The 47922-nt window shown below is 41.7% G+C and carries 43 protein-coding genes, 1 tRNA gene and 1 pseudogene (1 of these 45 cut by a window edge); 16 read left to right on the top strand and 29 right to left on the bottom strand.

Annotation, left to right across the window (positions count from 1 at the left end; genetic code table 11):
• Positions 1-254: 254 nt before the first annotated feature.
• From H6G41_RS18610 to rsmA, 4 genes are all read right to left on the bottom strand, one after another.
• Complete coding sequence (locus tag H6G41_RS18610; protein WP_190747658.1) at positions 255-470, bottom strand: hypothetical protein; 216 nt, start codon at positions 468-470, stop codon at positions 255-257.
• Between the two features lie 635 nt (positions 471-1105).
• A complete protein-coding gene (locus H6G41_RS18605) occupies positions 1106-1429 on the bottom strand; it encodes a DUF3082 domain-containing protein (RefSeq protein ID WP_190747657.1) in 324 nt (107 codons plus the stop codon).
• A gap of 163 nt (positions 1430-1592) precedes the next feature.
• Positions 1593-2546: a 4-(cytidine 5'-diphospho)-2-C-methyl-D-erythritol kinase gene (gene ispE / locus H6G41_RS18600; protein ID WP_190747656.1), complete on the bottom strand. Its 954-nt coding sequence runs from the start codon at positions 2544-2546 to the stop codon at positions 1593-1595.
• 50 nt (positions 2547-2596) lie between these two features.
• Complete coding sequence (gene rsmA / locus H6G41_RS18595) at positions 2597-3418, bottom strand: 16S rRNA (adenine(1518)-N(6)/adenine(1519)-N(6))-dimethyltransferase RsmA (RefSeq protein WP_190747655.1); 822 nt, start codon at positions 3416-3418, stop codon at positions 2597-2599.
• Between the two features lie 477 nt (positions 3419-3895).
• On the opposite strand from rsmA, the gene H6G41_RS18590 reads away from it, so the two are divergent.
• The 3 genes from H6G41_RS18590 (at position 3896) to H6G41_RS18580 (ending at position 5652) form a co-directional block, all read left to right on the top strand.
• Positions 3896-4285, top strand: coding sequence for a hypothetical protein (locus tag H6G41_RS18590; protein ID WP_190747654.1), 390 nt, complete (start codon positions 3896-3898; stop codon positions 4283-4285).
• Between the two features lie 183 nt (positions 4286-4468).
• Entirely contained in the window at positions 4469-5368 is a 900-nt protein-coding gene (locus tag H6G41_RS18585; protein WP_190747653.1) for a M48 family metallopeptidase, read from the top strand.
• 77 nt (positions 5369-5445) lie between these two features.
• Positions 5446-5652: a hypothetical protein gene (locus tag H6G41_RS18580; RefSeq protein ID WP_190747652.1), complete on the top strand. Its 207-nt coding sequence runs from the start codon at positions 5446-5448 to the stop codon at positions 5650-5652.
• Between the two features lie 75 nt (positions 5653-5727).
• Here the strand turns inward: H6G41_RS18580 and H6G41_RS18575 are convergent, their stop codons facing one another.
• The 3 genes from H6G41_RS18575 to H6G41_RS18565 all read right to left on the bottom strand — a co-directional run bounded on the left by H6G41_RS18575 (position 5728) and on the right by H6G41_RS18565 (position 8825).
• A complete protein-coding gene (locus tag H6G41_RS18575) occupies positions 5728-6270 on the bottom strand; it encodes a transposase (RefSeq protein ID WP_190747651.1) in 543 nt (180 codons plus the stop codon).
• Positions 6271-6480: 210 nt separating this feature from the next.
• Complete coding sequence (locus tag H6G41_RS18570) at positions 6481-7119, bottom strand: Uma2 family endonuclease (protein WP_190747650.1); 639 nt, start codon at positions 7117-7119, stop codon at positions 6481-6483.
• Between the two features lie 236 nt (positions 7120-7355).
• Positions 7356-8825 carry an integrase gene (locus H6G41_RS18565; protein WP_190747649.1) on the bottom strand — a complete coding sequence of 490 codons (1470 nt, stop codon included), beginning with the start codon at positions 8823-8825 and terminating at the stop codon, positions 7356-7358.
• A 212-nt stretch (positions 8826-9037) separates the two neighbouring features.
• On the opposite strand from H6G41_RS18565, the gene H6G41_RS18560 reads away from it, so the two are divergent.
• Positions 9038-9673 (top strand): GerMN domain-containing protein, encoded by a 636-nt coding sequence (locus H6G41_RS18560; RefSeq protein ID WP_190747648.1) that lies wholly within the window; start codon positions 9038-9040, stop codon positions 9671-9673.
• Between the two features lie 30 nt (positions 9674-9703).
• On the opposite strand, the gene H6G41_RS18555 is transcribed toward H6G41_RS18560, so the two are convergent.
• The 3 genes from H6G41_RS18555 to H6G41_RS18545 form a co-directional block, all read right to left on the bottom strand.
• The gene (locus tag H6G41_RS18555) at positions 9704-9976 is read right to left on the bottom strand and encodes a CopG family transcriptional regulator (RefSeq protein ID WP_190747647.1); all 273 of its coding nucleotides are present in this window, start codon (positions 9974-9976) and stop codon (positions 9704-9706) included.
• 50 nt (positions 9977-10026) lie between these two features.
• Positions 10027-10626: a ParA family protein gene (locus tag H6G41_RS18550; protein WP_190747646.1), complete on the bottom strand. Its 600-nt coding sequence runs from the start codon at positions 10624-10626 to the stop codon at positions 10027-10029.
• A 423-nt stretch (positions 10627-11049) separates the two neighbouring features.
• Positions 11050-11607 carry a hypothetical protein gene (locus tag H6G41_RS18545; protein ID WP_190747645.1) on the bottom strand — a complete coding sequence of 186 codons (558 nt, stop codon included), beginning with the start codon at positions 11605-11607 and terminating at the stop codon, positions 11050-11052.
• A 430-nt stretch (positions 11608-12037) separates the two neighbouring features.
• Here H6G41_RS18545 and H6G41_RS35805 point away from each other — a divergent pair, with 430 nt between their 5' ends.
• Positions 12038-12160 (top strand): hypothetical protein, encoded by a 123-nt coding sequence (locus H6G41_RS35805; RefSeq protein ID WP_096577909.1) that lies wholly within the window; start codon positions 12038-12040, stop codon positions 12158-12160.
• Positions 12161-12390: 230 nt separating this feature from the next.
• Entirely contained in the window at positions 12391-14058 is a 1668-nt protein-coding gene (locus H6G41_RS18540; protein ID WP_190747644.1) for an MBL fold metallo-hydrolase, read from the top strand.
• Positions 14059-14182: 124 nt separating this feature from the next.
• On the opposite strand, the gene H6G41_RS18535 is transcribed toward H6G41_RS18540, so the two are convergent.
• The 5 genes from H6G41_RS18535 to H6G41_RS18515 all read right to left on the bottom strand — a co-directional run bounded on the left by H6G41_RS18535 (position 14183) and on the right by H6G41_RS18515 (position 16905).
• Positions 14183-14494, bottom strand: coding sequence for a DUF6679 family protein (locus tag H6G41_RS18535; RefSeq protein WP_086765716.1), 312 nt, complete (start codon positions 14492-14494; stop codon positions 14183-14185).
• Between the two features lie 219 nt (positions 14495-14713).
• Complete coding sequence (locus H6G41_RS18530) at positions 14714-14866, bottom strand: hypothetical protein (protein WP_190747668.1); 153 nt, start codon at positions 14864-14866, stop codon at positions 14714-14716.
• A 196-nt stretch (positions 14867-15062) separates the two neighbouring features.
• Entirely contained in the window at positions 15063-15278 is a 216-nt protein-coding gene (locus tag H6G41_RS18525; RefSeq protein ID WP_190538832.1) for a hypothetical protein, read from the bottom strand.
• Between the two features lie 319 nt (positions 15279-15597).
• The gene (locus tag H6G41_RS18520) at positions 15598-16386 is read right to left on the bottom strand and encodes a Nif3-like dinuclear metal center hexameric protein (RefSeq protein ID WP_190747643.1); all 789 of its coding nucleotides are present in this window, start codon (positions 16384-16386) and stop codon (positions 15598-15600) included.
• Between the two features lie 105 nt (positions 16387-16491).
• Entirely contained in the window at positions 16492-16905 is a 414-nt protein-coding gene (locus tag H6G41_RS18515; RefSeq protein WP_190747642.1) for a secondary thiamine-phosphate synthase enzyme YjbQ, read from the bottom strand.
• A 101-nt stretch (positions 16906-17006) separates the two neighbouring features.
• Here H6G41_RS18515 and H6G41_RS18510 point away from each other — a divergent pair.
• Positions 17007-17580, top strand: a pseudogene (locus H6G41_RS18510) (DUF4351 domain-containing protein).
• Between the two features lie 284 nt (positions 17581-17864).
• Here the strand turns inward: H6G41_RS18510 and H6G41_RS18505 are convergent.
• The gene (locus H6G41_RS18505) at positions 17865-18962 is read right to left on the bottom strand and encodes a glycosyl transferase (RefSeq protein WP_190747641.1); all 1098 of its coding nucleotides are present in this window, start codon (positions 18960-18962) and stop codon (positions 17865-17867) included.
• Between the two features lie 185 nt (positions 18963-19147).
• Here H6G41_RS18505 and H6G41_RS18500 point away from each other — a divergent pair, with 185 nt between their 5' ends.
• Positions 19148-21148, top strand: a complete 2001-nt coding sequence (locus H6G41_RS18500; protein WP_190747640.1) for a response regulator — start codon at positions 19148-19150, stop codon at positions 21146-21148.
• Positions 21149-21333: 185 nt separating this feature from the next.
• On the opposite strand, the gene H6G41_RS18495 is transcribed toward H6G41_RS18500, so the two are convergent.
• The gene (locus H6G41_RS18495) at positions 21334-21630 is read right to left on the bottom strand and encodes a DUF3288 family protein (RefSeq protein ID WP_190747667.1); all 297 of its coding nucleotides are present in this window, start codon (positions 21628-21630) and stop codon (positions 21334-21336) included.
• 292 nt (positions 21631-21922) lie between these two features.
• Here H6G41_RS18495 and H6G41_RS18490 point away from each other — a divergent pair, with 292 nt between their 5' ends.
• A complete protein-coding gene (locus H6G41_RS18490; RefSeq protein WP_190747666.1) occupies positions 21923-24370 on the top strand; it encodes an ATP-dependent Clp protease ATP-binding subunit in 2448 nt (815 codons plus the stop codon).
• A 232-nt stretch (positions 24371-24602) separates the two neighbouring features.
• Here the strand turns inward: H6G41_RS18490 and trmFO are convergent, their stop codons facing one another.
• Together trmFO and H6G41_RS18480 are read right to left on the bottom strand one after the other, a co-directional pair.
• Positions 24603-25916: an FADH(2)-oxidizing methylenetetrahydrofolate--tRNA-(uracil(54)-C(5))-methyltransferase TrmFO gene (trmFO, locus tag H6G41_RS18485; RefSeq protein ID WP_190747639.1), complete on the bottom strand. Its 1314-nt coding sequence runs from the start codon at positions 25914-25916 to the stop codon at positions 24603-24605.
• Positions 25917-26197: 281 nt separating this feature from the next.
• On the bottom strand, positions 26198-27439 hold the full coding sequence (locus H6G41_RS18480) for a hypothetical protein (RefSeq protein WP_190747638.1): 1242 nt from the start codon (positions 27437-27439) through the stop codon (positions 26198-26200).
• A 319-nt stretch (positions 27440-27758) separates the two neighbouring features.
• Between H6G41_RS18480 and H6G41_RS18475 the strand changes: the two genes are divergently transcribed.
• The gene (locus H6G41_RS18475) at positions 27759-29429 is read left to right on the top strand and encodes a glycosyltransferase family 4 protein (protein WP_190747637.1); all 1671 of its coding nucleotides are present in this window, start codon (positions 27759-27761) and stop codon (positions 29427-29429) included.
• A 223-nt stretch (positions 29430-29652) separates the two neighbouring features.
• Here H6G41_RS18475 and H6G41_RS18470 read toward each other — a convergent pair whose 3' ends face one another.
• From H6G41_RS18470 to H6G41_RS18460, 3 genes are all read right to left on the bottom strand, one after another.
• Positions 29653-30831 (bottom strand): phosphoserine transaminase, encoded by a 1179-nt coding sequence (locus H6G41_RS18470; RefSeq protein ID WP_190747636.1) that lies wholly within the window; start codon positions 30829-30831, stop codon positions 29653-29655.
• A 182-nt stretch (positions 30832-31013) separates the two neighbouring features.
• Positions 31014-32138, bottom strand: a complete 1125-nt coding sequence (locus H6G41_RS18465) for a site-2 protease family protein (RefSeq protein ID WP_190747635.1) — start codon at positions 32136-32138, stop codon at positions 31014-31016.
• Positions 32139-32259: 121 nt separating this feature from the next.
• Positions 32260-33180 (bottom strand): phosphodiester glycosidase family protein, encoded by a 921-nt coding sequence (locus H6G41_RS18460; protein ID WP_190747634.1) that lies wholly within the window; start codon positions 33178-33180, stop codon positions 32260-32262.
• Positions 33181-33691: 511 nt separating this feature from the next.
• Here H6G41_RS18460 and H6G41_RS18455 point away from each other — a divergent pair.
• Entirely contained in the window at positions 33692-34195 is a 504-nt protein-coding gene (locus H6G41_RS18455) for a 2TM domain-containing protein (RefSeq protein ID WP_190747633.1), read from the top strand.
• 121 nt (positions 34196-34316) lie between these two features.
• Here H6G41_RS18455 and H6G41_RS18450 read toward each other — a convergent pair whose 3' ends face one another.
• On the bottom strand, positions 34317-34622 hold the full coding sequence (locus tag H6G41_RS18450; protein WP_190747632.1) for a TIGR03792 family protein: 306 nt from the start codon (positions 34620-34622) through the stop codon (positions 34317-34319).
• Between the two features lie 140 nt (positions 34623-34762).
• Between H6G41_RS18450 and H6G41_RS18445 the strand changes: the two genes are divergently transcribed.
• Both H6G41_RS18445 and H6G41_RS18440 read left to right on the top strand, forming a co-directional pair.
• A complete protein-coding gene (locus tag H6G41_RS18445) occupies positions 34763-35086 on the top strand; it encodes a phasin family protein (RefSeq protein ID WP_190747631.1) in 324 nt (107 codons plus the stop codon).
• A gap of 77 nt (positions 35087-35163) precedes the next feature.
• Entirely contained in the window at positions 35164-35685 is a 522-nt protein-coding gene (locus tag H6G41_RS18440; protein WP_190747630.1) for an FKBP-type peptidyl-prolyl cis-trans isomerase, read from the top strand.
• 174 nt (positions 35686-35859) lie between these two features.
• On the opposite strand, the gene H6G41_RS18435 is transcribed toward H6G41_RS18440, so the two are convergent.
• Together H6G41_RS18435 and H6G41_RS36025 are read right to left on the bottom strand one after the other, a co-directional pair.
• On the bottom strand, positions 35860-37056 hold the full coding sequence (locus tag H6G41_RS18435) for an ATP-binding protein (RefSeq protein ID WP_190747629.1): 1197 nt from the start codon (positions 37054-37056) through the stop codon (positions 35860-35862).
• Positions 36969-42506, bottom strand: coding sequence for a HEAT repeat domain-containing protein (locus H6G41_RS36025; RefSeq protein ID WP_306790437.1), 5538 nt, complete (start codon positions 42504-42506; stop codon positions 36969-36971). The genes H6G41_RS18435 and H6G41_RS36025 overlap by 88 nt, the downstream gene beginning before the upstream one ends.
• Positions 42507-42980: 474 nt before the next feature.
• On the opposite strand from H6G41_RS36025, the gene H6G41_RS35800 reads away from it, so the two are divergent.
• Positions 42981-43103: a hypothetical protein gene (locus H6G41_RS35800; protein ID WP_277878148.1), complete on the top strand. Its 123-nt coding sequence runs from the start codon at positions 42981-42983 to the stop codon at positions 43101-43103.
• A 70-nt stretch (positions 43104-43173) separates the two neighbouring features.
• Here H6G41_RS35800 and H6G41_RS18425 read toward each other — a convergent pair whose 3' ends face one another.
• On the bottom strand, positions 43174-43596 hold the full coding sequence (locus H6G41_RS18425) for a hypothetical protein (protein WP_242037970.1): 423 nt from the start codon (positions 43594-43596) through the stop codon (positions 43174-43176).
• 158 nt (positions 43597-43754) lie between these two features.
• Between H6G41_RS18425 and H6G41_RS18420 the strand changes: the two genes are divergently transcribed.
• On the top strand, positions 43755-44081 hold the full coding sequence (locus H6G41_RS18420) for a hypothetical protein (RefSeq protein ID WP_190747628.1): 327 nt from the start codon (positions 43755-43757) through the stop codon (positions 44079-44081).
• A gap of 390 nt (positions 44082-44471) precedes the next feature.
• On the opposite strand, the gene H6G41_RS18415 is transcribed toward H6G41_RS18420, so the two are convergent.
• The 3 genes from H6G41_RS18415 to H6G41_RS18405 form a co-directional block, all read right to left on the bottom strand.
• A tRNA-Arg gene (locus H6G41_RS18415) sits at positions 44472-44545 on the bottom strand.
• A gap of 33 nt (positions 44546-44578) precedes the next feature.
• A complete protein-coding gene (locus tag H6G41_RS18410; RefSeq protein ID WP_190747627.1) occupies positions 44579-45676 on the bottom strand; it encodes a tocopherol cyclase family protein in 1098 nt (365 codons plus the stop codon).
• A 157-nt stretch (positions 45677-45833) separates the two neighbouring features.
• Complete coding sequence (locus H6G41_RS18405; RefSeq protein WP_190747626.1) at positions 45834-47288, bottom strand: GTP-binding protein; 1455 nt, start codon at positions 47286-47288, stop codon at positions 45834-45836.
• A gap of 543 nt (positions 47289-47831) precedes the next feature.
• Here H6G41_RS18405 and tpiA point away from each other — a divergent pair.
• Positions 47832-47922: the beginning of a triose-phosphate isomerase gene (gene tpiA / locus H6G41_RS18400; RefSeq protein WP_190747665.1), read on the top strand. 635 nt of this gene lie beyond the right edge of the window; only the first 91 of its 726 coding nucleotides appear in the window; it begins with the start codon at positions 47832-47834; its stop codon lies beyond the right edge, outside the window.

Raw genomic sequence — 47922 nt, 5'->3', positions numbered from 1 at the left:
TGCTTCTAATAGTTTCATTTGCACCCCAAAATACGATACTACAAGCACCTTATATTAGAGGACGCAAATTATCTTAAGTCCAGAGGATTGGTTCGCGACCACCTATCGCGAACCAATTTCCTTTTCCACATCCCGTGAAAAGTCAGGTACTATACACACTTACAAAAGTAGCTACTAGCTTACAAACAAAGCCCACTTGCGTGGGCTAATTAAGCGTATCTTCATTAGTTTATAATTGTAGAGTTCGTTAATCGTCACAAATTCTTACTGGATTTAAAAATTAGAAAAACCCCTAAAAAGACGAAAAAATATCTAAATCCATAATCCATAATATCTAAAGCAGTTTGTGTAAAGCTGAGAGATAAAAGACCAATACCTGCAAATAAAATTCCACTAATCATCAAAGAACAATATATAATAGTTCTTCTTAAATCTTGAATCGCTTCAACTAACTGTTTATTCTCTACCACAATCAACACCCTGAAATAGTTAAATAAGTACTTTACAACAAAGGTAACTATTGACAGAGTAAGGGTTAGGCTACTTTTTACTTTGACCATTGACATAATATAGAAATACAAGTATCCCGTAGGGTGTGTTGTCGCGCAGCGCAACGCACCAAAACCGAGAATACTAGACTGTCTAAGCTAAAATTTTGCAATAAATTTCTTCTTTTATCTCTGTGTTCTCTGTATTGAAAAGTTCTGATGCCTGCGGTAACCCCTTCGGTGTACGGAGGAAACCTCCGCTCAGACTTTTCGCTGTGCCTCTGCGGTTTATTAACGCACCCTACTGGATCGACACAGCTAAAATGTTGCAATAGATTTTTGTGAAAAGTGAGATAAATCAATACTTTCTGCTTTATTTTTAATGCACAACTTTAGGCGTGTCGATCCACTACTGGACTATACACGCTAATACGGTGCGTTACACTTCGTGATAACGCACCCTACTGGATCGACACAGCTAAAATGATGCAATAGATTTTTGTGAAAAGTGAGATAAATCAATACTTTCTGCTTTATTCTTAATGCACAACTTTAGGCGTGTCGATCCACTACTGGACTAAAAATGTCTTTAATTTTGAATTTTGAATTTTGAATTGTTAAGACTCTGGACTTTTTTTGAACTTTTGCAATAACAACTGCAATGCTAAAGCCAATAAACCCACAGCTACTAAACCAAATATTCCCGAACCCAAGGCGAATAAACCGACTACTAAGGTACGAACTGCGGAAGTTAGGCGCAGCACTAATTGATTATCTGAGTGTATCGGCTTGCTAGCAAAATTTGTAGCGATCGCAATCATCACCGAATAGATTGCGTAACCTAATCCTCCGGAAACGATTGCGCCACTAACACAGCGTACTGGACTTGTTTGGACTTCTGCGGGAGTCTCTGTTTGGGGAAGGGAATTTGGATCAGTCATACAATTTTAGATTTTAGATTTTGGATTTTGGATTGAGCAAAATAAAGGCAGATGGCAGAAGGAGTAAAATTTTTCTATCCAGGTTTTAGCTAATTAACTTAGGAAAGTGCGCTTCAAGGAGTGATGCACAATAATCTTCCTTGTCCTTTTTTCTTCCCCACCTTTAAACTGACGACGCGATTTTTATTCCATGTGAAGTGGTTCGCGTCACAAATAATTCTAAATCTTCGTCCGGGATGGCGTCTCTAATTTTTTGCTTAACTATTTCTGCTTGGGGTTGGGACTCAACTAAAGCAAACACTGAAGGGCCAGAACCTGACATCATGGTTCCGAGAACACCGTCTTGTGCTGCAAATAATTCTCGCAGTTGTAGAACTTGGGGATACTCTGGTAAGACGACGCGCTCTAAATCATTATGCATTTTTTGGGCGATATCAGTTGCATCTTTATTAGCGATCGCTTTGACTATCGGCCCGGAATGCACTGCATTGGCACGAGCTACCAAGTCAGCAGTATCTTTAATATATGTATTGCCATACTGTTGACGATAGGTTTTGTACGCCCAAGCTGTGGAAACTTCTAAGCTGCGATACTTCGCCAATACTATATATATATTGTCTAAACTCGGTAGCGGTGAAAGTTGTTCGCCTCTCCCCGTCGCAATCACTGTTCCCCCTGCAATACAAAAGGGGACATCTGAACCAAGAACCGCACCTAATTCTTCTAATTCTGTTTGCGTTAGTCCTAAATTCCAAAGTAAATCTATCCCCACTAACACAGCTGCGGCGTTTGTCGAACCACCAGCTAACCCAGCTGCTACAGGTATGTGCTTGTCGATGGTAATTTCTACACCACCATATTTAGCAAAGGTATCGGGAAATTCTTTTACCATCAATTCCGCCGCGCGATAAGCGAGATTAGTTTTATCTGTGGGGACTTGGGGATGCTGAGAGTGGACGCGAATTGTATCTGTGCTGAGGGAACGCACGCCAATTTGATCGGCTAAGTCGATGCTTTGCAGTATCATCGCTAATTCATGAAATCCATCCGGACGGTCGCCGATGATTTCCAGATACAAGTTAATTTTAGCAGGGGCAATGAGGGTGTAAGAACGCATAGTAATTTTGGATTTTGGATTTTAGATTTTGGATTTTTCTCCAAAACCTGCTAATCATCGGTTACAAGTAACTGATTTGCTAAAGTTACCCATTGAGAGACGCTGAGGTCTTCAGCGCGTACTTGGGGATTTATCTCTAATTGTTCCAGTAAGTGAGTCAGGCGATCGCGTTCTACTACTGGTTGTAAATTATTTCGTAACATTTTCCGCTTTGCACCGAATCCCAATTTCAGCAAGTTCTCAAATTTTCGCGGGTCAATTGCGGGTATTTCGATTGGTCTGGGACGCATTCTCACGACTGCGGAATCTACTTTTGGTGGTGGATGAAATGCACTAGCTGGAACTGTACAAATTAATTCACATGCTGCTAAATATTGCACCCTAATACTCAACGCGCCAAAGTTTTTAGAACCGGGTTTAGCATATAACCTGTCGGCAACTTCTTTCTGCACTAATAATACTATTGAATCAAATGGTCGCGGATTCGGATTAGCAATTGTGCCTAAGAGTTTTTCGATTATCGGCCCTGTAATGTTATAGGGGATATTCGCCACTACTTTATTTTGATTTTGAAAGTTAGGAAATAAAGCTAAATTTTCCCCAATATCCAAAGTCAAAAAATCCCCTTGGAGCAGCAAGAAATTTTCTTTTTTACCCAATTGCTTTGCTAATAAATCGCACAAATCGCGGTCAATTTCCACCGCCAATAAAGACTGCACCAAAGGTAATAACCGACGAGTCAGGATACCTGTACCAGGGCCAATCTCCAGAATGCGATCGCTCTGTTGGCAATCTGCCGCCTTGACGATTGCCTCTAAAGCCTTCTCACTTTTGAGCCAATGCTGAGCAAAGGCCTTGCGCGGTCGTACCATCTACTCCTCCCTCTATATCTACTTTCTAGCCTTTTACCAAAAATCCGTTTCTTACTTTTTTCTTACTTTTTCCTCTCCCTTTTTTACCCATTTTGTCTGTTTATCTCTTGACAAATGTACTAAAATCTGATTTTCATAAGCAAAAGATTGGGAAAAATCAGACTTAAACCATTGTCTCTGAAGATGAGACTATTGACTTAGCAACTCTTGCTAAGGTACTATATAGATAATGGAAAAGGTGTGCGCATATAAACTCATTCCTGCCAAAAGATATCTAATTATCAAACAATATAGTCTGCTTTTCACCTCAAATTAAGAATAGAGAAATTGAGGCAATCGCCATTCAAACCTATTGCAGAAGACCAAGAGCTAGCAAATCAATTTCCGCCAGACAATAATTTAGCGAAATCCTCATTGAGAGCGTTGTATATTACTGAAAGTATTTTCAGCAAATTTGAGATAAACGCTAAAAAAACTATGCCAGACACACCCGCAGATAGCATTTGGATAGTCACCGACGACACCCCCCAAATAGCCATTCCCGACAACAATCAAGGCGGGAATTTTAGAGGAATTAACCGCAGTGACGAAACCAGAGAAACAACTGGAAGCAAAGGCGTAACAGATGCAGTTCCAGTTCCCGCACAAAAATTAGAAAAAGAAATGACAAAATTTCTGGGAGTAGTAGGACGTTTATTCAATCAAGCAGAACAGCAAGCTCAAGTAAAATCGGGAATGCAGTTAGAAGAAATTGAACTATCAATAGAAATTAGTGGCGAAGGAGAAGTCAAGTTAATTGGTAGCGGTGCAAAAGCTAGCGGTAAAGGCGCAATCAAACTGACATTCAAACGCCAAGCAGCAAAATGATGAGATAGCGATCGCACTATGCAAAAATCTTTAGGTAATGTGTAAGAGACTTCCAAGTAAAAAAATATTCCATTGCTATTGTTCACTGTTGACGGTTGACTGTTAACTGTTAACTGTGAACCGTCAACAGTCAACAGTCAACGTTTAACGGAATAATTTATTTTTTGGAGTTCCCTAAGACAAATGACACGTAAAACACTTCAAGGTTTACATCCAGACAGCTACCAACATCCTTTTGATCGTAAAGCCTTGGCGGCACTGCAAAAAATGCCAGGTTTACCACTCCTGCTCAAAAAAATTAATGAGTATGGTATAGATCGTCTTCTGAGACTGCAAAAACTCGGTAACGAGTTTCGCGTCAACCCGCGCAACTTTCCCAAATTGCATAACCCTTTAGTTGAAACTTGTCAGATTCTTGATGAACCCGTACCAGATTTATATCTTTATCGAGGTACAGGACATATTTCTACCTATACGATTGGTGTGGAGAAACCATTAATCGGCGTCAACTTAGAAACCCTGGAATGGTTAGAAGCAGAAGAATTATTATTTGTTTTCGGACATGAAATTGCCAGAATCAAAGGTAAATATTTAACATATCAACAACTGGCGGTAGTCATGCCATTATTGAAAAACGTCATCAGCAGCACCACACTGGGATTTGGCGGATTAGCCGTCAATGGCATAGAAATTGCATTGTACAACTGGATTATGATGGCGAAACTGACAGCCGATCGCGCTGGATTGTTAGCATGTCAAGATATTGATATTGCGATCGCATCCTTGATGAAATTGGGTGGATTACCAAGTGAATACTTAACACCAGAGGTTATCGAAGATTTTACACAGCAAGCGCGTGAGTTTCAATTTCAAGAACTTGAGGGATTAGATCAAGTTACCAAAATTTTTAGTTTCATGGAATATCAAATTCCTTGGCATGTTATGCGAGCATCAGAATTGTTGAAATGGGTAGAAACTAGCGCATATACTCAATTGATGGAATCCGATCCTGCTCAACCACCACCACAAGAGACTGAACAGCCGGAAAATGTCCAAGATTGGGATTTTTTGGGTAACTGGTAGTCAAAAACCACCCCTCGCGAGACATCAAGTATAATTTAGCTCCAGAGGCTAATTTTTCATCAAATTAGGTAAATTGGATGCTGAATGGCACAATTCTCCGCAATCGCTACAAAATCATCAAACTTCTGGGAAGAGGTGGGTTGTCGCGTAGTTGCGGTGGCTGTGGCGTGAGCATTCCTTGTCCTTTGCACTCTAGCCCTTTAACACTTTGCCCTTATTATTCTTTTCCCTTCTTTCCCCGCCTTCGGCGGAAAAAAATCTTTCAAAAAACTAATCAGACGTAGGTTGGGTTGAGGCTTTGCGAAACCCAACATTCCCACCCCAACACCAAACGCGGATATTACCTTTAACTACAAAATTTACTCCTTACCAATATCCGCAGCAAATACAATCTCCTCCCCAGCACCCCACATCACATCATACATACCCTGACGCACCGCACGATGAAAGCTGGAATATTCCCAATCCTTTGGAGCTTGCACCAAACCATGTTTCACCGGATTGTAATGAATATATTCCAGATGATTTTTAAAATCTACCTCATCCTTAATCAAATGTTCCCAAAAACGACGCTGCCAAATTGCTCTTTCTTGTTTCTTTTGCTTAGAGCTAGATAAATTTTCTGCTAATAAAGTATCACATTTGCGGCTAAAATAGCTTTTTATCAAGCGCCAACGGGTAGAAAAATCGCTATCTTCTGGTGGTAATGTCCAAATACAGTGCAAATGATCCGGTAATACAACACAAGCATCAATAATAAACGGGTGTTGTTTCATCACATCCCGAAAAGCATCTCTCAATAAAACTACATTGCTTGGTATACATAGAAACTTTTTTCTATTATCTGTAACGACTGTAAAAAAGTAAGTTCCACCCGCAATTGTAGCGCGACGATATTGCATTTAATTAATATTCAAAAGCTTAATTTCTCCACCTTAGACCAGTCTAATCCAGGCAAAAACGACCGTCAATTTACCATCAATGTAGGTTGGGTTGAGGCTTTGCGAAACCCAACATTCCCCGCATAACACCAAGCGCCGATGTTGGGTTTCGTTCCTCAACCCAACCTACAAAGAGATTGATAAAATTATAAAAAAGCTCTCAAACAACAATTACATCTCCTCCCTCACCCAAGCACGAAACGCTCTCATCGCTGCATTTCTCCCCTCAGTTTTACTCCGCATTAAATATTCAGGAATAACTTGAGTAATAGGTAAATTAAGAAAAATTGCACTAGCAGTAGAGGCTACATATTTACCATTAATCATCACATTAATTTCTAATCTATTGCCCTTCCATCGCCATAATTCCGGTACACCTAAAACCTCATAATTATTAAACCGCGTCCGCGAGGTAATATCAATTTCAATCGCTAAATCAGGCGGCGGATCAACAGTCAAATCAATTCTATCCTTCCCCCGTACAGCCGCTTCATTTTGAATGTAAAAACAATCATCAGGTTCTACCCCAGCATCCATTTTTTCTCGATCAAAAGTAGTAGATCCTAAACTCCAAAAGTCTATATCGAGTTCTTCTAATATAGCCTTTACCAAATCTCCAATCATCACTTTAGCAACTTCATGTTCTGGTAGTGGAGCAATGATTTCCAACATTCCCTGACTGTAAGATATCCGCGAACTGCGATTTTCACCCAATTCAGCCAAAATACTTTTGTATGTTGACCAGGATATATTTTTAATTAATAATTGATGTCCTACAGGTACAATTAGCTGGTTGAGTTTAAGTAACATAACTTGCCTCGCTGGTAAATTTCACCTAACTAGTACCAATTTCATCATACATTTAAAATAGTAATGCCGGAGGCTAACGCACCATCAACAGTTCAAGGTACTTTACGCTAAATAACATACCCTACTATTTTAAGGAAAAATTTTGCATTATTTATTGTGGTATTTTTTGCTGTGTTACAGGAATCTCAATAACATAGGGTAAACAAAAACAAGTGACAACTGACAACTGACAATTATCAAGTCAACAACTCACCCAATTGATGCTGAATTAGCAATGCTTTCAGCGTAGCATTTTCCGCTTTTAACGCTTGAGTTTCCGCTTCTAATTCACTAATTCTTGCTTTCAAAGCTTCCTTACTTGTACCTTGTCTGTGAATTACAACTTCTCGATAAATTGCTAAATTAGCATCCTCATTCATCCATCTTTGATAAGTCTTAGTATGCTCTTGCACTGTATGTCCCATATAATCTGCCATTGTTTTGATGGGAACTTGCAAGCGATGTCCGCGAATAGCGTAAGCATGACGTAATTCGTATGGTCTAAAACCTAAATTAGCGGCTCTAAATCTGATATGCAACTTTGCCGTTTTATTACTCAGCGTTCCTTCGTTGTAAGGAGATTTGACATTTTTTAAATCAAACAATTCCACCCAATGGGGATGTAATGGCGGAATCCCACAACTGCGTTCGCCTGTTTTAGTACCCTCTGTTAAACTAGGATTTAAATAAACTAAATGAAAAGTATTATTAGGGTTAATAAAAGCCTCTATATCGACAGCGAATAATTCATGAGGTCTTAAACCATAAGTTGCTAACATAGCATACGCCCATTGCCATTGTTCTGGTAAGGTAAGATTCTCTCTACTAGCATAAGCTGATAAAGGCATCCCAATTTTCGTAAAGCCTTGAATAATCTCTTCATCGGCTGGGACTTTACGAATAGTTGGTTCTGGCTTGGGAGTTGCATAAGCAGCGATAGTTTTCAACCCATTAATCCCGCAAAATTCACAAAATTTCTTTAATTGCCATACTAAGAAAAACCTTCCCGATGTATTAGGTTTAGTTCTTTCTAGTGCTTTTTCTAAAGCATATAAAGATAGGGGGACATCTTGAGGTAGTTTTTTCAAATGTCTCAAATAATGAGTTTCCCAAGTACGTATACCTTGGCGATTTTTTTCATGGGTTTTCCAAAATTCTCGCTCATAATCTTGAATCCATTCACAAATGAGCTTGGTAGAATTTTCCTGTGCGGGTAACGCTATCTTCTGCGCTTGTTTACCTAATAATTCAGGTGTCCAGCAAAATTGTTTTGTTATTAATAATAAATCTAATTCTCTGGCTTTTACCACTGCCGTTTTCACGCCAACATCATTAGCAACGAAACCAAAGGAAATGGTATACTGCTTACTTGGACTACCATTTTTACCAACATCCCCAGGTTTACAGGGAAAAGTTCCTTGTAACCCAATAGTTTTAGCACTAGTGAGCTTAAGTTTCACCTTCACTCTATCCAAACTTAACGCTGAGTTAGCTTGTGCAACAGCGTGTTTGATTCTGAGATATTCACGTTCAGCTTTAACACCTGCATCTGATGAAGAATGTTTAGCTTTCCATTGTTTCCACTTAGATGGTTCCCATTGGTCAATTCCCACACCATCCCATTCAGCATTACGGAGGTCGTAAGTAATAGATTCATTGCTAGACATAAGTAATTCTTGCAATTTCTAAATTCAATGTATCAGAGAAAAGTACTGTAAAGTTAAGCTTCTAGAAATGCGATCGCTTTGAAATTAGCTAATAATAATCTAAAAGTAAAGGTTGCTTAAACTATCACCAAAATTAGCAAAAGCTATAAAATTATACGGAAATAATCCTAAGAACACTGAAGTTAATAGAACAACCCAACAACTATAAAACTATGCATAACACAATCGATACAACTAAAAGATATTTTTTAGCATTTATTGCGGCCGCGATCGCAACTAGCCTCAGCAGCTGTAATTCTAATCCTACCCCGCGTCAGGATACGATTAGCGAAACCCCAACGCCAACCACAACATCCGCAAGCATACCAGCCCCATCTCCCAGCCAAACCCCCAGCATGGCGCAACTGAGAGCGAAATCAGAGGATGTTCAGACAGCCACTCCTACACCCGAAGCATCCCCCACAAGTACACCTACTCCTACTTCCCCAGCCACCAGTGACAAAACGACAGATGTCACTCTTTACACAAGTGACGTACAATGTCAACAACTAATTCCCCAAAAAGTACCAGTATCCGCAAATGAGCCTGTAAAAGCTGCGGTGGGTAAAATTTTAGAGAAAAGAGATTCGGGTGATTTTAGCTTATCGAGTTATCGCATCAACGTTAAAAATGGTGTTGCTACCGTTGATTTGCGAGTAGCACCTAACTCAAAACGACAAATAGCTTCGCTTTCAAGTTGTGAACAATTTGCATTATTTGGTAGTGTCCGCAAAACCCTGACGAGTAACGCTCAATGGAAAATTAAAGATGTGCGTTTTACCGAACGCGGTGAAGAAATTGTGTTTTAGTCAATGGTCAGTTATCAGTGGTTATGCTCATCATTCTTGATTGGGGTTATGAGATAACAACCATTGTTCAACTAACTCTGTCATAATATCGCTCATTTGTCGCTCACCAGAAACAGCAGCAGCTTTTAGTTTTCGATGTAAATGTTTCGGAAGATAAATAGTAGTGCGGATATATTCGGGATTAGTACTTTTGCTTAAAGAAGTAGGTTGAGCCTCAGTTGGCGGTGGATTGTCTCGGTGTTGACGACTGCGAGCCGCATCAATTAAATCATCAAAACGACTAGTTTTTTTCTTATTATTCACAATAAAATTCTCCAGGTTTTAATAATTTATAATTCGTAATTAAAAATTCTTCATTTTGAATTGTCTATTATTTCCTTACCTACTTCAGCGTAACAGCGCCAAGCAATTTGGGCATAAGAATCTTTGACAGCATTCACAGGTACACCTTCTAAAGCAGCTCGTTGGAATACAGCCAAGCGGCGAATTCCCGATTTAAATATCGGTAATCCCGCTTTTTCTAAAGCTGCTCTGGCTTCTTCTCCTGCTTTATTCGGATTAGGAGGAATCAGAGTCAGTAAAATGCGATAATTAGTTTTAAATTGCTTGAGAGATTCAACCATTTGCATTGTTGCAGCTAGTGCGATCGCATCTGGAGTTGTCGGTATAACTAACAAATCGCAACCCTGCGCAATAGTTTTTAATTCATCTGGGTTTGGCCTAGCTGGTGTATCAATCACAATATGTTCGTAGAGTTTTGCTAAGAGTATTCCCTGCTTTTCATCAGCAACTTTGAATGGTAAACAACCCCGGTTAGACCAATCTAATGCACTCCGGTTCAGGTCGCCGTCTACGAGCAATGTATCAGCTGTATTTTGTAAGTATGTCGCCAGGTGTAGCGCTGTAGTAGATTTACCTACACCCCCCTTAAAAGCCGCTACCGTAATAATCATTTTCCATCACTCGCAAATAATCCCAAAATTCTACTGCATATCTAAACATCTGAATGTTTATTGAACATCTAGATGTTTAGATGTTTAGACATTTGGATGTTAAGTATATATATTTTAAGTGTATAAATAATATGTGTATATTTAATAAGTATACAAAATAATATAAGTAAAATGTAGACAATCAACAAAATATATACATAAGCGTCTAAGTATTAAGCAAATATTTTAATAAACTCTTGCTATGTGTAGGTTTCAGCGATTTTTAAATCAAGCATAATTTGCGAATTTAAAACAAAATGGTAGGGTTAACCAACCTCAAAACTAAAAAACGCCTGATGACTCAGACGCTTTAAACAATAGTTGGAAAATAAATAAGTAATAGCCGTCAGCGCTAGCGAAAGCGCTCAATAACTTTTAATTGATTTAAATTTCGTGATTTTGAACTTTTGAATTAACTTTAGGTTCGCCAATTGCAGCTTTATCACCTAACTCACAGAGTGTTTTCGCTTCCTCAAGAGAATAGTTTTGTTCTAACTTAATTTCTGACTGTGTACAAAAACCTTGTCTAAACCACTCATAAGAACGTTGATCGCCCCAAAAAGTGCGGTGGTTATCGCTTTGTCTTTTATACTGTCCTTGGGTGTTAGCTTTACAGCCCTTATCTCTCCAAGCCGGGCCTTCTAACCACCTGGATTCATTATCACCCAAATCTATAAGGTAGCCATCTTTAGATTCTGAGACGGCTTTAGCAACAACTTTTGTAGTAGTTAAACGTTTCACACAGTCGGCTAGGGCATTTTTTTTACACTCAGCTAGTGCTGCATCGGGAGATATGCCTAGCTTAGTATATTCCTTAACACAAGCTAATACTGCTGCATCTTGAGCCTTAGCCATTGTGTCAGTTAAACCTATGCCAGCTATAGCAAAAATACTAAATAAACCAACAATTTTGACCCTTTGGTAGGGTTTAAGATGAATCATGGCGTTATTTAATCAAATTTTGATTAATTTACCATAAATCACCTAAGTATACGGATAAAGATATTGATAATCTTGATAGTTACTGAATAATCATCAAACCTGAAGCATAGATAAATTAAATAAAAACTAGGAATAAAATATGTATTGCCAATGAAAAAGCGCAAATTCAATAAATTAGGAACTGGGTAATCATTACCAAACAGCCTAAATACCACTCTTTACAGCATCAGAGTTGTACAGTGTGAGTGTAACAGTGGTATATAGATAGATAGACAGGTTGAGCGAAAAAGTCTACAATCTGAACTTATTGCAGTAAATTTACCTATTCGCAATCAACCTAAGCATAGTAAAGATTTTCTAGTGTTTCAGGCTTGATGCTGGAGCGCTCTATTAATATTATGAAAGTCTTTTAGTAGAGGGCAAAAAACCGATGGATGTAAAGCTGATTTTAGTAGGATTAACAGTCGTATTTACAGTTTTGTGCTTGTTTTTTGGCACAAAAAATGGATTTTATGATTCCGATAACTATCACGGCAATGGTTCTGCACATTAAAAGAGGTTTGAAAATCGGCTTTTGACCCTCGGAACTTCGGAAAAGCTAACCAAATTTTCCGAATTGGGGCCGGGTTAGGCTATAATATCCTCCCCCATCAACAAATCCGCATTTTCAGGGTGAAGGGGCGCAAAATGAAACTTACCCCTAGGTCACAAAACCAAAAACATCCCCTTAATTTTTGGCTTTTGGGATATTTCCATGACGATGAGGTTTAAGGGGAGGAGAACATGAGGGATCGAATTTCGTCGTCCTCTCGTGTTGATGCTGATGAGGGAACTAGCGAACTAGAATGTTTACCTTATAGTGTTCAGCACAATGATGAGGGCGTTTGTTTATTGATACGGATGGGGCCGTATCGCATCCTGTTAGATTGTGGATTGGGGGATATTTCTTCACTGGTGAGGGAGTTGAAAAAATTGGCGCGTCAACGCAATTCCTCCCAACCAGTGGATTTAGTGTTGATTAGTCACGCCCACCCGGATCATGCTAGAGGATTGCTAGCACTGCATCAAGCTTTTCCCCAATTAGCTATCTACGCGAGTGAAGTAACCAGCAAGTTGCTATCATTAAACTGGCTAGATAAAGATCCTCAAGAAATTCCCCAATTTTGCCAAGCCTTACCATTGCGATCGCCTGTAGAATTTCATGAAGGTTTAGTAGCAGAATTGTTTCCGGCTGGACATCTCCCAGGGGCGGTGGCGATTATGCTTACCTACACGAACTCGCAGCGTTCCTACAAGTTACTGTATACAGGAGACTTTTTCTTATCTAACTCCCGGTTAGTAGAAGGCTTAAGATTAGAAGAATTACGCGGCTTAGAGCTAGACGCTTTAATTATTGAAGGTACTTATGGCACATCACGCCATACCCACCGCCGCAACCAAGAAAATCAACTAGCCGAAAGAATTTATCGCGCAATTAGCGATCGCTGTTCTGTTATACTGCCCACACCCGCATTAGGGTTAGGTCAAGAACTGCTCATGCTATTACGCAGCCATCACCACTTCACAGGTAGAGATTTAGATATTTGGGTAGATGGTGCTGTCGCCAAAGGCTGCGATGCTTATTTAGAACTATTACCCCATCTCCCCCCATCAGTTCAAAACTTCGCCCGTCATCAACCTTTATTTTGGGATGAAAGAGTGCGTCCTCGCGTGCGGCGGTTGCAAGCAGAACATCGTCCTCATATAGGGAAGACACCCTGTATAGTTCTTACAGACTCCACAGCCGATTTGTCCCAATATTGCCAACCAGATACTGGCCCTTGGCTAATTCTCCTGCCAGAAAAAATAGATATAAAAGTTAAAAAACAATATTTAGCACCCACCACCGTTGAAGGCTATCTCCTCGCTCAACATAGTGATGGCCCTGGGACTACCCAATTAATCCATAATTTACGACCCCAACATGTCGTTTTTGTACACGGTTCCCCAGCCTATCTAGCAGATTTAACCAGTTTAGAAGAATTACAAAACCGCTATCATCTTCATTCCCCAGCCGCCGGTATTTTAGTAGAATTGCCCATTGGCGATACATTTATCCAACCAGCCGCCCCAGAAACCAACTACGAAGGCGAACTCACAGAATCCGACAGCATCATCACAATTAGCCTTCCAGACACAATAACCGCCGATCCCCGTTGGCGACAATTTGCCGATACAGGTTTAATCGAAGCCCGTTGGCAAGGGGAGGAATTAGTCTTAAGGGGATTATCCCAGCGAGAACTACTCAACCAAAACAGCGATCGCTATATCTTGACAGATGTAGACTGTTGTGGTAATTGCCGACATCAACGAGGACAGCGTTGCTGGAATCCCAACTCCCCCCTATATAACTTCAAAGTCACCCTTGAAGGGTACTGTCCCGCCTATGAAAGATTGATGGAAAATGAGTAGGGACAAGGAGGACAAGAACAACTGACAACTGACAACTGACAACTGACAACTGACCAATAACAAAAATCAAGAGTCCAGAGTGGAAATGTTGACCCTGGACTCTCGACTTTTCGACTATTTGGAATTATTCAGGATTAGAGTCAGTGTAACGGTTGCGGATACGCTCAGCTTCCGGGCAATCTTCGGTCATCAGAGGTTCTACATTACCGCGTGGTACTGACGCTAGCTTTTGGGTTACAGCACCAATACTTTCCAGCCGAACCATTTCTTCCCAAGAACAAACTTCATCTTCTTCTTCTGTTTCATAGCGTAGGGTCACTAAATCTCCCTCTATATCAATGATGCGGGCGCGTTCTATCCAGCGTTGCTGGTCCCGCAAGAATACACATACCTCCCGCCCATCGCAACACAATTGATAAATCTTGCGGTGTAGCATGTACTGCTTCTGCCTTTTTAAACAACGTAGTTAAACCTTTCAAAATCTGGGCTGTGCCCCAGTGCATAATACCCTTAAAAAGTCAGTTTTACGGTTACGAATAACTAAGTATTTTGACTCCCACCCAAGATTTGCACCTAGTTGTCAGAATCTCAGGATATTTAGAGTCATCACCGCCTAGCTAATACGTGGGTGAAACTAAAACTCCTTCAGGGTGATTCAGCGAATGTATTCTTCATAGAAGTCATACAATTCGGGATTTGTCCTAACTAGGTTAATCCTTGCTGGTGAGTTATTGCTACCATTATGTAATAATAGATACTCCAATACAAGCATCGGTTGCGGTTGTTTGAGTTGCCTACTTGTAGTCATTGGCATTGCTGGGAAGTCCGGGAACTCGGCTGTACTTTTACCCCTATGTATTTGATCTTAACTCATTCTTTGGCTGTCCTGAATGGTTTTAGACAATAACAAGCCAAGAGTTTTTGAGTTGAGGGTTATTTGACTGATGTGACACGTCCCGTTTAGGAGCAACTATGCAACGCCAAAGTCAACTTGTGTAGGGGTATCAGCAAGATTTGTTCTTTAAGGGAAATTCCATGAGTACTGTCGAGGATGCTTCTCTTTTAATTTGACCAGCACGAACCGCTTCATATAGTTCGGTTAGGGCTAGCAAATCATCCGACTGATAACACTTCGTTGCGAGAACTTGGTGCAGTAGACCCTCAGATTCAACACTCAGACATCCAGTTTGGAAAGCAGATTCAACAATTGTGCGAATCATGTTGATTAGGGCTTAGTAAGCAATTTGTTACCTCCAGTATGGAATAAACCCTAATTTTCCCAACTGATATAAAGCAGCAGGCTATAGTGATTATAATTACACGATTATGTGATCTCCATCATAGATAAAACTCATACTGTCTGAATACAGAATTACCTTAATTTTAATGCCGTTGGGGAATAAATTAGCCATAATTTTCCCAAAGATAAGTGAAAATTTGACCAATGAACATGATAACCAAATATACAGTATTTTTCAGTAAATGCCGATATGGTTTTGGGTAATTAAATCCTATAGGGGAATAATAATATACATACAACTAAGGGAAAAACTGGCGAAAATCCTCATCACGATCGCTTAACTTTACCCAATCCAGATTTAAATACTGTAGTTTTTGCACCAAGCGATCGCAAGCGGGGCGTTCGGTGGCATAATGACCAGCATCAATTAAAATCAAACCGCGATCGCGACTTTCCTGAAATTGATGAAATTTACAGTCAGAAGTTAGATAAGCAGTAGCACCAGTTTTCACCACCGCCGAAATATAACTAGCGCCAGAACCGCCTAAAACTGCAATTCGCGAAATTTCTTGCTGTAAATTAGCAGATGGGGAAACCAGCAAATTATTGGGAGCAAGGCGACTGTGGATAATCGCCAATAAATCCTTTAAACTCATCACAGGCTCGATTGTGCCTACTCGACCATATCCTAAGCCATTTTGGGTAGGGACAATGGGCGTTGCATCCTTCAGTTCTAAAATTTGCGCCAAAACATCAGCCGTCCCATCCTGTACTTGGTCAAAATTGGTGTGGGCGCTGTAGATGCCGATATTGTGGACAAAAGCTAACCGTACCATATCCGCGATCGCTTCACCAACGCGGAAAGATTTGGGAGGGGCAAAAATCAGGGGATGATGGGCAAAAATTAGATTAGCATTTTTAGCGATCGCTTCTTGCATCACCGCCAAAGTCGGTGTTAAACACACCAAAACCCTAGCTGATTCTTGTAAAATCCCCGGCTCAACCTGCCAACCACAATTATCCCAGCTTTCACACCAAGCCGGATTTGCCCATTCTTCAAACCACGTAATTAAGTCAGCAATTTTCATGAAATTTTAGTAGCTCCAAACGGGCTAACTATTTTATGCCCAATTAAGCTAACAGAAAACTGTGCCTTAAGTAATATTTAATGATTGCTATATCCAGCAAAAGTTCTAACCAGAGATATGGACAACCAACTCTCTAACATGATTGCGCTGACGATGTTCCCAAACATAAATACCTTGCCAAGTACCCAAAACCAAATGACCGCGATTAATTGGGATATGTTCGGAAGTGTGAGTCAATGCTGAACGGATATGTGCCGGCATATCATCAGGCCCTTCCGCATCATGAATGTACTTGCCTGATTCTGGTACAAGTTTCGCCATAAAATTAGCCAAATCTACCAACACATCAGGGTCGGCATTTTCTTGAATCACTAAACTAGCGGAAGTGTGGCGCAAAAATAGAGTACAAAGACCAGTTTCCACCCCCGACTCGGCAACAATCGCTTCAATTTTTGAGGTGATATTTTGAAAAGACTTGCCAGTAGTGGAAACTCTAAGTAGCTTTTGGTAATGAGTCACGTCGCTTCGCTCCGAATTCAAAATTCAAAATTAATGACAATAATCGGCACTAGAATATTCTTTACTATATCCAGAAAATAAATGCAAAATTGCCAATCCAGATGACAGAGGAATTAGAAAGAGCCGATAATGATTCACCCTGGAAAGAAATATTAGAAGCATACTTTCCCCAAGCCATGCATTTTTTCTTCCCAGAAACAGCCAGATTAATTAACTGGGAACGTCCCCATGAATTTTTAGATAAAGAATTTCAGCAAATAGTCCGTGATGCCGAACAAGGCAGAAGATACGCAGATAAATTGGTCAAAGTTTGGCAAATTCAAGGTGAAGAAATTTGGCTATTAATTCATGTAGAAATTCAAGCCAAATCGTATGATTTTACCAAAAGCCTTGGAAGCGGAGTTTTGGCAAGAATTTAAGCAATTTGAGCAGGAGCGAACTATGAGCTATGTAACCACTGGTGAACGTATTGGCTACGAACGCGGACAACAGGAACAAGCGCAAAGTCTGGTGCTACGTCAAATAAAAAGACGGGTGGGAGAGTTAGCGCCAGAAGTTCAAGATAGCATTCAATCGCTTTCCCTAGTGCAATTAGAAGCATTGGGCGAGGCTTTGTTAGATTTTACAGGACTAGAGGATTTACTTACCTGGTTGGAAGCAAATCCTGCTGAGTAGGATTTACCCTCTGATGAAATGCGTAGACGCAAAGCGGTGAGGGGGTTGCAGTCTTGGACGCCACTTGCTTTAAGCCGGGGAACCCGTCCAACGTAGTGGCTCCGCTTCCCGTCGATTGCGTTAGCGCAGCGGTAGCGACGCAGGAGCGTCACCCCCGAACCCGTTCGACGTACTCCAAAGGAGAACTCGAAGAGTAGTCGTTCTCGTTCCCTCAAAGAGGGTTCCCGTTCGACGAAGTCGTTCTCGAAGAGTAGGGTAGAGTAGGGCTTGTCCTAAGACATCGCTCATCTCTGGTAAATTGAGTTAACTTGAAAATATTCTAGGACAGCAGACGCGATCGCTTCATTGCCATCTTTAGCAATCGCTTGAGATAGCTTGGGTTGCAATAGAGGTTGACGCAGAAAATCCCAATTCCCTTGGAAAAACTCAGTTGGGCTAAGGATTTGATGCTGATTATAATTAGCTAACCCTGCGATTAAAAAGGCTGCTTCTGCAAAATCTTCCCGCGTAACCGTAACAAGCGGTACTTGCAAACGGGTAGCCTCAGCAAAAGTACCGTAACCAGGTTTAGAGACAACTCGCCCGCAAATCGGCATAAAATCTACAGGGCGGTATTTTCGGTCAGTAATTTTCACCAAATTAGGTAAATCTGGCGCAGCTCCATCGAACACAATAAATTGCCAATCGGGGAAATGGTGCAGGTTATCGTAGGGAATTTGCTGTAAACCCAAACCGCCGAAGGTTAAGAGAATCGTCTTTTCTACAGGTACGGTAATCCGCCAATGCGATCGCAGGTTATCAGCATTGTAGCGCGGCGAACCACCTGTTAAACCCACATCTATAATATTGGAGAATGCTGACATCGGTTCGTGAAACGGGAGCCGATATAAGCGATCGCATTGGGAATAACAATCACTAATCCAATCAGCAATAGCCAAAAACTCCCCTCCCCAATCCCGATAAATCAAGTCCCAGCCAAAGTTACTCATCGACCAACAAGGAATATTTGCCGCTTTGGCAATTAGAGAAGCCAAAAAGGGAATATCAGCTAAAATCATATGAACACGATTTTGACGAATAAAATTGACTTCCCCAGCAATCAAAGAATGTTGATTTTTCTTAATTTCTAATAACTTTTCTAATGTAGCGGCTCGATCCATCGTCAAGCTATCTGCTTGTACTACACCCAAATCAAAAGCCCGAGGACGATGAATAAAATCGCCGTCAATATAGCAATCAAGCAACCAACGTGGCGCAGCAGTCACCATAATTAGTAGCACTTCGGGACATAACTTTTGAATCGTGGCGGCGACTGAGGCCATGCGCGTAGCATGACCAAAACCGTGGTTAGTAATCGCTATGTATAAAATAGGGCGTTCCATAAAAGAAAATTTATCGATAAGCCACAATTAATTTACTGGCTCCTGGCAACTTTAACAACTGATTTTTGCTACACGAAGCACAGTAAAATAGACAACAGAGGCTGTTTATAATACATATCTTTCCAACAATTAAATTTTAAATTTAACAAACTTAACAAACTTTGAAAAATTTTTTTGAGGTATTAATGGATGATCGTAGAAGCGGTCAAAATGTCATCTTAATCGTAGATGACAATCACCAAGATTTAAAATTACTGCTTGAATATTTAGAAGAATCAGGTTTCCAAGTCTTAATTTCTGAAAATGGGATTAGTGCCATTGAAATAGCAGAATATGCCGCACCAGATTTAATTTTATTAGATGTATTAATGCCAGGCATCGACGGTTTTGAAACTTGCCGACGCTTAAAAAGTAATCCAGCCACTCAAAAGATTCCCGTAATTTTCTTAACTGCTCTTGCCGAGCGAGTTGATAAAGTTAAAGGATTAAATTTAGGAGCAGTAGATTACATCACCAAGCCCCTAGATTATGACGAAATTGTAGCGCGGATTAAAATTCATATGCGCTTGCAGAATTTAACAAAAAAACTCACCGAACAAAATGAATGTTTGGCAGCAGAAATTGCCGAACGTAAGCAAGCAGAAGATAAAATCAAAGAACAAGCAGCTTTGTTAGATATCACCACAGATGCCATAATTGTGCAAGACTTAAATAACCAAATTCGCTTTTGGAACAAAGGCTCAGAGCATCTGTATGGTTGGACGCAAGCAGAAGCGATCGCGAAAAATGCCAACACACTGCTTTATAAACCAGAAACATTATATCAACTGCCAGAAATCCACAAAAGTTTGGCTAAAAATGACTTGTGGCAAGGTGATTTATATCAAAAAACCAAAACAGGTAAAGAAATCATCGTTTCTAGTCGGTGGACAGTTATGCCAGATTTGGCGGGACAGCCGAAATCGATATTAATTGTCAACACTGATATTACCGAAAAAAAACAACTGGAAACCCAGTTTTTAAGAGCGCAACGCATGGAGAGTATTGGAACTTTAGCCAGTGGGATTGCCCATGATTTAAATAATGCGCTCACACCCATGTTAATGATTGCCCAGTTATTAGAGATAAAGCTGGCAGACGAGAACAGTAAACAATGGTTAGCTATCCTCGAAACCAATATTAAACGAGCAGCCGATTTAGTTAAGCATGTGCTGTGTTTTTCTCGCGGATTTGAAGGTAAATTCATCACCTTACAAGTCAAAAATGTAATTGGTGAAATTGAACAAATTGTTAAACAAACATTTCCTAAATCTATTGCCATCAATCTGGATATTCCTGCACAAACTCTGTGGAATATCTCAGGTGATGCCACGCAAATTCACCAAGTATTATTGAACCTTTGTATTAATGCGCGTGACGCCATGCCAGAGGGTGGTTTGCTAAAAATATCGGCGAGAAATGTTTGGGTAGATAGCAACTGCGCCCGCATGAATATGGATGCCCAAGTCGGCCCTTATGTTGTGATTAGCGTAGCCGATACAGGCAAGGGAATTCCTAAAGAAATAATTGACAGAATATTTGAACCTTTTTTTACCACAAAAGAAGTAGGACAGGGTACAGGTTTGGGGCTATCAACAGTAATTGGTATTGTCAGAAGCCACAATGGTTTTGTCAAAGTTATCAGTGCAATTAGTAAAGGCACAGAATTTCAAATTTATTTCCAGGCAAGTCAGAACCTAGAAACAGATAATGCCTTAACCAGCTATGATGAATTACCTCCAGGAAATGGCGAATTAATTCTCATTGTTGATGATGAAGAATCAATTCGGGAAATTACGAAAACAGCTTTAGAAAAAAATGGTTACAAAGTTTTAGCCGCTAAAGATGGCATTGAGGCAGTAGCCTTATATACTAAACATCAAAAAGATATTCGCGTCGTCTTAATTGATATGATGATGCCATCTATGGACGGGCCAATGGCTATTCGGGTACTGCAAAAAATTAATCCAGAAGTCAAGATTGTTGTGGTTAGTGGGTTGACTTCTAATCATGAATTACTTGCAACATTGGATGATAGTATCACCACATTTTTACCCAAGCCCTATACATTTGGAGAACTATTCACAAGTTTACAGGTAATGCTGAATGCTGACGCAGAGGAAAAACATCCTCAAAGTAGTATTTAGTGGGCATTGGGCATTGGGCATTGGGCATTGGGCATTGGGCATTGGGCATTGGGCATTGGGCATTGGGAAATTCCTTAATTTTGAATTTTGCGGAAAGTTGCGTGCGGGGGTTCCCCCCGTTGAGCAAACTTTCCAAGACGAATTTTGAATTTTGAATTGTTTCCCCCTGCTCCCTGCTCCCTGCTTTAGTTCCAATCCTGTTCTTCCTTCTTGCCGCGACTTTTGTAGATTCCGCCAATATCGTGAATTTGGCGAGTTTTTTCAAATAATTCGGCTTCTGTTAGACCCCAGCGTTGCAAAACTTTATCTAAGTCTTGTTGAATCTCGCGCGCCCCAGGGAAGCCTTGATAGCGAGTTTTTAACCGAGCAAGTTCTGCCAAGTTATAGTCTGTCGCCTCCTGAGCTAGTAGAATATCAATAGTGGGGCGATCGCGGTTTTGCAAAGGATGCTGTTGGTCTTTACCTCCAGATGCTTCAGCCATCATCAGTCCTACAATTAAGAGTCATGAGTTTTTAGTGTAGCCCACAGCCGAGGCCCAGAGAAGTCAAACATTCATACTCAAGAGGTTAATGTCACAATCACAACTTCTCACCTCATCAATATTCTCCGGCAAAAATTAACGACGGCAACCCCACCCGAAATCTTACGGCTCTCACTACTGTCATTCAACTTTAAATAAAGATACATTGTCATTAAGAAAATACATGAAACTTTAGATAAGGGTGAATAGTATTTCACCCAAAGTCCAAGCAGCAAGGGAGCAAGAACCCGCTATGTTTGAACACTTCACTTCCGAAGCAATTAAAGTAATAATGCTAGCTCAGGAGGAAGCACGTCGCCTGGGACACAACTTTGTAGGAACAGAGCAAATTCTCCTCGGGCTGATGGGAGAAGGAACTGGGGTTGCTGCTAAAGTACTGACCGATTTGGGCGTAACTCTCAAAGACGCACGTCGCGAGGTCGAAAAAATTATTGGTAGGGGTTCTGGCTTTGTACCACCGGAAATTCCTTTTACTCCTAAAGTAAAAAGCCTATTTGAGCAATCATTTAAAGAAGCTCATAGTCTGGGGCACAACTACATTAATACAGAACACTTACTTTTAGGTTTAACCGAAGCTGGCGAAGGTGTAGCCGCCAAAGTATTGCAAAATCTAGGTGTTGACCTGAAAACTATCCGCAGTGCGGTCATCCGTTATTTAGGTGAAAACGCGACTGTTTATGCTGCTGGTGGTGGTCAAAAGCGCAATCAAGCTCTGAGTTTGGAAGAATTTGGCAGAAATCTCACCAAACTAGCGCAAGAAGGCAAAATAGACCCAGTTGTTGGGCGTGATAAAGAAATTGAACGCGCAATTCAAATTCTCGGTCGCCGCAGTAAGAATAATCCCGTATTGATTGGGGAACCGGGAGTTGGTAAAACCGCGATCGCCGAAGGACTGGCGCAACGGATAATTAACCAAGACGTACCCGAAGTATTGCAAGACAAGCAAGTCATCAGCCTCGATATGGGCTTGCTAGTCGCCGGAACTCGCTTCCGGGGAGACTTTGAAGAGCGGATCAAGAAAATCGTTGAAGAAATTCGCTCCGTTGGCAATATTATCCTTGTAATTGACGAAATTCACACCTTAGTGGGTGCAGGGGGTACAGAAGGCGGCTTAGATGCAGCCAATATCCTCAAACCAGCCTTAGCTAGAGGTGAACTGCAATGTCTCGGTGCAACCACCTTAGACGAATATCGTCAGCACATCGAGCGCGATGCAGCCTTAGAACGGCGTTTTCAGCCAATTATGGTTGGTGAACCCACAGTAGCCGAAACCATTGAAATTCTCTACGGCTTGCGGGGAGCATACGAGCAACATCATAAAGTGACAATTTCCGACGCGGCGGTATTAGCAGCTGCACAATTGTCCGACCGCTATATTAGCGATCGCTTTTTGCCAGATAAAGCCATAGACTTGATTGATGAAGCCGGTTCTCGCGTGCGTCTGCGCAACTCCCAGATTTCCGCTAACAAAGAACTCAAGCGCGAACTCGTTGGTGTCACCAAATCCAAAGAAGAAGCAGTTAGACTGCAAGATTTCGACAAAGCTGGAAAGCTGCGGGATCAAGAATTGGAATTGCAAGCCAAACTCAACGGCGATGAAAATGGCACAGTTCCCAAAACACCAGTCGTTGATGAAGAAGACATTGCTCAAATTGTCGCTTCCTGGACTGGCGTTCCCGTCAACAAACTCACAGAATCCGAATCTGAGTTACTGTTGCATCTGGAAGATACCCTGCATCAACGCCTCATCGGTCAAGAACAAGCAGTTACCGCCGTTTCTCGCGCCATTCGTCGCGCTAGAGTCGGCTTAAAGAACCCCAATCGTCCAATTGCTAGCTTTATCTTCTCTGGCCCCACTGGAGTTGGTAAAACAGAACTAGCCAAAGCCCTAGCCGCTTACTTCTTCGGTTCCGAAGACTCCATGATTCGCCTGGATATGTCCGAATACATGGAAAGCCATACAGTATCCAAGCTGATTGGTTCGCCTCCTGGTTACGTAGGCTACGACGAAGGCGGACAACTAACAGAAGCCGTGCGCCGCAAACCATACACAGTGTTGCTTTTTGATGAAATCGAAAAAGCACACCCCGATGTATTTAATATGCTACTGCAACTGTTAGATGACGGTCATCTTACTGATGCCAAAGGTCGGAAAGTAGACTTCAAAAATACCTTAATTATCTTGACATCTAACATCGGTTCCAAGGTAATTGAAAAAGGTGGCGGTGGTTTAGGTTTCGACTTCGACAACCAAGCCGATGCTAGTTACAACCGCATCCGTAACTTGGTAAATGAAGAACTCAAAGCTTACTTCCGTCCAGAGTTCCTCAACCGTCTTGATGACATTATCGTCTTCACCCAACTTTCCAAGGATGAAGTCAAGCAAATTTCTGAGATTCTCCTGCGTGAAGTTGCTGGTAGGTTGACAGAAAAAGGAATTACCTTAGAAGTCACAGAACGCTTCAAAGAACTTGTAGTTCAAGAAGGTTACAACCCCAGCTACGGTGCTAGACCATTACGTCGCGCCATTATGCGCCTGTTAGAAGATTCCCTAGCCGAAGCTTTGCTATCTAGTCACATCGTCAGTGGAGACACAGCCTTTGTGGATGTTGACGATGACGGTCAGGTACAAGTTCAAAAATCCGCGCAACGGGAGTTATTGCTGGCAAATGTTGGCTAATGCTAATTTAGCATTGATTTATACCATGTCACTTTTGCGGTAACATATGAGAACCATTCCACATTCCTGCCTGCCGCAGAAGAGCAAGAGAGGAGTATCCTTGATAGAACTGAAGTGAAATGGTAATAGCTCTTTAAAACCCTGGTAGAAATACCAGGGATTTTTTTGTCTCAGGCAGAGGCGCAAAGAAGAACGCGAACATGAGGAGTTTTGTAATAAGTTTAGTTACGAATTACAAATTATTGAGCCAATTAGCTAAATCAGTTAAAGAGCGATCGCGGTATTTTCCGTAACGTTCCTGTTTATTCTTGATTTTTACGCCTAATTCGGGAAAAATACCGAAATTGGGGGGCATTGGTTGGAAGTGTTTCGGGGATGCAGAACTGATAAACTCAAATAATGCCCCCATCATGGTTGTTGGTGGCAGAGTTAAAGCTTCTTTCCCTAAAGCTAATCTAGCAGCGTTAATTCCCGCCAAGCAACCACCAGCCGCCGCCGCTGTGTAGCCTTCAGTCCCAATCAATTGTCCGGCGGCGAATAAAGTCGGACGCTGTTTAAATTGCAGAGTTGGGTGCATTAATTGGGGTGCATTAATAAACGTGTTGCGGTGCATCACTCCCAACCGCACAAATTCAGCATTTTCTAAACCGGGAATTAAGCGGAAAACGCGCTTTTGTTCACCCCAACGCAGATTAGTCTGGAATCCTACCATATTCCACAGTTGACCGGCTTTGTCTTCTTGGCGCAACTGCACCACTGCATAGGGACGTTCGCCGGTGCGGCTATCAGACAATCCTACTGGCTTTAAGGGGCCGAAACGCATCGTATCCTCACCCCGTAGTGCTTGTTCTTCAATGGGGAGACAAGCTTCAAAAAATTTCGCCGTTTCGCGTTCAAAATCTTTTAATTCTGTTTGTTCCGCTTGCTTGAGTTCTGACCAAAAATGCAGGTATTGCTCCTTATTCATGGGACAGTTAAGATAAGCTGCTTCGCCTTTGTCATAGCGAGAAGCCATAAAAGCAATATCGCGGTTTATCGATTCTCCCACAATAATCGGGCTAGCGGCATCAAAAAAGCTTAGGTATTCCATCCCCGTTAAGCTGCGGATATCTGTTGCTAAATCGGGACTCGTTAAGGGGCCTGTAGCTAAAACTACTATGCCTTCAGGGATAGCTGGGACTTCACCGCGACGGAACTCAACTAAAGGATGCTGGGATAGAGTTTCGGTTAACTCTTGGCTAAATTGTCCTCTATCTACGGCTAAAGCGCCACCTGCGGGAACTGCGTGTTCATCGGCTTTAGCTATGACAATAGAATTGAGTTGTCGCAGCTCTTCATGTAATAATCCAGTAGCGCGATCGCTCGCCATTGCACCAAAGGAATTACTACAGACTAATTCTGCCAGATGTTCTGTATGATGGGCAGGGCTAAAGCGTTTTGGACGCATTTCGTGTAAAATCACTGGTACTCCGGCTTGGGCTATTTGCCATGCTGCTTCTGTTCCAGCTAGTCCACCTCCAATTACTTGTATCGGTTGTTGAGTCATAGTTACAATGTCAATTCCTAATTGATTAAATCCGCTTTGCTGGGATTATTTATCTATAGTCATGATAAATGATTTAGGACTTAGGCACACTCTACGAATTCGTGGATGATGAAAACTAAGTACCGCTTTGCATAAGTTCATCAATTTTTAAACGCAAAGGAACGCGGAGGTTAACGCAGCGAAAAGTCTGAGCGCCGGCTTCCGGCGATCAGAACTTTTCAAGACAAAGTTTCGCAGAGTATTGCACAAGCCAATTCGCTATGAATTAATGAAATTGTGTATTAAGTTTTTAACCGATATTCTGCTTTAATGTTTTGTACTTCTTGTCTCAGTCCCTCAGCATGAAATAAGCCAACATAACCACTAAATTTGCAATCACCATTGCGAGCGTAAACATAAACATGAGGAACTTGAGCTATATTATCGCGTAGATTTAATTTTCCACTACCATCTACAAATTGAAAACTTTCTCGAAGTTTATCAAATTCACCAAGGTAATGATGCCAAGACTGATCTATTTTATAATCCTTAGTTTTTGTGGAATCTTGAACCTCCATTAAATTAATTGTCATTCCTGGAACTTTCTTTAGCCTCTCAATAACTAGAGTTAATATTTTATCCTCATTTCCTAACATCGTATTTACAATAATTTTTGCTGTTTGAGAACAATTCCAATAATTAAGATGTGCATCTGCTACACCTGATGCTATCATTCCTAGTGATAAAGCTTGATTTATTTGTGGGTTTAGATTGCCAGCAGTATTATATAAAGCACGCATATTATTTTCCCAATCATTAGCCACTGTTGATATAAATCTATCTTTAACTAATAAATTACATGAATCATTGAAATTTAAGCTAGAACTTAGGGGATAGGCAATTAAGTCAGAGGAATGAATGATGTTTGTCCATCTGATAGGTTGCTGAGAAAATTTGATTACAAAATTTTGTACCTGTTCAGGGTTGAAATCGAAAATCATATTGAATAAAAGGATGGGTGACCCCATCGTATTAATACTTTTGAGATTAACTTTTTCAAGTATTAATGAGCGAATTTTATAGGCAGCATCGTCAGAAGAGAATTTATCAGAAAACAAAATATCCCATAAAATTACTGTACCCATAGAATGAGCAACAATATGAAGCTCTTGTTCTTCGGGATGAGCCAGAATAAAATCTTCTAAATGTCCGGCAATTGATTCGCGAATTTTTTCTCCACGTTCTAAGTTAAGGTATGTGAAAGCATCTCCTACAAAATCGGAGAGAAATTCTCGCCTGATTTCTTGCCCACGAAATATATCTTGAAGATTAACATTAGGGTTTTGTTGCTTCTGGTTTTGTAAATCTCTATCTATACAATTCCAGATTTTATCCTTTTTATTGAGAACATCGGCATAAAACCCAGAATGGAAATATGGTGGCTCTTGACCGCGCTGTAATAATTCATCTTTAATCAGATGTTTTAAAGGCTGGGCAAATTTAACCTTTGATTCAGCAACGCCATGAATAAAAAATACGAGCATTTGGCATGATGGGAAATAACAGCGCTTCCAATTTAATTTATGCGTTTATAAATCGCCAATGTGGAAACAACTTAAATTAAGTAGAGCCAAAACCAGAAATTATAAAACTTGATAGTCAAAAAGTTATAACAGTTGAATTGATAAATTTTTGAAAATGCGATCGCTAAAATGCAACGCTAATAAGCAAAAATTGATGAGTAGTTTATTTGAGTAATGCAACATTTCTCAAACTAGTTTCCTAAACTCCTCTTTCCTTCTGCTATCTGCTCACTTCGACTTCGCTCAGTGAGCAACGGCCTTATCCCTAAAATAAACATATATGAATAACACTGCGGCAATTTTTTATAAAAAAGATGGTTACGATACCTCTGGAACCAGACTGCTAGGGCGTCAAGCTGCGGGTGAAGGTTTCCTCAAGGCTTTAGTACAACATGGAACAGCCGATTCACTCTATTGTTACAGTTCTAGCCAAGGGGAATTCGTGGAATTTTGCGATCGCATTAAACCTTGGATGAAACGTCCGCGTCAAGTTACTTGGTTACCTAGCAACAATCATCAAGTACTCGCACAAGCAGGAACCATCTATCACCCAGATCCTATCCTTTCTTCCCTGGCTTGGGCACGAAGATTTGATAATCAACGGGGTTATAGTATCTGCGGTGTCACCCATACAATTGCAAGTATGGGCGTAATGGATGGGATTGGTGATGCACTCATCGCCCCGGTTCAGCCTTGGGATGCGATTATTTGCACATCTCTGGCGGTGAAAAATGCTGTAGACCGTCTTCTTGATAGTTGGGCTGAATATTTAGCGCAACGCATCGGTGCTAAACCACAGATTAATCTTCAACTACCAGTGATTCCTTTGGGGGTTGATTGCGATACTTTTGATCATGGTGATAATACTCATAATATTAGGCGCGGTTTACGTCAAGCCCTTGGTATTCCTCAAGATGAAATTGTAGTGCTATTTGTTGGGCGATTGTGCTTTTACGCCAAAGCCCACCCTGTACCAATGTATTTAGCCTTAGAAAAAGCCGCCCAAGCCACCAATACTAAAATTAATTTTGTCTTGGCTGGTTGGTTTGAAGATGAGAAAGAAAAAGTTGGTATTATCCAAAGTGCGCAAACTTTTTGTCCCTCAGTTAATTGTCTTTTTGTCGATGGGCGCAAACCAGAAATCCGGGCGGGAATTTGGGCTGCGGCTGATATTTTTATCTCTTTAGTCGATAATATTCAAGAAACATTTGGACTCACACCAATTGAAGCAATGGCTGCGGGTTTACCTGTAATTGTCTCCGATTGGGATGGTTATCAAGAATCTGTACGCCATGAAGTTGATGGTTTGAGGATTCCCACATTCATGCCTCAACCAGGGTTAAGTTTAGATTTAGCGGCTGAGTATCATAATAATAGTTTAAATTACAGCACCTATATAGCTCATTCATCAATGGTAGTGGCAGTTGATATAGATGCAGCCGCTAACGCAGTTATACAATTAATTACTCAGCCGGAACTGAGAAAGCGTCTGGGCGAGAATGGGAAACAACGCGCCAGGGAAACTTATGATTGGTCAGTGGTTATCGCCGCTTATGAAAATTTATGGCAAGAATTAGCAGAAATTCGCGCGACTGCACCAATGTCTGTACCATTACAACCAGGTAGCCCACCCATACCTTTATGTGACGATCCTTTTAGAGTCTTTGCTCATTACACCAGTAACACACCAAGCCCAGATTTAGTATTAGGATTGGGGGCGATGGGGACACCAGAAAACCTGCAACAAATCCGGCAAAATTGGATTACTAATTTTGGTGCAGACAGAAGAAGTGCAAATTTAACTATAGATGCAATCTTAAATGCGATCGCTCAAAATGGCACAATTTCAATTGATACCATTCTTAATTTTCATCGTGATATTCCGGCTGGGCAATTACTCCGCACCTTATTGTATCTGATTAAGTTTGATGTTCTGCGTATTAATTCGTAAGCTGGGGCGCGGAGACCATTCCCCTACAGGAAATATAAAAAATCAAACATAGAGAATTAAAACCACACTTTTCGACAGAGAAGTTTTAATTTATAGCATCAGCAAAGAAACCTGGAAAGCCAAGACAAATTCCCTGTAGGGGTGGGGTTTCCCCACCCTCAACCGCCATAAATAAGGGCACAATAATCTTGTGCCCTTACAATTAGATGTACCGAAACATTGCTTACACTAAAGACATCAATTCAGCTTTAACTGTACTGTAAGCCCAGTCTAACCAAGGAAGTAAGGCTTCGATGTCTGCGGTCTCAACTGTTGCGCCTCCCCAAATGCGCAATCCTGGGGGCGCGGCGCGATAGGGCGCAATATCGTAAGCTACTTTCTCTTTTTCTAGCAACTTAGCTAATTCAGATGCACATTTAGCTTGTGCTTCTGGTGTTTGGCTAGTAAACCAAGAATCGACAATTTTCAAGCAAATGGAAGTACAAGAGCGAGTTTCTGGTGTTTCTGCTAAGAAATCTGCCCAATCGCTTGTTTCCACCCATTGCGCGATCGCTTTTAAATTAGCTTCGCTACGATTAATTAAACCGGGAAGTCCACCAATACTTTCCGCCCAAATTAAACTATCTAAAGCGTCTTCCACACACAACATGGATGGGGTGTTGATGGTATCTCCTTTGAAAATACCTTCAATCAGCTTACCTTTTTGGGTCATTCTAAATAGCTTGGGTAAAGGCCAAGCTGGTTTATAACTTTCCAAACGTTCCACAGCGCGGGGAGAAAGCACAATTACGCCATGCTGTGCTTCACCACCTAATACTTTTTGCCAAGAGTAAGTGACAACATCTAATTTACTCCAGGGTATATCCATCGCAAATACTGCGGATGTCGCATCGCAAATAGTTAAGCCTTCGCGATCGTCTTTAATCCAGTCGCCGTTGGGTACACGCACGCCGGATGTGGTACCATTCCACAAAAAGACTACATCATGACTAAAATCAACAGAGTTTAAATCTGGCAAACTGCCGTAGGGTGCTTTAATCAAGCGAGTATCAGCTAACTTTAACTCATCTGTGACATCTTTCACCCATTCCTGACCGAAACTTTCCCAAGCCAGGATATCTAGGGGTCTGCTTCCCAAAAGCGACCACAAAGCCATCTCTACTGCGCCTGTATCCGAAGCGGGAACGATACCCAAGCGGTAATCAGCCGGAACGCCGAGAATTTTTTTAGAACGTTCAATGACATCGCTGATTTTGGCTTTACCATCTTTGGAACGGTGGGAACGTCCGACACAAGCGTTTTCTAGCTGAGATACAGACCAGCCAGGACGCTTGGAACAAGGGCCAGAAGAAAAGAAAGGACTTGCAGGTTTGCTGGCGGGAGGAGACAAGGGTTTAGACATAGAGAGATACACTCAACGATCATTATCGTATGAGACATAGTACTTGATATTTAGTCCAGCCAATTAGTTGTCATTAAAATTGCATAGATTTTTGTTGTGGACTAATGACAGAGGAAGCGCAATAAAAAATTCCCCCAGCGTCGCTGAGGGAGGTTCGAGAAGGAGTATTTGAAGTTGACAGGTTATGCAGGATTAAATTCTGATCTGCGTTGTAGAAGTTGAATAATCGCCGCCTTTTCTAAAATCCCGACGAGTACGCCATTGTCACGAATTACAGTTAGTGCAGATAATTGTTGCTGTTCGAGTAGCTGAACTACTTCTGTTAATGGCTTGTCAGATGGAATTGTGGTAGATTCAGCAATCGGTCGCATTACTTGTTTAATTTGGGTTTGTGACCATTCAGTAGTGGGGATGGTGCGTAAATCATTCGCAGCGATCGCACCTACTAATTGTCCGTTATCATCGGTAACTAGGAAGCGGTACCAGCTTTCACCACTCATAATTCGTTCATCAGCGAATTCTCTTAAGGTGAGATTAGCAGAAACTATCGGGCTATTAGGGGTAACTGCATCTTCTGCGGTTAAACCTGTGAGTTTTTCCTGTACTCTGGCATATTGCGCCGCATTACCAGCATTGCGGAGTAAGAAGAAACCAATTAACAAGTTCCAAACGTTCGCAAAGCTACCATATAAGACTAAGGGAATTAAACCAGAGGCGATCGCAACCCAACCAAATATTTGTCCAACTCGGCTGGCAAATGTGACACCTTTATAAGGATTGCCTGTGATTTTCCAAACTAAAGCCTTCAGTATATTCCCGCCATCTAAAGGTAAGCCAGGAATTAAGTTAAATAGCGCTAGAGCTAAGTTAACCGTAGCAATCACCCCCAGAATTGCGGCTGCTGGGCCTGTGGCGGCGGTAGCGTAACCAACGCCTGTAGCGAGAGCAAATATCAGTATACTAACTAACGGCCCCGCGATCGCTACCCAAAAAGCCTCACCGGGAGTTTCCGATTCCTTTTCTAAACTCGCTAAACCACCAAAGATAAATAATGTGATGGACTTCACATCAATTCCTTGACGCAGCGCTACAAAGCTATGTCCTAATTCGTGGGCGACGACAGAGGCAAATAACAACAGCGCTGTCATCAATCCTAATATTAAAGCTAGCCCTCCCGATAATTGGGGAAATTGCCCCATCAATCCGCTGCTATAAGTCCAAGTTACTAAACCTAGAACTAAAAACCACGATGGATGGATATAGAAGGGAATCCCGAAGAGATTACCAACGCGTATTGTGCCATTCATGTCGTTCACCTTTTATTTGAGTATCTTGAGGTTTGCTTTCCTCTCGATGTTTCTAGTGTAACGAAATGTAAATAAATTTTAATCTTTCTCGCAGTAGAGGTGTCCGTCCTTTAAAGTGCGGTTATTTCGATGTAGAGGTTTTAACATCAGCTGGCAAAGCATAAAAACCCAAGTGATTACCAACAGGACGTTCCCGCATTGGTAGTCTGGTATGAACGGGAGCATTTAATACCTGAGGTTTTTTTAGCTGATCCATAACTAAAGTTACAGAACCGCCACCATCTAAATTAACTGCTTTATCTGCACCTAAAGCGATCGCAGTTTTCGCCAACTCAGTCAAAGTTAAACCTTCACTATACAAAGGCTGTTTACCATCCACAGCAATTAGCCAAAGTTTATTACCCTCCCGGTTGATAGCTGCGGCTAACCGGGGATAAGGTTTATTCTCATAAATGCGCGAACTCACAACCTTACCATCAGCAACCAACATTTCTTGACCGGCAATTCCTTGCACAGTATCTTGAGGACATTTACCATTAGCGATAATTTGCGCCAGATTATTTTTACCAAAGCAAATCACCGCCTTATCCTTTAATGGTTTAGTATAGCGCTTGCCATTAGAAATCGATTCTCCTAAAGGATGGGAAGGATCGCCACTATGGGGATAGTAATGCCAAGGTGATTTTTCCTCAAAATGATGAAAGTAGCTACCATTAACAGCCAATTGCAGCTTAAATTCCTGAAGAAATTCCGAAGTAGTGCGGGCGAGAGTTTTTCTACCTTTACCAGGGGTGGGTGGAGTTACCAAAGGTTTGATTCCCGGTGCTGTTAAATCAACAGTGACAATATGCATTGTCGCCGAACGCGGTTGCGAAATAGCCCGCCGTTGATAAACAATACCCTGAAACAATACCTGCTGTTCATCAGTGCGGGATGGGCGTAACAGACACAAAAATCCGTAGAAGAGTACGGGTGATAATAATACAGTGGCAACAGCCGCAATGCAAAAGCGGCGGATGTAAACTCGGTAGCGATGTGGCATAGATTAATTGTTTACATTCAATTTAGTTCTTGACGCACCCCTACTAAGTAATTATGACGAAAATACTTATCGCTGACCCGAATCTAACGCCCCAGAAACTTCAGAACCGATACAAAATTATATCGCCAGATGTAGGGGCATGGCACTGCCATGACCTGAGGGTATATTTCATCTCAGCGAGAATTGCTATATTATCTGGGAATTTATTCCCCGGCGGAATTTTGGAATCAACAAATATAGGAGTTATCGATTGAGTCCAATAAAATCCTCAGGGCAAGGCAGTGCCGTTGCCCCTACAGGGGACAATATAATTTTGTCTTGCAATCAACTGAGAACGGTTATGGTGCGGAAAACCGTCCTTGAGGATGGAGTTTCATGAATTCCTACCACCGAGACTAGCGAGATTTGTTAATCTAGAAATAATGAAAATAGTACTAATGATGCTGGCGTAGCAAAGCAACTGCTACCAAGCAGTAAATTGTTATTAAAACTGATACTCAGAGTAAGAATTATGACAGCATTTGAACCAAATAGTATCCGTTCTTATAGCCAAGAAGATGTACAGCAAATTTTACAATTGGCGATCGCTAGTCATGCTGAAAATATTAACAGAGAATTTTCTTACAAAGAGTTGTTAGAAATCGCCGCTGAGTTAGAAATCTCTCCCGATTCCTTAAAACTAGCAGAACGGGATTGGCAAGCACAACAAAGCGAAGTCCAACAACGCCAAGTATTTAATCTCTACCGCCAAAGTAGATTTAAAAAGCGTTTGGGCAATTACGCCATTGTTAACGTTTTCTTTATCTTAGTGGATGTCATCAGTGGTGGCAGTCTTTCCTGGTCGCGATATATTCTTCTATTCTGCGGGTTACTACTAGGGCTGGATATCTGGAACACCTTCCAAACCAAAGGCGAAGAATATGAAAGAGCTTTCCAACGCTGGAATCGCAAGCATCAAATTAAACAAACTATTACTTCAGTTGTCAACAAATGCTTTAAAGCATTGCAGACTTAAGGGACTTCCAACTAAAAAAATATGCCATCGCTATGTAGGCAGGGAGCAGGGAGCAGGGGAGAGAAACAGTTGTGTTGAATTCAGACATTGGAATAATTTATTTTTTGGACATTCCTAAAAACTAGCAGTTTGCTGGTAATTGTTGATACTCTGCTACTGCGACTAACTCATAAGTAGCCCCCACCGCAGCTGCAAACGTTTTTTCAATATCCTGCAATTCTGCGGGAGAAATCGCTTTCCATTGTTCTCTTGTCGCCCAGCGAACGATAAAAGTAATTTCTGTATAGTCATCGGGATTCAGCCAAACTTCCTTAGCCAAAAATCCCGGATAGTTAGCCAGGGCTGCTGTCCAAATTTCCTCATCCTTTTGGATAAAAGTATCGCGAACATCGGCAGCAATTTTAAACTTGAGTAGTTCTATAACCACACCTTGCCATTCCTTGTACTTGCCAATTTGCCAAAATAGAGTTGTAGGCTAGAATAGCTACGCTTTTATTAGCATAGCTCAATTGCATATACACAAGCGCAAGGGTAGGCTGGGTTGCAATAATTTCACAGGAAAGGAATATGGATAATAACAATTGGATGCAGCAGTTATTAATGCTTGGTCTTGGGACAACATCTTTAGTAGCAGATAAACTGCGGCAAGTGGGTGATGAACTGGTTAAAGATGGTAAGCTAAATCCAGAACAAGCTAAAGCCGTCATGGATGATATTGCACAGCAGCTGCGATCGGAACAAGGAACTTGGGAAGCGCAAATGCAACGGCAAATGCGGAACATGATGCAAGATTTAGGCGTAGCGCGGCAATCAGAAGTAGACGAATTACGGGGTAGAATTGACCGATTAGAACGGCAAGTGCGCGATTTAGAAAATAAGCTTTGGCGTTAAGACATCCTTTGTGATTTACACTAATTGTGTCCTGTTGGTCATACTGAGACACATTACCCAAGTAGGGAGGCTTAATTTTGAAAGCGATTTTACTTAGCGTTGGGTTAATGCTGGTATGTGTTGTGGTGTTAGTATTAGCGCAAATTGGTAGTAAACAGGACTCTGCTATTGCCGCTAATCTCACCAACACTGCACCAGTACCCACTACTATTACTGAAAACAATAATTTGATTGCGAGCAATACTATGTCTGACGCCAATACCGTGACTACTGATTCTGGGCTGCAATACGTTGAAATCGAAGAAGGAACTGGGGCGATTCCCAAAGCTGGACAAACGGTTGTAGTTCACTATACCGGAACTTTAACAAATGGTAAAAAGTTTGATAGTTCAGTTGATCGCGGTCAACCTTTTAGCTTTAAACTTGGTGTTGGGCAAGTAATTAAAGGTTGGGATGAAGGACTTAGCACCATGAAAGTTGGTGGTAAGCGTAAATTAACTATCCCCCCAGAGTTAGGTTATGGCGCTCGTGGTGCCGGTGGTGTAATTCCGCCTAACGCTACTCTAGTATTTGATGTAGAATTGCTAGACATTAAATAAGCAATAGCGACAAAATTATCACCAAATACAGATATCCTAGGGGCACAATCTATTATATTGTGCCCCTACTCGTTTAATTGCGATCGCTTGCTGTAGATAATCAATACCAATGCAAATAATGTTGGCGACACATCAAAATAAAATCCCATCCCCAGAAGGTAGGATGAGCTTAACCTACTGCTGTTTTACCCATTCTTCAAACAGGCGCGAACCTAAAGTATAAAACTCATCATCATGGCTGCGGATTACACCAGTACCAGCGATGACTTCTAAAGCTTCCGTTACCTTGACTCGAGTAAATCCTGTAGATTGTGCTAAATCTTGGGGCTTAGCTTGGCGGTTCTGAGTTAAAGCAAAATATACTGTGCGTTCGTCTTCGCTAAAGCAACCAGAAATTTTTTCCGCATTCCACCAGGCGGAAAAATCTTTGTCGTGATGCTGTAGTAATTTATCGATGAGATTATCGCGAGAGTCTTCTTGATTGGAGTCAAAAACCAGGTTCAGTGATTGTTGCGTTAAGTAGGGATGACATCCTGACCATTGGATAATTGAGGTGATTGTCTCTTCTGTTAAGGATATATTTTCTTGTTCAGTGCGATCGCTAATTAATTGTCTGGTATCTTCTTCACTTAAAGCACCTAACCATTCAATTTCGGCAATATTTAATAATGGCGAACCGACACGCTGCTGATATTCCTTTAAATCGCGGTAACCGGAGAGTAACAAGCCTAAGCAAGATTTAATCGCTGTATCTGTATCTTTTAAACCCCGCAGGTAAGCCCAAGCATCATTCGCCCAATCTTGTTTAACAATAAACTCCGCCCCATCGATGAGGAAGCATACACCTTGAAAATTTAACTTGCGCAATTCTTCTGTAGTTTTTAAGAAAGCTAAGCGAAAGCTATCGTTATTTAATCGCTTTTCGGTGTCGGTATTAGTAAAATTTAATTTGATATCTAATTGGCTGAGGAACTTGAGAGTTACTTCACCGCCTGTAATATTCCCTAAAAACTGGCGATACATTTGGCGAATTTCCGCTAAAGGAACTTGTCGCCATCTTTCTATCCCTTCCCGCAGTCTGGCGATGAGGATGTAACGCAGATTATCTAAATCTTTGGGTTGTTCTAATTGGAGGTTAATTAATACCGGGAAAGCGCGCCGGGGATAATTGCTACTAGGGTTGAGTAAATTCCATTCTACCGCCCGTAAAGCGCTGGTTTTACCTAAACGCCTTCCCCCCAACAAAATCCGCACCTGAAACGGGGATTTGCGCATGGTATTAATTAAGTCGCTACGTCCCCAGAAGTGGGAGGGGTCTGTAATGGCGACACGGTAGTTGTCAAAGGGGCGTTCTCCTCCAAAATCTGGCATTTTTCCTTTTCCTCGTCTGTCATCTGTAATTGTATCCACCGCGATAATAGAGGAATGCGGATTTGGTAGAAATCCTGATGTGCAACTTCCTCTTGATACAACAATCCAACATTTACGAGCCAATTACAAGCATCTAAGCACTGGTTAGGGGTAAATTGGGCTTTGAGGTGGTTAAATACAGCAGTTTGGGGTATTTTGTCGTGTAATTGTTCGTTACAAGCAATCAAGCGCAGAATAGACATGGCTACTTGAAAGTCGCGTTTTGCTAAATCTTCCCAAATACTTTTTTCTAGATAATTCTTTAACTCGCCTCTCTGGGTGAAAGTCTTTTCTAAATATGGTGCTACCATTGCCCAGGTAATGAAAAGATTACCATTTTGCGCCGCTTTGGAATTAGCTTTAATTTTTTCCGTTAAAAAGCGGGCTAATTGACGAGAGACAAAGGGATGTCCTCCACTTTGATTATGGATTTGTTGGGGTGTTTCGGCATCAAATTCTAACCCCATTAATTTACCCAAATTTACCAGCATATCTGCGGTTTCTGCCACGGAGAATGGCTGTAAAAAGATTTCTTTAAAAAAGTTAAATGCTGGATTTGTCGCTACTCCTGGTTGCGACCAATAATTAATCCGATTACAATCGGGATGGACATCAGCAATTAGCAGAGACATTTGTCTTTTTTGCTGACATAATACCCGCAGAGCACCAAACACCGCATTAAATTCTTCCGCTTTTTCTCGGCTGTCTGTTGGGGTTGGAATAATTCTTTCTACTTCATCTAAAAAGCACAATATAGGCAACTTATATTGCTGACTGTTTTGAATGGCTTTGGTAAGTTCATTGAATCGGTGAATAAATTCGCTGCTTAACTCGGCGGCTGGTTTATCGGTAGCCAAGGGAGGAAATTGGGGAAGAGTAATTTCACTTTCTAAACTCGATAACTCTTGAATAATCTTATTAAATAAAGCTGCACCGTAGCAGGAACCACTATAAGCTTGTAAATCGATATGAACTCTGGGATGTTCCCGCAGCATAAAGCCTAATTGCAGCAGTACCGAAGTTTTCCCGGATTTGCGCAAGCCAAATAAGCCCACACCTTGATATCTGAGTAATTCTTCTCCTAAGCGTTGTAATAGTTCTGTGCGCCCAAAAAAGGATAAGGTGTCGGTAATGGCATTTTTATCATCAAAAAAATCAGCTTGTTGGAGATATCGATCCAGATATTCATTCAGCAACCCGATACATTCATATTTATCGCTTAAGGCTTTTTCCACCGCAGTTAAAGGAATGGGAATTAGCAGAAAGGAGTCGCGTAACCGCACCTTAGCAATTTCCATTCTCGCTGTAGTATCTGGCGGTAGTTTGTAGATTAATAAAGCAGCTTTTTGCGTTTGGGTATTGGGTAATTCTTGGGCAAGTTTTACCAAACGCTCGATATCTTTATCGGTGGCAGAATTCACAGTAATTAAAACCGGGAATGGTGCATAATTACTGAAAATACTTTCACTAGATTCAACAATTAAATATTCTTGTTCCCGGTTTACCTGGGCATCAACTTGTGCTAAAAACTGCGCTACTAAATCTAAATATTGAGTTCTCTGTTCGTGTTGCTGTAGCAGTTGCTTTAAAGAGCGAGATTGAGTCCATTGGGCAGGTAAGCGTAACTGTAGTAACTGGATAAATTTATCACTTAAAGTATGGTCTTTACTATTCGCTGCATATTCAATAATTGTTTCCCGCAGTGCCACAGCCGCATCTAATGGTAGTAAATTAGTTAATAACAAATAAACACCGCGAAATCGAGGATCGTTAATGTGTTGATTAACCCGTGCTTGAATTTCTGCATCTGCACCAAGAAAGTTTTGCACGAGAAAGAATTCCATAATTTTATCGTGGCGGAATTGCCAGCTTTTCTGCGCTTCCCCCTTGTCATTTTCCCATTGGCGGCTGATGACCATTTTATATTTTTCATCTTCCAGACTGGTTAATTCATCTAGGAATTTCGCCGCCGGGATCATAGTTTGATCATTGAGCCGCATTTGGTAAACGGCTTGGGAGAATGTTTTTAAAGGAAATTCGTGATGCTGTTCTCGCTGATATTCCGCCGCCATGAGATTATATTGTTGTTCTTGCAGGCGAAATAAATTTGGTTGCTGTCCTTGGGATAGCATCAGCGCCACCAGCGTTAAATCCATTGGGTTGGAAAGTATGCGCTTGGCTGCGGCTAAATCTTCTGGTGATTGTTGTTCGTTGAAGGCTTCTGCGAGGTAGTTGGTGCAAGCTTGGGTGTATTCAGTTTGGGTAATCTGTGTAGGGTGCGTTATGGACGATAGTCCTAACGCACCGGAATGTTGTGATGGTGGATGAGTATTTGATGGTGCGTTAGCCTGCGGCGTAACACACCCTACTTGAGAAAGTAGCTGACGCGACAACAAAAACTGCTGAATTTGTTCGCGCTGTAAGGGCTGCAATTCATATTTCTTGGCTGTGGAAGGGGGTATCCACTCTATGGGCTGGGTTGTCATAATCATATTCCCCCGGAAATAGCTTTCCGCAAACTGGGAGACTTTCGCCCTGGTGTCGGCGGTAACTTCGTTCAGCCCGTCGATGCAAATATCTAAGGCTCCATTGTAAATCAGCGTTTTCAGGAAGTTGGTATCATTTATTTGTCCGCGCAGCTTGGCATAAATTGCTTCTAGTACACCTTTGTCACACTTTTGCGCCGGGAGGTAAACAAAGATGCGCTGGGAGTTGTTGGCTAAATGGCGGAGAAACATAGATTTACCTAAACCAGATTCGCCTTCTAAGACGATTTGCCCTTGCAAAGTCGGAATTGCTTGGGTAATTGGTTGAATTTCTGGGGTAAGAGTACTCTCAAGTGGTGTAGCAATCATTTGATCCCCCCTAGCCCCCCTTAAAAAGGGGGGGATTGGAGTTAGATTTCTGAACCAAGGGGGGATTGGAGTTAAATTCCTGATAAAGGGGGGGATTGGAGTTAGATTTCTGAACCAAGGGGGGATTGGAGTTAAATTCCTGATAAAGGGGGGGACTAGAGTTAAATTTCTGAACCAAGGGGGAAGTGAAATTGCATTCCTGACAAAGGAAGCAACCGAATTCAAAGTCCCCCTTTTTAAGGGGGATTTAGGGGGATCAGATAATGTTTGCAACCCTTCAACAGATGCATTTACACGACGCTTGCGGGGAAGGGTTGAGGATGGAATGCTTCTCCTGGGAACCTTAACAAAAGACTCACCAAAATAAGTTTGCTCAACGAAATTATCTAATCCCGCATCTGCTAGCAGCACAGGCGTAAATGGTTGCAGCAATCTTTGACGCAGCCGGGGAACTGAAGTTAAGAGTAAGCCAATGTAACCAAAACCGAGAATTCGCCTTGCCCAAGAATTCCAGAATAAAGGTGCGAGAATTTGGGTAAATTTAGGATAGGCCAGGATGAGGGTAAGCCAAATGGCAAGGTGAATCAGGATGATCTTTCTGGCGAGGAAAAACCATTTCCAATATTGCAGATCGTTGATTTTTGACTTTAATGTATCTGCTTCTGTCAATCCAGCATCTTTAAGATTGTGGTAGTGAGATTTCAGTAGATCGATATCATGCCATCGCCAAGAAGTTGTTTGAGTAATTATGGCAATTTTTTTTGCTAAATCTGCTGGTAACCTCCCTAGTCCCTGACTATCTTGCCAAGTTTGAAGAAATAATTTTAGTGTTGCTTGAGATTCAGAGTATGTCGGTTCCTTACCTATTTCTTTAGGTTCGCCCAACCATTTGAGTAGAGTGTTAACATTATCACTGCCACCCCCAAGGAAATAAGTTAAAAAGCGCCATTGTCCAATATACGACTGACCGTCGTAATATACATTATCTAGAATAATGACTATCTCATTTAACTCCAGTTTTCTGGTTTTCCCCAAAGCATCTGCTGCACGGTAACGAACATCAGCCGCAACGCTTTTATCTTTGAGGAAGTCGAGGATATCTTGGATGTAGGGAGTGGCGGCGCTGCCCAATTTCCCCAAAGCTTCTGCTGCACTGGAACGAACAGAAGACTCAACGCTTTTATCTTTGAGGAAGTCAGCGATATCTTGGATGTAGGGGGTGGCAGCGCTGCTCAAATTCCCCAAAGCTTGTGCTGCACTGGAACGAACAGAAGACTCAACGCTATTATCTTTGAGGAAGTCGAGGATATCTTTGATATAGGGAGTGGCGGCGCTACCCAAATTCCTCAAAGCATCTGCTGCACTGGAACGAACATCAACCGCAACGCTTTTATCTTTGAGGAAGTCGAGGATATCTTTGATGTAGGGAGTGGCGGCGCTGCCCAAATTCCCCAAAGCTTGTGCTGCACTGGAACGAAATGAAGCGTCAACGCTTTTATCTTTGAGGAAGTCAGCGATATCTTGGATGTAGGGAGTGGCGGTGCTGCCCAATTTCCCCAAAGCATCTGCTGCACTGGAACGAACAGAAGACTCAACGCTTTTATCTTTGAGTAAGTCGAGGATATCTTTGATATAGGGAGTGGCGGCGCTGCCCAATTTCCCCAAAGCATCTGCTGCATAGTAACGAACATCAGCCTCAACGCTTTTATCTTTGAGTAAGTTGAGGATATCTTTGATGTAGGGAGTGGCGGCGCTGCCCAATTTCCCTAAAGCTTGTGCTGCACTGGAACGAACAGAAGACTCAACGCTTTTATCTTTGAGGAAGTCGAGGATATCTTTGATGTAGGGAGTGGCGGCGCTGCCCAAATTTCTTAATGCATAGGCTGCATAGTAACGAACATTAGCCTCAACGCTTTTATCTTTGAGGAAGTCGAGGATATCTTTGATATGGGGAGTGGCGGCGCTGCCCAAATTCCCCAAAGCTTGTGCTGCACTGGAACGAACAGAAGACTCAACGCTTTTATCTTTGAGGAAGTCGAGGATATCTTTGATATAGGGAGTGGCGGCGCTGCCCAATTTCCCCAAAGCTTGTGCTGCATAGTAACGAACATTAGCATCAACGCTATTATCTTTGAGGAAGTCGAGGATATCTTTGATGTAGGGAGTGGCGGCGCTGCCCAAATTTCCTAATGCATAGGCTGCACTGGAACGAACATCAGCCTCAACGCTTTTATCTTTGAGTATAGTAGCAGCAATCTTGGCAGTATCTCCCAGTTCCTTTTCTAAAGATTTTAAGTTTTGCAGTTCATATTCACCTAATTTATCCAAAGCCAACTTTTTCACCTGGGGATAATCATCATCAAGGGCTGCCATAATGCCTTGAATCTGCCACTGTTCTGGTTTGGGTTTGGGTTCTTCTTCGGCGTTTACCCAAGTCAGGGAAAAGATAATAGTTAGTAAGCAGGTAAAGAGAAAGAGGAAAATGGTGCGGGCATGGGGCATGGGGCATGGGGCATTGGGCATTGGGTATTTTTCTGCGGTTTTGCGTTTCCCCATTTCCTTGTCCTTCTGTGTTTTCTCTGAACTTGCTACTGGGTAAAATTTAATTTTTTGTCATAGTTGCGTCAGTTCTAATATTAAATTATCAGTTTTTTTGCTGACCCGAAATACCGCCCGCAGGCTCGAAGCCACTGGCTCAAATTGCGAAGCCTGCAAAGGCAGGCTTTGTGGAGTTAGCCGCACCCTTGGAGGGTGACGGCGAAATTGTGGGAAGGGCGCAGGGGTATAAGGGACTTCCAATTAAAAAAATACCCACGGGGGTAGGGGCACGGCACCGATAAAATATCGGTAATACCGAAAGTTTGTGTATGCCGTGCCCCTACAAGTTGGATAATTTATTTTTTGGAGTTCCCTGGGAAAAAATGCGATCGCATTTGTGGTGATGAATAATCACAGCATTTATGGCGTGGTTAAATCGCACTTTGAGGGCACAGCAGTGCTGATGCCCCTACGGTAAATGGGATTTATGATTTGACAATAGCTGTAATGATGATGAAAAATGCGATCGCATTTGTGGTGATGAATAATCACAGCATTTATGGCGTGGTTAAATCGCACTTTGAGGGCACAGCAGTGCTGATGCCCCTACGGTAAATGGGATTTATGATTTGACAATAGCTGTAATGACGATGAAAAATGCGATCGCATTTGCGGCAATGAATACTTAACTCTTCACTTTTCCGTTAGTCGGCTCTAAAATCAGAGCAGTGGGAACAGGTGGCGCTTCAATAACTTCTACCACTGGCGGAACCTGTGAAGTAGATTTTTTTCGCTGACGATTAGAACCCCCAGCCTTGGAATATTCCATGCTATTTCTACCGTAAGCAATTGCTACTCCACTCAGCATCCGTTCAGAGAATTGAGACAACGCTTTGTTCATCTCATCCAATGTCTTACGCGATTCATCCAAACCAGACACAAGCATATTATGAGCTTCCACCTTGGCACGGGTATCATTAATTAAGCGAGTGTAATTTTCAATAGTTAATCCGTGACCTAAATCCAGACTTTCATCAATGGATTTCAGTAAAGCTAGACGACGTTGAGCTTTGTTTATTGCACTAGAACCGCGAGTTTTGAATGCCATAGTTAAGCCTCCTTGTATATTTCTTTATCAAGATACTAGGATGACCTTATGGCTGAGATGGGTAGATTTAGGGATTTAATCAACTAAAAAAAACAGTAATTAATGTATTATCTGTGTTTTTACCCATTTATGGCTGGATTGGGCATTGGGTATTGGGCATGGTAAAAATAGATTTTCAGGCTTGGTTGTGGGTTTTTTGCGTGATTGATGGACTTGCGAAAGTAACAAATGGACTTGCAAAAGTAACAAACGGACTTGCAAAAGTAACAAACGGACTTGCAAAAGTAACAAACGGACTTACAAAAGTAACAAACAAACTTGCAAAAATAACAAACGGACTTGCAAAAGTAACAAACGGACTTGCAGAAATAACAAATGGACTTACAAAAATAACAAACGGACTTGCAAAAATAACAAACGGACTTGCAAAAGCTTTAGGTGCGTTGCGCTACGCGACAACACACCCTACTGGGACAATGATATAGAAATGCGATCGCATCCCCATTCCCAATTGAACACAAATCCACCCGTAGGGGCGGGGTTTCCCCCATTGGTGTCAACTTAAGCTAAAAGCTATATACGGCGAGTGTTGTACAAAAACCCTCGCCCTCATCCCCTAACCCCTTCTCCCTCAGGGAGAAGGGGAATTGAATCTCTTGCTCCCCGCTCCCTGAGGGAGAGGGGCTGGGGGTGAGGGCAAAACCTTGCAACCAAGCGGGTTTCACGTTAAGTTGACAAGTATGGGTTTCCTCGCCCACCCTCAACGACAATGATATTCATTTGATATTCATTGGAATTATCCAATCAATCTAAATAAAAAATAATAAATCCCTAAAACCTTTGTGATTATTAGATTTCAGGGATTTAAAATACTACGGGACTGGTGCGACTTGAACGCACGACCTAGCGCTTAGGAGGCGCTTGCTCTATCCAACTGAGCCACAGCCCCAATCATGAAGCATCTATAATAATAGCAGTAGTTTTAACTAGACTGCCACGCCTCATCCCAAGAACCACCACCAACTTCTACACCACACAGAGAACTTTGTGCTTGGAGAATAATTTTAGATTTACCTTCGCTAACATCACGCAATTGCAATTCTAATTTGCCTTGCATACTATCCCGACAACAGTAAGTTAAACCCTCTGCTGTTGGCGCGCGTAAAGGTGTACCCGGTAAATCCGTAGTCCCAATTAATTCAATTTCATAATGGGAATTTCTCGCTTGCATTTCCCATCTTCCCCAAGGCTGAATATTCCATGTAACTTGTGAATTCCAAGGTACAAATTCATAAAACTTACCTTGATAATGCAAGCCAACCATCGCTACAGATTCCATCCACCACAATACACCCCGTCTGCCACCCCCGGCGGTTAATGCTAAATCTGCTTCGCCATCAAAGCTATTACAATTTAACCAAAACCATTTTTTGGGAAACGCACCGCCCCAATTTTTCTCACCATAAGCAGGGGCGTTAGTGAATTCATATATTTTCCCATTCCAATCAATCCAACCGCTAGCCAAACCGTGAGCCATTAAAATTTGCCAGCCTGGTTCAAAAATCTGTAAAAATGATACCCAGCCAGCAGTTGATTGTTGAAGACTGCCATGATTACCCCAGCAATACACTGGCTTAATTTCATACTGCCATCGACAGTAATTACCAGTAGCCGGATCGCTAATTATTCCCTGATTTAAAGTCGCTGTAGCTTGATAACCTTGTTGAATATGCTGGGAAAACTCTGGGGGGAGAAGGTAAAAAGCTGGAGTAGTTAAATCTGTTTGTCCCCAATGACCCAAAGCTAACACATCCTTACTCGCCCAGAATTTTTTTACATCCGGGAAAGTCCGACACAAATATTCATCATTCGCCCCCAATACTTGCGCTGCACCACCGCTATAAGGTTGATTACCGATGGGGTCTTCAATAGAATACATAAAAGCAAAAGTTTGACCGCAATCAGGTAAAGTAACCCGATAATACCACCCTTCAAAAAAACGGCGATCGCTACCATCCCAATGGTAACCAGCATGGGGTGTTTGCGTCATATCAAGTAAATTTCTGGGAATATTCAGCATAATTCGTAATTCGTAATTCGTAATACCCTTCGGGAAGCCGCTACTCTTCGAGAACGCTCTGCGAACGCGTCTACGTAATTCGTAAGTTTTTTAAATAAAATGTAGGGTGTGTTGTTGCGCAGCACAACGCACCGAGAATTATTGACGATAAGACTCTTCAATTCTTCAATTTCACCTTCAGCTTTAATTCTTCTTTAATGCGGTTGAGAATGGAAGTCTCATCCAAAGTTGATAAAATCTGACTAATTACCGCTTTCGGCCCGTCAGGCCCCCAAGTTGCACCATTAGCTAAATAAGCTTTTGTTACCTGTCCAATTCCGTAGGAAGAAACACCAGCAACCCCGGCTTGGGTAATAGCTACTGAGATATAAGGGCCAATAGCCACACCTGCTGTTGCAGTTGCCGAAATTCCCAGTATTGTTTTTAACCCACTCAAACCCAAATTAGCCAAGAGTTCACTGACACCAATACCGCCCATACTCAAGGCAATCTTTTGCAGTAATTGTACAGCCCCGGCTTCAGTCATGGGAATACCGTAAAGCTTCGATAATCCCAAAATCAGAAAAATATCAATAGCAATACTACTCAGGATATCAACAACAGTCACCGGATTAAGTGCGATCGCTAATGCCTTAGTCATCACCGCCTTCCAAATTAGCTGATTGGCATTCTGTTCGCGAATCATCAGTTTACGCTGGACTAATTGCTCATTCACCACATCCGCGTAAAGCATAGTATTTAACGCTACTAACGCTTTACCTTCACGCTGGAGAATTTCTAATATTTTCAGCTTCAGTTCATCGATTTGGGCATTACCTGTGCGTAACTGAATACCACGACTACCATCAGCCCGCATCACCGCCGTTTTTACCAATGGTGAAGCCGCCGCCATAACAATTTCTAAGGGCGAGACTAATTCCTTTACCCGTTCATCCCGAATTTTATGATAAATTGCCATCCGATCCGCTTCGGGATACTGGTCTACTTTGTTAAACACCAGAATGATTGGCTTACCAGCTTCCCGCAACTGCGAAAGCGCCTGATGTTCTAACTTTGTCATATCCCCAGAAATCACAAACAGAATCAAATCTGCCTGTTTTGCCACCTGTTCCGCTAAAGCTGTACGGGTATCGCCATCAATTTCATCTAATCCCGGCGTATCGATTAATTCTACCTGGGATTGACCTCCAGCAGGTAAAGTCACCCGCAAAGCCCTTTCCGTTTCACCAATTAACTCTTCGCTAATACTCCAGTTAACCGTTTGTGCATCGCGAGTTACACCATGTAACGGCCCGGTTTCAAATACTGGTTGTCCTACTAACGCATTCAATAGCGAAGATTTCCCCCGTCCCACCATCCCAAAAGCAGCAATTTGCAGCACCATGCGGTCTAACTTTCCTAGCATGGTTTCCAAATCATCAATTTCTGTTTCTAAACCGCGCTTTTCTTGGGGCGAGAGGTCGAGATTAGCTACTAAATTGCGTAACGCCGTTTGTGCCCGTTTATAGTTGAGTTCAGTTTGAATATCCTCAAAACTAAAAATGGCACTATCTAATTCTTCCTCCCAGTTGGGTGAATTGCTGTGATGAGGTTCGGGCAATATCGAAGTCATGGTTTATCAAAAGGCAGAGGACAGAAGGGGAATAAAAGTATAAATATATATGACTTATAAAATTCTTGGCGCTCTTGGCGTCTTGGCGGTTTCATCAAGTGATTTTCTTCATCCTCCTGCATAGCTACCTTCACAACTCAATTTTGATCCTAGTGTGTTTTAGCAAATGTATTTCTAGCCTAACGTCTTCAAGCGAGTGAAAATATTACCCTTAAGATTTAGTGCGATCGCTCATGCTCTGTACATTCACATAAGTATCAAGTATTATTTATTTTAAATAAAATTAAATAAGTGAAGAAGTGCGATCGCTTCCCCAAGTTACCATCACAGCTCGCACCCTGGCATAATTTAGGCATTCCTGGCTGAAAATCACTTATCAAGCATCACCCGAATCAAGTAATAAATTTGACGATAATACAGACCACGTACTGAGAATTTAATATCCCAATAGGTAGTTTAAAGCTGAAGGGAAGAGGATTGTCCGAAAAAGTAGTACATTGAAAAATGCATCTAAATAGCGTTAGGAACTTGACTAAATCACCTGTGCGGAAAATAGTTATTGCCGGTAACTGGAAAATGTTCAAAACCCAGGCAGAATCCGAAGAGTTTTTACGCGGATTTTTGCCTCACTTAG

The sequence above is a fragment of the Tolypothrix sp. FACHB-123 genome (assembly GCF_014697075.1).
In the GTDB taxonomy this organism is placed as follows: domain Bacteria; phylum Cyanobacteriota; class Cyanobacteriia; order Cyanobacteriales; family Nostocaceae; genus Aulosira.
This window is presented reverse-complemented; position numbering and strand designations above follow the sequence as displayed.

What these genes read in the sequence shown, in the direction of transcription:
- H6G41_RS18605 (WP_190747657.1), bottom strand. Translation starts at nt 1,429, where the DNA reads ATGACTGATCCAAATTCCCTTCCCCAAACAGAGACTCCCGCAGAAGTC.
- ispE (WP_190747656.1), bottom strand. Translation starts at nt 2,546, where the DNA reads ATGCGTTCTTACACCCTCATTGCCCCTGCTAAAATTAACTTGTATCTG.
- rsmA (WP_190747655.1), bottom strand. Translation starts at nt 3,418, where the DNA reads ATGGTACGACCGCGCAAGGCCTTTGCTCAGCATTGGCTCAAAAGTGAG.
- H6G41_RS18590 (WP_190747654.1), top strand. Translation starts at nt 3,896, where the DNA reads ATGCCAGACACACCCGCAGATAGCATTTGGATAGTCACCGACGACACC.
- H6G41_RS18585 (WP_190747653.1), top strand. Translation starts at nt 4,469, where the DNA reads ATGACACGTAAAACACTTCAAGGTTTACATCCAGACAGCTACCAACAT.
- H6G41_RS18580 (WP_190747652.1), top strand. Translation starts at nt 5,446, where the DNA reads ATGCTGAATGGCACAATTCTCCGCAATCGCTACAAAATCATCAAACTT.
- H6G41_RS18575 (WP_190747651.1), bottom strand. Translation starts at nt 6,270, where the DNA reads ATGCAATATCGTCGCGCTACAATTGCGGGTGGAACTTACTTTTTTACA.
- H6G41_RS18570 (WP_190747650.1), bottom strand. Translation starts at nt 7,119, where the DNA reads ATGTTACTTAAACTCAACCAGCTAATTGTACCTGTAGGACATCAATTA.
- H6G41_RS18565 (WP_190747649.1), bottom strand. Translation starts at nt 8,825, where the DNA reads ATGTCTAGCAATGAATCTATTACTTACGACCTCCGTAATGCTGAATGG.
- H6G41_RS18560 (WP_190747648.1), top strand. Translation starts at nt 9,038, where the DNA reads ATGCATAACACAATCGATACAACTAAAAGATATTTTTTAGCATTTATT.
- H6G41_RS18550 (WP_190747646.1), bottom strand. Translation starts at nt 10,626, where the DNA reads ATGATTATTACGGTAGCGGCTTTTAAGGGGGGTGTAGGTAAATCTACT.
- H6G41_RS18545 (WP_190747645.1), bottom strand. Translation starts at nt 11,607, where the DNA reads ATGATTCATCTTAAACCCTACCAAAGGGTCAAAATTGTTGGTTTATTT.
- H6G41_RS35805 (WP_096577909.1), top strand. Translation starts at nt 12,038, where the DNA reads ATGGATGTAAAGCTGATTTTAGTAGGATTAACAGTCGTATTTACAGTT.
- H6G41_RS18540 (WP_190747644.1), top strand. Translation starts at nt 12,391, where the DNA reads ATGAGGGATCGAATTTCGTCGTCCTCTCGTGTTGATGCTGATGAGGGA.
- H6G41_RS18535 (WP_086765716.1), bottom strand. Translation starts at nt 14,494, where the DNA reads ATGCTACACCGCAAGATTTATCAATTGTGTTGCGATGGGCGGGAGGTA.
- H6G41_RS18530 (WP_190747668.1), bottom strand. Translation starts at nt 14,866, where the DNA reads ATGACTACAAGTAGGCAACTCAAACAACCGCAACCGATGCTTGTATTG.
- H6G41_RS18525 (WP_190538832.1), bottom strand. Translation starts at nt 15,278, where the DNA reads ATGATTCGCACAATTGTTGAATCTGCTTTCCAAACTGGATGTCTGAGT.
- H6G41_RS18520 (WP_190747643.1), bottom strand. Translation starts at nt 16,386, where the DNA reads ATGAAAATTGCTGACTTAATTACGTGGTTTGAAGAATGGGCAAATCCG.
- H6G41_RS18505 (WP_190747641.1), bottom strand. Translation starts at nt 18,962, where the DNA reads ATGGAACGCCCTATTTTATACATAGCGATTACTAACCACGGTTTTGGT.
- H6G41_RS18500 (WP_190747640.1), top strand. Translation starts at nt 19,148, where the DNA reads ATGGATGATCGTAGAAGCGGTCAAAATGTCATCTTAATCGTAGATGAC.
- H6G41_RS18495 (WP_190747667.1), bottom strand. Translation starts at nt 21,630, where the DNA reads ATGGCTGAAGCATCTGGAGGTAAAGACCAACAGCATCCTTTGCAAAAC.
- H6G41_RS18490 (WP_190747666.1), top strand. Translation starts at nt 21,923, where the DNA reads ATGTTTGAACACTTCACTTCCGAAGCAATTAAAGTAATAATGCTAGCT.
- trmFO (WP_190747639.1), bottom strand. Translation starts at nt 25,916, where the DNA reads ATGACTCAACAACCGATACAAGTAATTGGAGGTGGACTAGCTGGAACA.
- H6G41_RS18480 (WP_190747638.1), bottom strand. Translation starts at nt 27,439, where the DNA reads ATGCTCGTATTTTTTATTCATGGCGTTGCTGAATCAAAGGTTAAATTT.
- H6G41_RS18475 (WP_190747637.1), top strand. Translation starts at nt 27,759, where the DNA reads ATGAATAACACTGCGGCAATTTTTTATAAAAAAGATGGTTACGATACC.
- H6G41_RS18470 (WP_190747636.1), bottom strand. Translation starts at nt 30,831, where the DNA reads ATGTCTAAACCCTTGTCTCCTCCCGCCAGCAAACCTGCAAGTCCTTTC.
- H6G41_RS18465 (WP_190747635.1), bottom strand. Translation starts at nt 32,138, where the DNA reads ATGAATGGCACAATACGCGTTGGTAATCTCTTCGGGATTCCCTTCTAT.
- H6G41_RS18460 (WP_190747634.1), bottom strand. Translation starts at nt 33,180, where the DNA reads ATGCCACATCGCTACCGAGTTTACATCCGCCGCTTTTGCATTGCGGCT.
- H6G41_RS18455 (WP_190747633.1), top strand. Translation starts at nt 33,692, where the DNA reads ATGACAGCATTTGAACCAAATAGTATCCGTTCTTATAGCCAAGAAGAT.
- H6G41_RS18445 (WP_190747631.1), top strand. Translation starts at nt 34,763, where the DNA reads ATGGATAATAACAATTGGATGCAGCAGTTATTAATGCTTGGTCTTGGG.
- H6G41_RS18435 (WP_190747629.1), bottom strand. Translation starts at nt 37,056, where the DNA reads ATGCCAGATTTTGGAGGAGAACGCCCCTTTGACAACTACCGTGTCGCC.
- H6G41_RS36025 (WP_306790437.1), bottom strand. Translation starts at nt 42,506, where the DNA reads ATGGGGAAACGCAAAACCGCAGAAAAATACCCAATGCCCAATGCCCCA.
- H6G41_RS18425 (WP_242037970.1), bottom strand. Translation starts at nt 43,596, where the DNA reads ATGGCATTCAAAACTCGCGGTTCTAGTGCAATAAACAAAGCTCAACGT.
- H6G41_RS18420 (WP_190747628.1), top strand. Translation starts at nt 43,755, where the DNA reads ATGGTAAAAATAGATTTTCAGGCTTGGTTGTGGGTTTTTTGCGTGATT.
- H6G41_RS18410 (WP_190747627.1), bottom strand. Translation starts at nt 45,676, where the DNA reads ATGCTGAATATTCCCAGAAATTTACTTGATATGACGCAAACACCCCAT.
- H6G41_RS18405 (WP_190747626.1), bottom strand. Translation starts at nt 47,288, where the DNA reads ATGACTTCGATATTGCCCGAACCTCATCACAGCAATTCACCCAACTGG.